Origin of the sequence: Curtobacterium pusillum (genome assembly GCF_013359865.1) — a bacterium.
Classification (GTDB): Bacteria; Actinomycetota; Actinomycetes; order Actinomycetales; family Microbacteriaceae; genus Curtobacterium; species Curtobacterium pusillum.
Genome location: NZ_JABMCE010000079.1, coordinates 1 through 57671 on the forward strand (window position 1 = coordinate 1; position 57671 = coordinate 57671).

Consider the following 57671-nt stretch of genomic DNA (forward strand, 5'->3'; position numbering starts at 1 on the left):
GCACCGCTCTGCGCCCCGCGCACCGCGCCGCGCCCCCGCGCACCGCGCACCGCGCCTGGCGTCCGGCGCCCCGCGCGTCAGTCGCGGAACGCCGGCGAGGACGGACGCCGGAACGGCGCCGTGATCGTCGGCAGGACGTCCTTCCGGTGCACCCAGAACACGACCGCGGCCGCGACGAGGTGCACGATGCTCAGCACCCAGCGCCCGTTCGTGTCCGTCACGAAGAACTGCACCGCGAACAGCGCGGCGAGCGCGATGGCCGACCACCGGTGGAACCGGAGAGCGATGATGATCGCCACGCCGAGCACGGTCTGCGACGCGGTCAGCATGAACTCCTCGACCTGCCTGGCATCGAGCGGCAGGCCGCCCGTGGTCCCACCGCCGAGCACGTGCGCGATCGGCAGCGACCCGACGAGCAGCGACCACTGGTTCACCTTCGACGCGATGAGCGTCCCGATCGCGGCGCCGCCCATCCCCCGCAGGGCGAAGAGCGCGGCGACGATGAACTCCGGCGCCTCGGTCGCGAGCGGTGCCAGCCACTGCACGAGGAAGTAGCTGTCGATGCCGAGCGCGCTGCCGGACTGCACGAGGGCGTCGGCGAAGGGCTCCGCAGAGGACAGGATGACGGCGGCCGCGACGACGAACAGCGCCGCGATCGTCCAGCGGCGGGCGCGCTGCGGCATCGATGCGATGTTGCCCGCCATGCCGGGGAGTTCCTCGTCGTCATCGCCGTCGGACACCTTCGACGCTCGCCAGAGGTACCAGACGAACGCGGCGAGCAGCACGAATCCGAACCACATCGGGATCGACCCGATGAGCGGGATGAGGAACGCGACGACCGCCAGGAGCGCCAGGAACCCGACGTCGAGCCGCGCGGACCGTTCGAGCTCGAGCACCTTCGTGGCGATCGGCGGCATGGACCCGGCCCGGACGAACCGGCGCGCGACGAGGAGCGAGATGACCACGACGAGCGGCCACCCGAACCCGAGCAGCAGCCGGTTCGACCCGGTCATGTTCGCGGCGGCGAACTGCTCGTAGGACGGGTCGTACCCGGAGCGGAACGCGTAGTACAGGTCGACGGCGTACTCGGGGAGCACGGCGATGAGCGCGAGGATGGCGATGGCGAGGGCACCGGCGATGTCCTTCTGCGCGGCCTCGGCGGCCCAGGCGAGGAGGAACGACGCGGCGACGACCGCGCCGCCGAAGACGAGCAGGTCGACGAGCGGGTTCGGCGCGAAACCGCCGAGGCGGAAGACGACGGCCGGGAGGGCGAGGACCACGCAGATCGCGATGCGACCCCAGGCGCTGGCGCCCATCCGCGGCGCGGGGGCGGCCGGCGCCGACGTGGGTGTCGACAGGGTGTTCGTCATGGTGGATCTCCTGATCGGAGCCATGACGCTGCACACACTCGAGCGGCTCCGGCCATGGCGGGACGGCCGAAGGTCTCGCTCGCCCGGCCGGCCTGCTGCGGCACTGTCCGGGTGGTGCACCGGGCCGATCGTCGTGATGGCCAGTGTGTCGATGCACGCGCTGGGAGCTACTCCCCTTCGACACCCACCTTGGCGCGCTCCGAACGGCCCGCGCAAGCTGATCGCCCCTGTTCGGCGACCCGAATCCGGGTCTTCCCCGGCCCGCCCTGCGACGGCCTGGAGGCGCGTGACGGGCCCGTCACGCGCCTCCAGGCCGTCGCGGCGCGCGTCCCGTTCACGCGTGCAGCAGGAAGTCCGCCTTGCCGTCGAGGGCGGCCTGACGTTCGGCCGACCGCGGGAGCATGGTGGCCTCGTAGGCGCGGACCGCCTCCGCCGTGCTCCGGGCGTGCACGAGCGCGAGGGCGAGCTCGCTGGCGTCGAGCATCGCGAGGTTCACGCCGACACCGGCCGGCGGCATGAGGTGCGCGGCGTCGCCGAGCAGGGTGACCGACGCCGACTGCTCCCAGGTGTGCGGCGACGGCAGCGCGAAGAGGGGCCGGTCGAGGTAGGCGCCGTCGTTGTCCGTCACGAAGCGGAGGACCTCGGGCGACCAGCCGGCGAACTCCTGCAGCAGGTGTGCCCGGATGCCCTCGGTGTCCTCCGGCGCGAGGCCCGCTCGGGTCATCCAGTCGAGCGGCCGACGTCGGACGAGGTACACCCGCATGTGGTCCCCGCTGTTCCGCTGGGCGAAGAACGCACCGTCGGTGTCGCTGATCATCGCGCTGCCCCCGCCGACGAGCCGCGCGAGTTCGGGGTGCGCGACGTCGACGTCGTCGAACCATGCCTCGACGAACCCGACCCCCGAGTAGGCCGGCCGAGCGTCGGACACGGCCGCCCGGACCCGCGACCAAGCACCGTCGGCGCCGATGACGAGGTCCGCCTGGACGCTGGTGCCGTCGCGGAAGACGACGGTGCGCGGTCCCGCGTCCGGCCCGGTCACGGACTCGACGGCCTTCCCCCACTGCACGCTTCCAGGTCGGAGCGACCGCAGCAGCATCGACCGCAGTTGTCCGCGGTCGATCTCGGGCGCGGAGGTGTCGCCCGCGTCCGGCACGAACCGCTGGACGAGTTCGCCCGAGGTCGACACGCGGCGCATCTCCTGGGCGTCGAGTCGCGCACGTGCGAAGAACTCGTCGAGCAGTCCGGCGGCGCGCAGGGCGACCTGTCCGTCGTGCTCGTGCAGGTCGAGCGTGCCGCCCTGGTCGCGGGCGTGCTCGTCGACGTCGCGCTCGTACACGGTCGCGTCGATGCCGTGCTGCTGCAGGATCCGGGCGCACGTGAGGCCACCGGGGCCGCCGCCGATGATCACGATCCGCTGTCCGTCGGTGCCGTTCGTCATGATGCGCTCCCTCCGACGTGGAGGCCTTCTCCGCGTCGAGGACATGAAAGCAGAATCATTCTGACTTTGCAACGAGTACGAGATCGGAGCGGTGGTACTGTCCTCGGGTGAGCACACCCAACGCGTCCGGTCGACGTGAACGCAAGAAGGCCGCGACGCGCGCCGCGATCTCGACCGCCGCGCTCGAGCTCTTCCTCGAACGAGGGTTCGACGCCGTGAGCATGCGGGACGTCGCCGAGCGGGCCGATGTGGCGGTGGCGACGATCTTCGCCCACTTCAGCGGCAAGGAGTCACTGGTGTTCGACGAGGACGAATCGCTCGTCGACCAGCTCGTGGCGACGGTCCGGGATCGCCCGGGCGACCAGGACGTCCTCGACGCGCTCGAAACCTGGTTCCTGTCCGGTCGTGCCGCCGAGGCCTCCCGCACCGGCTCCGCGGACTTCGCCGAGTTCCGCGCGCTCGTCGACCGCACGCCCGCCCTGCACGGGCGCTGGCAGTCGACCTGGCGCGGCTACGTTCCTCGGCTCGCCGAAGTCATCACCGACACCACCGAGGCGGACGACCGGACGGCAGGTCTGGTCGCCACGCTCGTGGTCGAGGGCTTCCTCCGCGCCGCCGACGACGACCACCCCGATCGTGCGCTCCGCACGCTGTACGACATCCTGCGGAACGGGGCCGGACAGTATCTCGGGTCACGCGTCCTGGGCGCGACCGACTGACGGACGGGGCGCGGGGCACGAATGCGGACGCTGGAACGTCGTTCCGAGTCCGCCCACCCCGACCTAGGCGCCGGGCGCCACCGACCCCGTCATCGTCGCCCCCGACGACCGCGTGACGAAGCACGAGATGAACACGTCGCCCTGGTCCCAGGTCGCCTGGTCCGGCGCGTACGACCCCTGCACCTGCACGTCCCCGTAGGATGCCGCAGCCGCGGTGTCCAACGCCGCCGAGGTCTGGCACTGCTCGGCGGCCTGCGCGGCGAGCGCGTCCGGCCCGGGCCACTGGTTCGCCGACACCTGCAGGCGTGCCGTCAGCTGGGCGACGTGCGGCGTCGCGCAGTCGACCACCGTGTACGTCTGCGCCCACGCGTTCGTGAACGGCGACAGGCACTCCCCGCCGGCGAGGTCGGTCCAGCTGTGCTCGCCGGGAGCAGCGGGCGTCGTCGCGAACTGCAGCGTCTGCAAGGAGGTCGACGAGGACGGAGCCGACGGCGCAGCCGACGCGGACGACGCCGACGACGCCTTCGCCGAGGCGGGCGCGGTGGACGTCGACGTCGGTGCCGGCGTGTGGTCCTCGATCGTGTTGCCGAGGATCCAGCGCGTCAGGCCGAACACGGCGACGAGCAGGATCACGATGAGCGCGATCGAACCCCAGATGAGCAGGAGCTTGCCGCGCTGTCCCTCGTTCCGGAGCTTGGCGAAGCCCTCGTTGATGAAGTTGCCGCGGTCACCGCCACCCGACGCTGCGGCCGGGGGAACGGGCGCCACGGGGGTGCGGCCGGGGGCCGGGGCGTGCGCGGGCGTGGCACCCACGGCCGGCATCATGCGCGTGCCGGTGTCGTGCGGGTCGTACCCGGTCCCTCCGAGCGCCCCGACGGCCTCCGTGCCGAAGAGGTCCTTGATCGCGCTCGTGTCGCTCGTCTCCCGGCCGTCCCACTCGGACTGGTCGAGGTCGTCCGGTGCGGCTGCGGGCAGCGGTGTCGGCTCGTCGTGGTGCTGGACCGGCTCGTGCCCGCGGATGCCCATGACGGCGTCGAGGTCCTGTCCGACGGCGGGCGGCAGGTGCGCGGGGTACGCCGGGCTGTCGTGCTCCGAAGCGACCGGTTCGACGAGCGGCGGTGCGACGGTCGGCGGCACGGTCGACTCCGGCTCGGCCCACCACGGCGTCCCGGCCACGGGGAGCGCGGTGGTCGCCGCGTCCGCCGAGTCGGCCGCGGTGTCGTCCTGGAGGCGCGGCTCGGCCCCTGCCCCGCCCGTCGCGTCGGCGACGGGCGCGGGTTCGACGTCCGGGGTCGGCTCCTCGTCGGACGTCGCGTCGACGGCGGGCGTGCCGGTGACCGGCGTCTCGAGCTCCCCGGACACGACGTCGTCGTCGGACTCGTCGGCGAGCGTCCACGAGCCGCCCGCGAGCGCCGTCGTGTCGAACGCGTTCGTGGTCAACGTCGCCGGGACCTCGCCGGTCTCGTCGTCGCGGATCGCCCAGTCGAAGGGACGCTCGTGTCCGCCGGTGCCCGCGGCCTCGACGTCGGCGATGCGGAGCAGTTCGGTGAAGCTCGGCGGCTCGTCGGTGGTGGGCAGGACGTTCTCGACCCCGAGCGGCGGCGGCACGACCGGGCCGGTCGGCGCCGGCTGCGAACCGCTGGCCCGGCCGAGCCAGTCGACGTCGCCGCGTCCCTCGCCGAACGGGTCGAGGCGGCGGCGTTCGTCCTCGATCGCGCGGTTCTCCGCGGCGCGCTGGTCGCGGTGGGCCTGCGCGGTCGGCAGGCTGATCGACGACGGGTGCGGCGCGGCCGAGGTCGGAGGGACCGGTGCGGCGGCGGGGATCCGTTCGCCGAGGGTCTCCCGCTCGTGTTCGGCGCTGGCCTGCGGGTTCTCGGACGGCGCAGTGAGCTCCTCCCGCATCGGGATCGCCTGCGTCGCACCGTCGTCGTCCGAGGACGGCGGGGAAGCTGCGGGCTCGTCGAACGCCGGCTCCGACGGGGACACGACCGGTTCGAAGGGCTCGGGCAGCGGCGCACCGGTCTCCCGTGCGGCCTTCTCCGCTTCGCGACGCTCGCGTCGGGACGGCCACTCGTCCGCACCGCGGGGAGCGCCGAAGATGTCCGCGGCACTGCGGAGACCGTGGAACGGAGCGTCCGGGACGGACGCGCGCCGTGCCTCCAGTCCGTCGTCCCCGTCTGCGGGGCCGGCGGTCTGGTCGGGCTCGTGCGCGTCGTCCGGACGCTCCCCGGTCACGCGCTCAGCCCCAGGTCGGCCAGCCCGATCGCGGCGAAGTACGGGTAGCCGGCGGCCTCGATCTTCTCCTTCGCGCCGGTGTCGCGGTCGACGACGACGGCCACGGCGGCGATGATCGCGCCCTCGCGCTCGAGCGCCTCGGCGGCCTTGAGCGGAGACCCGCCCGTGGTGGAGGTGTCCTCGAGCACGACGACGCGCTTGCCCTTGAGGTCCGGGCCCTCGACCTGCTTGCCGCGGCCGTGGTCCTTCGGTTCCTTGCGGACGACGAACGCGTCGTACGCGAGACCGCGGGCGGCGGCCTGGTGCAGGACGGCGCTGGCGATCGGGTCGGCACCCATGGTCAGCCCGCCGACGGCGGCGACGTCCGGGACCTGCCCGATGAGGTCGGTCATGACCTGTCCGATGAGCGGAGCGACGCGGTGGTCGAGGCTCACCTTGCGGAGGTCGATGTAGTACGTCGCCTTCTTCCCGCTCGTGAGGGTGAAGTCTCCGTGGAACACCGCTTCTTCCGAGATGAACTGGATGAGCTGGTCGCGCGCGTCGGTCACAGCCCACAAGGGTAGCCGGTCGCCCTCCCAGCGCGCTCCCCCGTGCTGGGGTCGTGCCCTCACGTGCTGTGGGGTCGCCCCGAGCGGCGCTCGGTACGCTCCGGTCATGCCCTCCGACACGCGCCCCGCCACCGAGGTGGCGCGTCCGTCCAGCGGCAGCCGGTGGCGATCGCGGCGGCTCGCAGCCGGCCAGGAGGCGCTGGGCGGCCTGGTCGCGCTGGCCCTGTCCGTCATCGCCCTGCGTCACGTCCTCGCGACCGCCCGGGTCGACCTGCTCTGGTACGACGGCGACTCGGTGCTGCTACCGCTCGTCGAGCGCTCCGTGCAGCTCGGGCAGCCGTTCGAGTGGGCGATGTCCCCGGCGCTGTTCTTCTTCCCGGAGCTGCCCGTCTACCTCCTCTGCTCCCTCGTGACGGCGACGCCGCAGCAGGCCCTGGCGCTGAACGGCGTGCTCGTCCTGCTCGCCGTGTACGCCCTGGTGCGGGCGGCGGCGAACGAGCTCATGCCCGCGGCACGTCGGTCGGCACGGATCGCGGTGTCCGCCGTGGCACTCGGGTTGGTGACGCTCCTGGTGCTGACCGAGTCGTCGGCGACCGCGACGTCGCTCGAGCTCGCGTCGCTCCTCCTCACGACGACGTACTACTACGGCGCGGTGCTGGCGATGCTCGGCTCGGCGGTGCTGGTGCTCCGCGCGGTGCGGGCCGGGCGGGCGTCGGGCACCGTGCTCGTCGTGCTCGGCCTCGTCGCCGCGTTCACGACCGCTTCGAACCCGCTGTACGTGCCGTGGTCCGGGGCGCCGCTGGTCGTCACGCTCGTGCTGCTCGCCCTCGCCCGCCGGCTGCCGTGGCGTCCGGTGCTCCTGCTCGCCGGCACGGTGACGGCCGGGTCCGTCGTCGGGTACCTGCTCCGGATCCCGCTGCGTCCGTTCGTGTCGCTCGACCCGTCGACCTACGTGCAGCCGTCCCGCGCGGGCGCGACCCTCCGGTTCTTCGCGGCGCTCACCGACAGCCGGGCGGGGTCGGCGGCCGGGGACGCCGGCCTGCTGCTCCTCTTCGTCGGGGTGCTGCTGTCGGTCGGCGGCACGGTGTGGGCGTGGCGGGTCCGGACATCGCGGACGGTCCTCGTCGCCGCTGCGCTCCCCGTCGTCACGGTGGTGGCCGTGTCGGTCGGGGTGGTCGTCGCGGGGTCGGAGACACCGCGCTACCTCGAGCCGATCGTGACCGCACCGCTGCTCGCGCTCGTCGCGGTCGCGGAACTCGCCCGGACCGCCGTCCGCCGCACCCGGGTGCACCGGCCGCGGCGTGGCATCCGGCTCGTGCTCGCGATGTCGGCCACCGGGGTCCTGCTCGCCGGCATCGCCGCGGCGCCGAGCACCGTGCGGGCGGTCGCGCAGGCGCGCTACGACCCCGCGGCGTGCCTGGACCGCTGGTCCGACAGCCGGGACGTCGTGGGAGTCGGACAGTTCTGGACCATCCGGCCGCTCGCCGCCTACGCGTCGAACAACGTGCAGCTGCTCCAGGTCCGGGACACGTTCGAGACCTACCCGTGGCTCGTCGACCTCGGCGCCTACCGTGACGCGAGCCCGACCTTCGTGGTGATCGGTTCGCGCGACCTCTGGACGACCCCGGTGGAGGACTCGCTCGGAGCGCCGGCGACGATCACGCACTGCTCCGGGTTCGACGTGTACGACTACGCCGGCACGGCCGGGGCCGCCGTCCTGCGGCGCGACGTGGTCGGGAGCGCGGACGACATCCGCCGGGAACGCGGCTTCTGAGCCGTCGTCCCCACGAGTTCTCCACAGCCGCGCGCCGTCACCCGATCGTCCCTGTACGGATGTATAGGCTCGAGCTCGTGACTCGTCCCACCAGCCACTCCGCCCCCGGTGCCGCCGTGCGCCTCCGTCTCGCCGCCACCGGTCTCGCACTCGCGGGACTGCTCGGCACGGTGGTCCTCGACGCGCCGTCGGCCGGCGCGGCGACGTACCCCTCGTGGGACGAGGTGATGGCGGCGCGCGGGCAGGAGTCCGCCAAGCAGGACCAGATCACCGAGATCAAGGGCATCATCTCGGGCCTCTCCGCCAAGGTGAAGGCGGCCGAGGCCGAGGCGCAGCGGCTCGGCACCGAGTTCTTCGAGGCGCAGAGCGACGCGCAGGACGCGGCCGAGAAGGAACAGCGGCTCCGTGCCGACGCCGAGGAACACGCCGACGTCGCGGAGCAGAGCGCTGCCCAGGCCGGGCAGTTCGCCGCGCAGATGGCCCGCTCCGGCGGTGCCGACGTCACCGCATCGGTCATCTCCGGGGGCGAAGACGCCAGTGACCTCCTCTACAACCTCGGTGCGCTCAGCAAGCTGTCCGAGCAGGCCGAGCGGGTCGAGGCCGCCGCCACCGCCGACGCCGCCGTGGCCCGCTCGCTCACCGCCCAGGCGGACCGGGCAGCCGAGGCGCTGGACGAACTGGCGGCCGAGGCCGAGCGGCGCATGCAGGCGGCCCAGGCCGCGGCGGACGCGGTGCAGTCGGCGTACGACGAGCAGCAGAGCAACAAGGCCCGGCTCGACGCACAGCTCGCGACGCTGACCTCCGGCCGGGTCCGGACCGAGGCGGAGTTCGCCAAGGGCGAGGCCGTGCGCAAGGCGGCGGAGGAGAAGGCCGCGCGTGAGGCCGCGGCTCGGGCTGCTGCGGCTGCGGCTGCCGCTGCCGCGAACAGCGGTGGCTCGGGCAGCAGCGGATCGGGGTCCAGCGGATCCCCCGGGTCCGGTTCCGGCACCGGCTGGGTACGGCCGGCGAGCGGGTACGTGATCAGCCCGTACGGGTGGCGGGTCAACCCTTACACGGGCGCCGTCGCGCTCCACCAGGGCACCGATCTCACGAGCGGCTGCTCGACGCCGATCGTCGCCGCGGCTGCGGGCACCGTCGACTACGTCGGCTGGTACGGCGGGTACGGCAACTACGTCCGCATCAGCCACGGTGGCGGGGTGCAGACGGCGTACGGACACATCGTGAACGGCGGCTTCCGCGTCAGCCCGGGCCAGCACGTCTCGGCCGGGCAGCTCATCGCCCTGGTCGGTTCGACCGGGCAGTCCACGGGCTGCCACACGCACTTCGAGGTCCACCTCAACGGTGCGACCACCGATCCCGTCCCGTTCATGCAGGCTCGGGGCGTCGCCTTCTAGTCTCCGGTGCGCTGCCCCTCGGCCCCGGTCGCCGTCTCGACACCGTCGTCGTCCAGGTTCCAGAGTGCGCGGTACCAGGCCGTCCGCTCCTCGTCGACCGGCAGCCCGTACGCCTCGTGGAACAGCTCGTCCCACCCGGGGCCGTAGTTCCAGCCGAGCGCCATCGTCGCCACGCCCAGGTCCGCCCACCTGTCCGCGATGCCGAGCGCGTCGAGGTCGACGTGCCCGACCCACCGGCCGTCCACTCCGATCAGGGTGTTCGGCGTGCAGGGGTCTCCGTGGCAGACCACCACGCGGTCGATCGGCGGCTCCGGCCCGAGCGCGTCGGGGTCGGCTCCGGCAGCGCGCGCCCGCCCGGAACGCTGCGCGGTCGACCACTCGAACGGGCAGTCCGGCACGGGCAGGGTGTCGTGCAGCGCGCGGAGCCCCTCGCCCACGGCGATCACCGCCGTCCGGGGCTCGTCGTGCCACCGGGGGTCGACGGCGCTCCAGCCCGGCAGCGCCCGGGTCCGGAGCCAGACGCCCTCGTCGTCGGCACCGTGGTCGATCAGCTCCGGAACCCTCGCGTAGCGCGAGGCCCAGGTCAGCCGAGCGGCCTCGCCGACGATCCACGGCGCGTACACGTGCGGGAGCACCTTGACGTACTCCTCGGCGCGCCCGTCGTCACCGATCCGGAAGGTGCGCCCGCCGATCTCGTTGACCCACACAGCCTGTACCGGACGCCCGTGCGCGGCCTCGGTGACGACGTGCGGCACCACGACGTCGCCCCGCGCACGGGAGAGTCCGTCGATCGAGCGCGGCATGCGGCCTCAGTGCACCCGGTCCGTGCGCCCTGACCCCGAGCCACCGCGCGCGATCTCGAGCAGCACCGGCAGTCGGGCGCCGAGCAGCACGTCGAGGTCGGCGACGATGCCCTCGACCCTGGTCGTGACCTCGCGCGGCGATGCCCCTCGACGCGGTCGGACCCGGATCCGGATCGCCCGACCGCCGCTGACCCGGTAGACGTCGACCGCGAGCGACCCCACCTGCGGCACGGCACCGATCGCGGACGACAGGGCGTGCTGCACGGCAGCGGCGTCGATCCGCACCGTGCCGGCGACACCATCAGCGGATCCGTCATCCTCGACCACGGTGCCGACCCGACCGCCCCCGAGCGTCGTCAGCACGACGAGCGCCAGGATGCCGAGCACCACGCCACCGCCGAGGACCCACGTCCACGCGGTCACCGCCGCGTCACGGCGGGCGTCGGAACCGAGGTCGTCCAGGGAACGGGCCCAGTCGTGCCACGTCGCCGCCGCCCACGGCACGGTCAGCACCAGGATCGTGCCGACCCCGAGCGCCAGCAGCGCCAGACCGACGAGGACGAGCGCCGTGCGGCCCACGCCGCGGTTCGTCGCGTTCATCCGTCCACCCGTCCGGTCGGCTGCACGCGGACCCGCGCGGCGAGGGCGGGTGACGCCTCGATGGCGGCGAACTCCGCCGTCACGGCCTCGGTCGCCGCGACCGCGGGCACGTCGACACCGGCTGCGGGGCGGAGCACCACGTCCACCGTCCGGCGTCCGACCGTGCCGACGGCGGCGTCAGGGCCGAGCCGGGTCGCCGAGCGTGCGGCACGGGCGGCGGCCGACGCCAGCACCTCGTCGTCGACCACGACGGCGAGACGGTCGGAGGACATCGCGTGCCGCGGCCGACGCTGCGGCAGGAGGCCCTGTGCGAGGAACACGAGCCCGACGAGGGCCACGATCGCCGCGGTGCCGATGACGACCGTCGTGTCGAGGCCCTCCGGCGCCCCGACGGCGCCGTCCACGACGTCACGCGGGTCGATCCCGAGCACGCGCTGGTCGAGCAGCACGAGCGTGGCGGCGAACACGGCGGCCACGGCGACGACGAGTGCGACGAGCATCGCGACCACGACGGCACCGGCACGGGACGCGTTCGTCTCACGCCGGATGATCCGGCGGTACACGCGGTCGTGGGTGGGCCCGGCCGGGGTCACGCGTGGGTCCGGGGCCGGGGTCACGCGTGGGTCCGGGAAGGACCGGTCGGTCATCGGACCCTCCTCGGCACGTCCACGATCGACGACGAGAACGTCACGGTCACGCGTTGGACGTGTCGTCCGGTGATGGTCTGGAGCCGCTCGGCGATCGCGCCGCGTGCCCGGTGCGCCCTCGTGGTGACGGGTTCGTGGGGGACCGCGTGGCTCCCGAGCACGGGCACCGCGAGCGGGGCGGTGATCTCGACCGCGAGCGCACCGTGACCGTCGTCGGCGACCCGGGCACGCGCCTCCTGGAACGGCACGCGGAGTTCCTCGGCGGCCACGGCCTGGGCGGTGTGCACGAGTGCTGCCGCGCCGATGCGGTCGTACCCGGCGACGGCAGCCTCGCTCACGACGAACTCCGGCGTCCGCGCAGCACGTCGAGCAGCCGGCGGAAGTCGATGTCGCCCGTGGCGATGCGGGCGACCAGTCCGCCCACGAGCATGAACACGGCGACGACGACGAACGCCCAGAAGCCGAGCGTCACCGCCACGATCGCGAGGAGTGCGCCGACGCCCATGCCGACGACGGTGGCGTTCACCGGACGCGACCCTCGGCCTCGTCGACGGCACCGTTGAGCGCCGGGATGTTCACGTCGTTGATGGCGATGTTGACCTCGGTGACCTCGAGCCCGACGAGCTCGGTCACAGCGCTCGCGACCGCGGCACGGACAGCGGTGGCGACCTCCATCATCGGCGTCGGGTAGTCGACCACGATCGTCAGGTCGACGGCGACCTGGGTCTCGCCGACCTCGACGCGGACGCCCTGCCCGAGCGCGCTCGACCCGATGGCGTCGCGGATGGCGCCGAACGCCCGTGCCGCGTTGCCGCCGAGCGCGAAGACGCCGGGGACGTCACGCGCGGCGATGCCGGCGACCTTCGCGACCACGGTGTCATCGATGATCGTCCTGCCCTTGGATGTCACCTGCGTCGTGGTGGTGCCGGCCGCGGGGCCGGTCGTCGCGGTCCCGTCGACGCGGTTCGTCGTCGATGCCATGAGTGCCTCCGATGCGGTCTGGTGCTGGACTCCCAGCGAACACCATCGTGCCGGGAAGAGACCGGTAGGTTCGAACCCATGCGCGTGGCGACCTGGAACGTGAACTCCGTCCGCACCCGAGTGGGCCGGATCGTCGACTGGCTGGTGCGTGAGGACGTCGACGTCCTCGGCATGCAGGAGATCAAGTGCAAGCCGGAGCAGTTCCCCGTCGAGGCGTTCGAGGCCGCCGGCTACCAGGTCGAGGCGTACGGCCTGAACCAGTGGAACGGTGTCGCCTTCGCCAGCCGCCTGCCGATGGACGACGTCACCCGCGACTTCCCCGGCCAGCCCGGCTTCCTGAAGGGCCACGAGGGGCCGGACGTGCCCACCGAGGCACGCGCCCTCGGCGTCACCGTCGACGGCGTCCGACTCTGGAGCCTGTACGTGCCGAACGGCCGCGAGGTCGGCGACCCGCACTACACGTACAAGCTCGACTGGCTGGCCCAGCTGGCCGACCGGACCTCGGAGTGGCTCGAGGCGTCGCCGGAGACCCCGCTGGCGCTGATGGGTGACTGGAACGTCGCACCGCTCGACTCCGACGTGTGGGACGTCAACGTCTTCCAGGGGCACACGCACGTGAGCGAGCCGGAGCGCGCCGCCTTCCGGGAGTTCGAGGCCCGCGGACTGCAGGACGTGGTGCGCCCGATCGTGCCGGACGGCTACACGTACTGGGACTACAAGCAGCTGCGGTTCCCCCGGAACGAGGGCATGCGCATCGACTTCGTCCTGGGGTCGCAGGCGTTCTCCGACGTCGTCACGGACGCCCGCATCCACCGCGACGAGCGGAAGGGCGACGCACCGAGCGACCACGTGCCCGTCACGGTCGACCTCGACCTCGAGACGTCGCTCGACGACGACCGGCCGATGATCTTCTGACGTCTCTGTTACGCCCCGCGTAGCCCGCCGTTGAGCGGCGAGCCGACGGCGACGTAGGTTTCCTGCACCGAACCCCTTCGAGAGCAGGTGAAGCCATGTCCCGCACGACCCCGTCGACGATCCTTCCGATCCAGCGCGTCATGGCCGACGCCACCCCCCGCGCCTGGAGGGACGGCATCGTCGTCGAGACCCGCGCCGCCGGGCTCGTGGTCGCGTTCCTCGACGGCGGCGTGACGCAGCTACGGGCGGCGGACGCCGACGGTCTCGTCTCGGTCGGCGACCCGGTCGCCCACCACCCGGCCGCGGAGATCCTCAGCGCGGGCGGTCGGAAGACCACCGCGCGCGTCGCGTAGGAGCCAGGCGCTCAGGCGCTCATCGAGGCCATCATCGCCTCGCACTTCGCGACCATCTCGTCGCAGGCCATCGCGCAGTAGCGGCATGACTCCTCCATGTCGGCGTGGGTGCGGCACTCGGCGGCACACGCCTTCCCCATGGCCGTGCAGGCCATGAGCATCGCGCGCATGCTGTCGGCGTCCATGCCCATCGGCCGCATCATCATCCGCATGCCCGTGTCGGCCATCATCGACATGTTCGAGCACAGGGCGGCGCAGGTCGCCATCTCCGAGCCCATGCGCATGTCGCTCGCGGAGCACATCGTCGCGGCCATCGACGCGGCGTTCATCGCCATCATCGTGTCCTGCATCATGTCCATGTCCATCGCCATGGGCATCTCCGTCGCGGACATGCTCTTCATCATCGCCATCGTGTCCATCGGGGGACCTCCTGTTCCTCGTTCGGTGGCGCCCACCGTACGCGCCCCGCGGAGACCGCAGGCTACGACCACGTGAAGAATCCGCCGAGCGGGCACGACATGCCACGCTCCGCCCGCCGAGCGGGCGGAATCCGCCGTCCCCACGCAGCGAGTGCGACGGAAACGGCCCACTCGCGCACACGACAAGCACACGACGGACGGGAGGCGCGGTGCCAGGCCGCCCCGCGCCTCCCGTCCGCGAGCAGGCACGACGCGCCACGCGCCGCCCGCCGAGCGGGCGGAATCCGCCGTCCCCATGCAGCGAGTGCGACGGAAAAGGCCCACTCGCGCACACGACAGCACACGGCGGCACACGGCGGACGGGAGGCACGGCGCCGGGCCGCCCCGCGCCGGCTACGGGTGCAGGAGCGCCGCGACGGCCACCAGGACCGGCACGGAGCCGATCGTCGAGATCAGGACCACATCGCGGGCGACGGGGACCGCGGCGCCGTACCGCTGCGCGTAGTTGAACACGTTCTGCGCCGCCGGCAGCGCCCCGAGCGTCGTCAGCACGAAGACGTCGTGGGCGCCGAGTCCGAACACGAACCGTGCGAACACGAACGCCACCGCCGGCATCACCACGAGCTTGATCGACGACGCGACGATGACCTCCGTCCGGATCGCCGGGTCCCGCAAGGGCGTCGCACCGTGCAGGCTCATGCCGAACGAGAGCAGCACGACGGGCACGGCGGCCGCCCCGACGAGGGAGAACGGCTCGAGGACGGGCGTCGGCAGCTCGATGCCCGTCGCCGAGAAGAGCAGCCCGACGAGCGACGCGATGATGATCGGGTTCCGGAACGGCCCCGAGATCCGACGTCCCACGCTGCCGCCCGCCGAGGTCGCGGTGTCCAGGATCGTCAGCGCGATGGGCGCGAGCACGATGAGCTGCAGGAGGATCACCGGCACGACGGCGGTCGCCTGCCCCAGGACATACACGGCGACCGGCAGCCCGATGTTGTTCGCGTTGACGTAACTCGACGCGAGGGCCCCGACCGTGGTGGTCGCCAGCGGCCGGCGGAGCACCACGCGGAAGACCACGCCGGCGCCGAGTGCGACGACGACCGCGCTGATGAGCGACACCCACAGCATCGGGGACAGCAGGACGTGGATGTCCGCCGTCGCGATCGTGTGGAACAGCAGGCACGGCATGAGCACGAAGAACGCGAGCCGGCTCATCACGAACTGGGCGTGCTGGCCGAGGAGACCGATGCGTCCGACGACGTACCCGGCGGCGATGATCGCGCCGATGATCGCGAAGCCCGTCAACACGCCACCCATCGCGTCCCATCCTTGCACCATGCGGGAACGCCCACTGCTCCATGTGACGTCGCTCAGGACGGAAATGCGTACGCATCGAATACCGTTGGAGACACCATGACCTCGACGAACTCCAGCACCCTCACGCGCTCGACCGACTCCAGCCAGCCCCTCGTCCCCCTCCTCGAGGAGCGGTGGAGCCCCCGTTCCTACGACGAGACCGCGACGATCTCGGACGCGCAGTTCGACGCCGTCCTGGAGGCCGCGCGCTGGGCCCCGTCGGCCATGAACTTCCAGCCGCGTCGCTTCATCGCGGGCCGACGCGGCACCGAGACGTTCCGGAAGATCAACGAGAACCTCCTCGGCTTCAACGCCTCCTGGGCCTTCCGGGCCAGCGCCCTCGTCGTCGGTGTGCTCGAGACCGTCACCGAGGACGGCGAGGAGCGGGCGTTCGCCCAGTACGACCTCGGCCAATCCCTCGCGGCCTTGACCGTGCAGGCACACGCGGAGGGTCTCCACGTGCACCAGATGGCGGGCATCGACGCCGAGGGGCTCCGCGCCGCATTCGACCTCCCCGAGCGCTTCCTGCCGTACACGGTCACCGCGATCGGCACGGTCGCGGACCCGTCGCAGCTCGGCGAGAAGGCCGCCGAGCGCGAGGTCGCTCCCCGCACCCGGATCGCGCTCGACGAGGTCGTGCTCGTCAAGGAGTAGGCACCGCACCACCGCGGACGCGGCCGGGGTCCCTCGGGATCCCGGCCGCGTAGTATGTAGTGACATGCAGCCCGATCAGCAGCCCGCTCAGCCCGCTCAGCCCGAGATGAACTTCTACACCCGCAAGTGGGTCCGCCCCGAGGACCTCAACGCGAACGGCACCCTCTTCGGCGGCAGTCTCCTCCGCTGGATCGACGAGGAAGCGGCGGTGTACGCGATCATCCAGCTCGGCAACGGCAGGGTCGTCACGAAGTACATGTCCGAGATCGAGTTCGTCTCCTCGGCGAAGGAGGGCGACATCGTCGAGATCGGCCTCGTCGCGACGCGGTTCGGACGGACGTCGCTGACCATGCGCGCCGAGGCCCGCAACCTCTTCACCCACCGCAGCATCCTGACCATCGACGAGGTCGTGTTCGTCAACCTCGACGACGACGGCAACCCGGCGCCGCACGGGTACACGGACATCACGTACGCCCGTGACCGTGTCCCGGCCACGCACCGCGCCTGACGCCCGGCATGTCCGCGACCGGGCTCTGGCAGGATCAGGGCATGACCACGCCCCGACTCGTCGCGTTCGACCTGGACGACACGCTCGCCCCCTCGAAGTCCGCGCTCGACCCCCGCATGCTCGAGACCTTCGCGTCCCTGCTCGAGGTCGTGCCGGTCGCGGTGATCTCCGGCGGCAACTTCCAGCAGTTCGAGCAGCAGCTCGTCACGCCGCTGCGCCACCGCGACGGCCTGACGCTCGAGGATCTGCACCTGCTGCCGACGTGCGGCACGCGCTACTACCGCTGGTCGGGCGACGACTGGGCGCTGCAGTACGCCGAGGACCTCACCGACGAGCAGAAGGCGCGGGCGCTCGCCGTGGTCGAGGCCCAGGCGAAGGCCGCCGGGTACTGGGAGTCCGAGACCTGGGGCGACGTCCTCGAGGACCGCGGCTCCCAGATCACGTTCTCCGCGCTGGGGCAGCGCGCTCCGGTGGACATCAAGAGGCGATGGGACCCGACGGGCGCGAAGAAGGACGACCTGCGTCGTCGCGTCCAGGCCGAACTCCCCGATCTCGAGGTCCGTTCCGGCGGCTCCACGAGCGTCGACATCACCCGCAAGGGGATCGACAAGGCCTACGGCATGAGGCGTCTCGCCGAGATCACGGACATCGTGCTCGACGACATGCTCTTCGTCGGAGACCGCCTGGACCCCGAGGGCAATGACTACCCGGTGAAGGCGCTCGGGGTCCCCTGCCACGCGGTGGAGGGATGGGAGGACACCGACGCGTTCCTCACGGAACTCATCCCGACCCTGCGCTGACGCGCTGACGGACGGGAGGCGCGGCTCGGCTCTCAGGGGATGCTGCGGACCGCCTCGACGAACGCTCGGATCTTCGCGGCGTCCTTGATGCCGCGTTCCGACTCGACGCCGCTCGACACGTCCACGCCGTCCGGGTCGAGCGACTCGATCGCGGTGACCACGTTCGCGGGTGTGAGTCCACCGGCGAGGATCCAGGCCTCGTCGACCTTGCCGTCGATCGTGGCCGGGTCGATGAGCCGCCCGCTGCCCGGCACCGCGGCGTCGAGCAGCAGCAGGTCGTGGTCGAACGACGCGCGCTGCTCCGGCGTCTCCCGCAGGTAGTCCTCGGCGGCGACGGCCCGGATGGTGAAGAACCCGGCGTCACGGGCACGGGCGAAGTCCGTCGGGGACTCGCCGCCGTGCAGCTGCAGGGTGGTCAGTCCGACCTCGGACGCGATGCCGACGATCTCGTCGATCTCCTGGTCGCGGAACACCCCGACGGCGTCGATGCCGTCCGGCACCCGTTCCACCAGCTGCTTCGCGAGATCCGCGGTCACGGTCCGGGAGCTGCCGGCGGCGAAGACGAACCCGACCGCGTCGGCGCCCGCGTCAATGGCGGCGTCCACGGTCTCGGGCGTCGACAGGCCGCAGATCTTGATCCAGCGCTGGTCGGTCATGCCGTCCATCCTGCCAGGGACACCGCGCGCGCGGAGCGACAGGTCGGTGCCGATGCCGCGGATCCGCTCAGTGGAGGGCCCCGGCGACGTAGGAGGCCGCACAGGCGACCAGGACACCGAAGACCGCGAACGACCCGACGAACACGTTCCGCCGCCGCCAGCGCCGCACGACGACGAACGTGCCGCGTTTCGCGTGCCGGTGCGCCGCTCGGTGCAGCCGGTGGTCGCGCTTGTGCTTCACGCGCTGCGGGCCGAGCGGCACCGGGCCGGTGATCTGGGTCGATCCCCCGCGCAGGGCGTTCGCGATGGCCACCGCGGTCGGACGGCGGTCGGGGTCGCGCGCCGTCATCTTCGCGAGGAGGTCCCGCCACTCGGGCGCGATGTCCTCGGGGATCTCCGGGTCGTTCCGCAGCCGGGCGAGGGCCGCCTCGATCAGCGTCCCCGAGTACTCCTGCTTGCCGGTCAGCGCCTCGAGCAGCACGAGTCCGAGCGAGTAGACATCGGTGGCGAAGCCGATCGGCTCCCCCGCCACCTGCTCGGGGCTGAGGTACGCGGCGGTCCCGATGATCGTGCCGTCGTTCGTGAGGCGTGAGCCGTCGACGAAGTGGGCGACACCGAAGTCGGTGAGCTTCACGGTGCGGGCGAACCCCGAGGAGCCCTCGTCGCTCATCAGGATGTTCGCCGGCTTGACGTCCCGGTGCACGATGCCGCGCGAGTGCACGTAGGCCAGGGCATCGGCGAGCTGCGCCCCGAGGTCGGCCACCTCGTAGTTGTGCAGCGCCCCCTCGGCGAGTCGGCGCAGGAGCGTGGTGTCGGCGATGAGCTCCATCACGATGAAGCGGTGCGGCCCGTCCTCGAAGTCGTGCGTGCCCGCGTCGTACAGCGGGATGAGTCCGGGGTGCGACATCATGCTGAGCAGGCGGATCTCACGTTCCTGGCGGACCCGGTCGGCCGTGGTCATCGACTCGGGCGTCGCGAAGAGCTTCACCGCGACGGCGCGGTAGGTGTGCTCGTCGCGCGCTTCGTAGACGGACCCCATGCCGCCCGTGCCGATCAGCTTGACGAGGCGGTAGCGGCCCGCGAGGACCGTGTCCGCCCGCGTACCGTCCAGCAGGGTCATGGTTGATGTCGTTCCGTTCGGAGCCCGGTGGTCCGTGGCAGTTGCCAACAAGGTGACTCACCCAGTACGGTACGCGTCCGCGCCGGAGATCGCGCGGGCGTTATGACATCGTGATGGGGCTACTCCCCCGTGTTCATGCGGATGTATCCGGGTGCCGCGGAGCAGCACCAGCACCGCGCCCCGCACGCTCGGTCCGCAAGCGACGGATCCGACGGACCCGCCGGACCACGAAGGTCACCACGACGGCTGCGATCGCGACGTAGAGCACCCGGTCGATCCACTCGGTGTACTGCTCGACACGGTCGTACTGCGTGCCGAGTGCAGCCCCGAGCAGGACGAGCGCACTGTTCCAGATCCCGCTCGCGATGATCGTGAACAGCGAGAACGTCCCGAGGGACATGCGGTCCGCGCCGGCCGGCAGCGAGATGAGGCTGCGGACGATCGGCACGAACCGGCCGAAGAACACCGCGCTCCTGCCGTGCCGGTGGAACCAGTCCGCCGCCGTCCGGAAGTCGTCCTCGTCGACGAGCGGCAGCTTGCCGAGCCAGCGGACGGTCCGCTCGAAGCCGATGGCCGCCCCGAGCCAGTACAGCACCAGGGCCCCGAGGTACGACCCGAGCGTCGCGAGGACCAGGACGACCGCGAGGTTCATCCGGCCCGCGCCGGCCAGGAACCCGGCGAGCGGCAGGATCACCTCGGACGGGATCGGCGGGAAGACCGTCTCGACGAAGAGCATGAGGGCGACGCCCCACTCCCCCAGGGCGTCGATGAGCTGGAGGACGAGCCCGGAGAGTCCGCTCATCTCCGACTCGGCGGCGGTGTCGCGGGTGGCGACGGTCATGGTGTGGGCGGGCGCGGCCACGGCAGTCGTCATGCGTTCAGGTTCCCTGAGCGCCCTGTCAGGAGCCGGCGCGCGGGCTGAGCGTCAGCCGAGTCCCATGTGCGACGTCCGGACGTGGGTGAGCGACCGGGCGAGGGCTCCGCGGGCGACGGCGTCGCGGCCGACGGTGGACGGGACGATCTCCACCGGGTGCCGGAGCCGCGGGGTGACGACCTCGGCCAGGGCGGCGCAGAACACCTCGGCCGCGGGGAGGACCTCGCCACCGACCACGACGACCTCGGGGTCGATCGTGGCGATGAGCTGCACGACGCCGGGCGCGACGTCCTCGGCGAGGGCCCGCACGGCCGCCGAGGCGGCCGGGTCGCCCTGTCCGGCCGACGCCATGACCGACTCGAGGTCGGAGCCGGACGGGATCCGCGCCTCCAGTCGGGCGGGCGCGTCGGGCCATCCGGTCGAGGCCAGGCCGCCCATCTCGCCGGCCGCGCCGCGTGCACCGCGCGCGAGCACCCCGTCGACGAGGTAGGCCGCACCGATCTGGCGACCCATCACCAGGTACAGGCCGTCCCGTACGCCGCGGAAGCGCCCCCACATGGCCTCGGCGGTGGCGGCGAGCTTGGCGTCGTTGTCGAAGAAGGTCGTGGCCTCGGGGAAGAGGTCGCCGATCCGGCCCGGGACGCGGCGCTCCACCCACTGCGGCACGGCGACCGTGTAGTCGATCTCGCCGGAGCGGTCGACGACGGCCGGCACCCCGAACGTGGCGGCGAGGAGCCGGGAGGGCTCGGTTCCCTCGACGAGCCGGTGGACGACGTCCTGCACGCTCGCCCAGGCCTGTTCGGCGGACGCGAGGTCGGTGTAGACCTCCTCGACGCGCGCGAGCTGCTGACCGCGGAGGTCCGACCGGAGCCCCACGATGCCGTGCAGTCCGAGGTCGACGCCGAGCACCGATCCGGCCGCGGCGTCGGCCCGGAAGCGCTTCGCCCGACGGCCGGCCTTGTTCGGGGTCGCGATCGCCTCGGCTTCGGTCACCCAGCCTTCTTCGACGAGGTCGGCGAGCGCCGCTTCCACGGTGGGGCGGGAGAGTCCGACGATCCGGCTGAGTTCCGTGACGGTGTGCGATCCGTCGTCGCGGAAGAGCTCGTCGAGGATGGCGCGCGAGTTGATGAGCCGGAGCATCCCCGGCGTGCTGCCGACAGCGCCGTTCGGAAGCGTTGACACGGTCTCGTCCACGGCCATAGCCTCCATATTACGAAAGATCATTGAGGAATGGTGGACTCCGACATGCTCATCCCACGGCCGCGCCGCACCGAACCGGGTGTCGGCGCCTTCGCGATCACCCCGTCGACCCGCATCGCCGCAGACCCTGCGAGCGAGTCGGTCCGACTGTACCTGCAGCAGACACTGCGGGGGTCGACGGGGATGCCGGTGCGCGACACCGCCGACGGAACGGGCAGCGACGGACCCGACGTCATCGCGCTGCGGGTGTCCGACGACGAGACGCTGCCGGGCGGCCCCGGGGGCGACCGTTCCGAGTCGTTCCGGCTCGTCGTCACGTCAGACCGCGTCATGGTCACCGGTGGCTCGGCGGCGGGCGTCTTCTACGGCGTCCAGGCGCTCCTGCAGTCCCTGCCGGCCGACGTCTACCGGAAGGGCCGGGTCGGTACCGGGCCGTGGACGATCGCCGCGACCACCGTCGAGGACGCTCCGGCGTTCGCCTGGCGCGGCGTGATGCTCGACGTCGCGCGGCACTTCCGCACGAAGCACGAGGTCATGCGGGTCATCGACCAGCTCGCCGCCCACCGCCTCAACCGGCTGCACTTCCACCTCACCGAGGACCAGGGGTGGCGCATCGAGATCCGGAAGTACCCCCGCCTGACCGAGATCGGGTCGTGGCGGAAGGAGTCGCAGGTCGGTGCGCACGTGCTCGGCCCGGACGGCGAGCTGATCGTCGCCGGGAAGGACGGGCGCCCGCACGGCGGCTACTACACGCAGGACGACATCCGCGAGATCGTCGCCTACGCGGCCGACCGGTTCGTCACCGTGGTCCCGGAGATCGAGACACCCGGGCACGTCCGCGCCGCACTCGCCGCGTACCCGTCGCTCGGGGTGTCCGGCGACCCGATCGACGTGTGGACCGAGTGGGGCATCGCCGACGACGTGCTCAACGCCGAGGAGTCCACGATCACGTTCTTCCAGGACGTCCTCGACGAGGTCATCGCACTGTTCCCCTCCGAGTACATCGGCGTCGGCGGCGACGAGTGCCCCAAGGTGCAGTGGGAGCAGGACCCCCGCACGCAGGAGCGCATCCGCGAGCTCGGCCTCGAGGACGAAGAGCAGCTGCAGGCGTGGATCATCGGTCGGCTCGCGGCGCACGTCGAGTCGCACGGGCGGCGGGCGTTCGGCTGGGACGAGATCCTCGAGGGCGGCACGCTCTCGAAGTCCGCGACCGTGCTGTCCTGGCGCGGCCTCACCGGTGCCCGGACCGCGGCGCGGCGGGGGCACGACGTGATCTCCGCCCCGGACGACCAGGTGTACCTCGACTACCGGCAGAGCGACCTCGAGACCGAGCCGATCCCGGTGTCGATCGTGCTCACCGTGGACGACGTGTTCGCGTTCGACCCGGTGCCGGACGACCTCACCGAGGAGGAGCGCGCGCACGTCATCGGCGGCCAGGGCAACATGTGGACCGAGCACGTCGACTCCGCGCGCAAGCTCGACTACCAGCTCTTCCCCCGGGTCGCGGCCCTCGCCGAGGCGCTCTGGTCGGCCGACGTGACCGGCCCCCGCGACGTCGCCGAGTTCCGCGGGCGGCTGGTCGAGCACGTGGCGCGGCTCGAGGCGATGGGGATCGAGTACCGGCACGAGGCCGGGCCGTTCCCGTGGGAGCAGCGGCCGGGCGTGCCCGGTCGGCCGCACACGCGCGAGGAGCGCGCGGCGTACATCGACGCGGTCACGGCGAACATCGCCGACTAGTGGTGTTTGAATTCAGGACGCTATTGTAATTTCAGATATCAGACGCTAGCCTGATCGGGTACCTGCGTCCACCCCGAGGAGCGTCATGTCCGTCCAGCTTCCCCTTCCCGATCTCGACTCGCTCGATCTGCACGGCCTGGTCGGCACTCGGCCCACTGCCGCCGACCTGGACGGCGTCGACGGCCTCGTACGCGGTCGACGCATCCTCGTCACCGGGGCGGGCGGGTCGATCGGCAGTGAACTCTGCCGACAGCTCGCCCGCTTCGAGCCGGCCGAGATCATCATGCTCGACCGGGACGAGACCGCCCTGCAGCACGTGCAGGTGTCGGTGTCCGGCCACGGGCTCCTCGACACCCGTGACGTCGTCCTCGCCGACATCCGTGACGCGGATGCCATCAGGGGGATCCTGCTGTCGCGCCGCCCCGACGTCGTGTTCCACGCGGCCGCGCTGAAGCACCTTCCGATGCTCGAGCAGTACCCGGACGAGGCATGGAAGACCAACGTGCTCGGCACGCGCAACGTACTGCACGCAGCGGTGGCAGCACGGGTTCCGACGCTCGTCAACATCTCGACCGACAAGGCGGCGAACCCGACGAGCGTGCTCGGGCAGACGAAGCGCATCGCCGAGCGGCTGACCGCTTGGACCGCCGCCGAGACCGGGCTCGACTACGTCTCCGTCCGGTTCGGGAACGTGCTGGGCAGTCGTGGCTCGATGATCCCGCTCTTCGCCGACCTCATCCGGGCCGGCCGCCCGGTGACCGTCACCCACCCGGATGCGACTCGCTACTTCATGACGATCCCGGAAGCGTGCAACCTCGTCATCCAGGCTGCGGCGATCGCCGAGCCCGGCGAGGTCCTGGTGCTCGACATGGGCGAACCCGTACGGATCCTCGACGTGGCGCGGCGCATGATCGCGGCGCTCGGCGGTTCGTCCGACATCGTGTTCACAGGACTCCGCCCCGGCGAGAAGCTCCACGAGGAGCTGATCGGCGCCGGCGAGACCGAGCGTCGGCCGGTGCACCCGAAGATCACGCACGCCTCGGTTCCGCCGCTGGCACCTGCCGCTCTCGATGCGGCTCCGGCCCCGGTGACCGCACCGATCGACCTCGCGATGGCCGCGTAGCGAGTCAGTGGCGGACCGGAGCCGCGGTGCCGGTCGGCATCGTCCTCCCTCGCCGGTTCGGCCGGCGCGTCCCGCCCAACGCTTCGCGTTGCCGCTGAACGGGCGCACCGGCCGGTCAGGTGGTGATCAGGCGGCCGCCACCACCCGCGCTTCGGCGGGCTCCGCCACGAGGGCGTCCTGCGACACCGGCGCGCGGCGCACCCACTTCTTCAGCCCGACGAGGACGAGCGCCGAGACGATCGTGCCCACCAGGACCGCGACGATGAACATCCAGACGTCCCCGATCGCGAAGAACACGAAGATGCCTCCGTGCGGCGCCCGTGACGTCACACCGGCCGCCATCGAGATCGCCCCGGTGACCGCCGCGCCCACCATCGACGCCGGGATGACGCGCAGCGGGTCGGCCGCGGCGAACGGGATCGCACCCTCCGAGATGAACGAGGCGCCGAGCAGCCACGCGGCCTTGCCGTTCTCCCGCTCCGGCTTGGTGAAGCCGTTGCGGTAGAGGAGGGTCGAGGCAAGCGCGAGGGCGAGCGGCGGAACCATCCCGGCGGCCATCACCGCGGCCATGATCTCGAACGGCACGACGTTCGTCGCGGACCCGGCGCCGAGCCCGGCCACGGCGAACGCGTACGCCACCTTGTTCACCGGGCCGCCGAGGTCGAACGCCATCATCAGGCCGAGGATGATGCCGAGCAGGACCACCGAGGCGCCGGACAGCGAGTTGAGCCACGCGGTCAGCTCCGTCATGACCCAGGCGATCGGTCCGCCGAGCACGAGCAGCATCAGGCCCGAGGCGATGATCGAGGCGAACAGCGGGATGATGACGACCGGCATGAGGCCGCGGAGCCAGCGCCACGTCGGGATGCGGCCGATCCAGTACGCGGCGCCACCGGCGATGAGACCGCCGACGAGGCCGCCGAGGAACCCGGCGTTCATGAACACGGCGATCGACCCGGCGACGAAGCCCGGCGCGATGCCCGGGCGGTCGGCGATGGCGTACGCGATGTACCCGGCGAGTGCTGCCACGAGGAACCCGAGCGACACCGACCCGATCTCGAACGCGGCGGCACCGAGGTAGTAGCCGAGCCCCTCCGGCGGGAGGTTCAGCAGGGTCGAGTGCTGCAGCGTGTACACCGCGTTGCTCACCCCGTCGTCCCCGTGCGTCAGGGCGATGCCGTACCCGGCGAGCAGGAAGCCGAGTGCCATGAGCAGACCGCCGCCCGCGACGAACGGGATCATGTAGGAGACGCCCGTGAGCAGCCAGCGCTTGAGCGCCTGCCCGAAGTGCTCGTCCTTGGCGGCGCCGGCCCCCTCGGTCACCGTGCCGCCCTGCACCCGTGCGGCGTTCGGGTCGTCGGAGGCACGGAGCGCCTCGGCGATCATCGCGTCGGGCTCGTCCACGCCGCGCTTCACCGGGCCGCTGACGAGCGGCTTGCCGGCGAACCGACCACGATCGCGCACGTCGACGTCGACCGCGAACACGACGGCGTCCGCGCGGGCGATGAGCGCGGGGTCGAGGGGCTCGACCTGCGAGGATCCCTGGGTCTCGACGTGCATCTCGGCGCCCGCGCGTCGGGCCGCGGCGACGAGGGCGTCGGCCGCCATGTACGTGTGGGCGATGCCGGTCGGGCAGGCGGTGACGCCGACGATGACCTTGCGGGTGCTGGCCGTGGAGCCGGCCGCGTCGTCGTCCGCAGCGTGCGTGCCGTCGGCGGGTCGCGCCTCCTGGCCGGTCGCCGCGGTCGGACTGGAGGCGCGGCTCACCTTCCCGACGCCCGCTTCGGAGACCTCGCTGCTCACCTCGCGGTCGACCAGGTCGACGATCTCCTGCGGGCTGGCGGCGGCGCGGAGCGCCGTGGTGAAGTCCTCGCGGATGAGCGCACGGGCGAGGGTCGAGAGGACCGTCAGGTGGTCCTTGTCCGCTCCCTCGGGCACGGCGATCATGAAGACGATGTCGGCGTCGCCGTCCGGGGCGCCGAACGACACCTTCCGGGCGAGCCGGCTCATCGCCAGTGTCGGTTCCGAGACCGACGCCGAGCGGGCGTGCGGGATGGCGATGCCGCCGGGGACCCCGGTGCCGACGCTCGCCTCGCGCTTGATCGCGTCCTCGGCGAGGACGTCGCCGTCCGCCGCACGACCGGTCGCGGCGACGCGGTCGGCGAGGGCGCGGATGACGTCGCTCGAGGTGGCGCCGAGGTCCTCGTCGAGACCGACGAGCTGGACGCTGATGAGGCGTGGACTCGTGTTGACGGACATGGGTTGCTCCTTTGCAATGGCGCCGCGGGCGCAGGACGTGCAGTGTTCGGGGGTGTGGAGTCAGGCGAGTTTGGGCGCGGCCGGCTGGGTGAGCGTCCGGACCGTGATGCCGTCGGGGTCGGTGTGGTCGAGGGCGGGGACGTCGCTCCCGGGGAGCGCAGCGGCTGCGGCTCCGGTGGCGACGGCCTGGGCGAGGCGCTGCTCGGGCGGTTGCCCGCCGACCTCCGCGAGCAGGTAGCCGGCGAGCGCGGAGTCCCCCGCGCCCACCGTGGAGCGGGCGACGATCCGGGGTGCGGCGGCCGCGTAGCTGCCGTCCTCCGTCACGAGGACGGCCCCGGCGCTGCCGAGTGTGAGGAGCACCGTGCCGACGTTCCTGTCGCGGAGTCGCTGGGCGGCGGCCGCGGCGGCCTCGACGTCCCGTTCGAACTCGTCCGGGTCGCCGCCGACGACCTCGGCGAGTTCCTCGGCGTTCGGCTTCACCAGGTCGATGCGTTCGCCGGACTGCAGCAGCGCGGTGAACGGCACGCCCGACGAGTCGACGGCGATCCGCACCTCGTCGCCGTGGCGCTTCCGGACGGTCCGCACGAGGACGGCGAGCGCGTCGTCGGGCAGCCCCGGCGGCAGGGAGCCCGCGAGGACGACCCAGCTGGCAGCGGGTCCGGTGGCGGTGGCTCCTGCGGTGTCGGCGACGAGGGAGGCGAGGTCGTCGAGCCGCCCGGCGAGCGACGGGCCGGGCTCGTTGAGCTTCGTGGTCGTCCCGGTCGGTTCGGTCACGGTGACGTTCGAGCGGAGCGGGGCACCGATCGGGAGCGCCGCCGTGGGGATGCCCCGGGTCGCGAGGCCGAGCAGGACGGGGTCGAGCTCGTCTCCGGGCAGCACCGCCACGGTGTCGCCGCCGCTCGCGACGACGACCCGGGAGACGTTGACGCCCTTCCCGCCGGGCTCGGCAGTGCTCCGCGTCGCACGCTGGACGGCGCCGCGCTGGAGCTCCCCGGCGAGCTCGATCGTGCGGTCGAGCGACGGGTTCGGCGTCACCGTGACGATCCGTGTGCTCGAGGCGTTCATGCGACGACCACCTCGACGTCGGCTTCGGCGAGCGCTCCGGCGAGGTCGGCCGGCGGCTCCTGGTCGGTGACGAGCGTGTCGATCTCGTCGAGCCGGGCGAACCGCATGAGCGCTTCGACCCCGTGCTTGGCGGCATCGGCGAGGACCACGCTGCGGCGGGCGGCGAGCACGTACGCGCCCTTGACCGCCGCCTCGTACTCGTCCGGCGTGCTCAGGCCGAAGCCCGCGGACAGGCCGTTCGTGCCGACGAAGGCGATGTCGGGCCGGAGCGCGCCGATCTGCTCGACCGTGGCGGTCCCGACCGCCGCGCTCGTGACCCCGCGGACGCGACCGCCGAGCAGGTGCAGCTCGACGTGCTCGCTGTGCTGCAGGGTCGCGGCGATCGGCACCGAGTTCGTGATGACGGTGATGGTCGCCCCCGCGGTGGCCGGCTCCCAACGGGCCAGCTCCGTCGCGACGGCGGCGCAGGTGGTGCCGGCGTCGAGGGCGATCGAGCCGGTGAAGGTCGGGGGGACGAGCCGCATCGCAGCCCGCGCGATGGCGGACTTCGCGGAGTTGTGCTGCCCCTCGCGCTCGGCGACGGTGAGCTCGACCAGGCTCGAACGGCCGACGGGCACCGCTCCCCCGTGCACCCGGCGCAGGAGGCCGGCGGACTCGAGGGCGTCGAGGTCGCGGCGCACGGTCTCGGTCGTCACGTCGAAGTGCTCGGCGAGGTCGGCGACGGAGACCCGCCCTGCCGAGTGCAACGCAGCGGCGATGGCGTCGTGCCGCTCGGTTGCGTACATGCCCGAACTCCTTCGTTCCCGTGGGTTTCGAGAAGAGTACGACCAGATGCCACATGAACGCAACTGTTCCGTTTCGGAAGCAACACAGACGAAGACGCCCCGTCCCGCCGGAGCGAGACAGGGCGTCCGACGTCGATGACGTCAGCCCTTGACGGCCCCCGCGGTCATACCGCTGACCAGACGCCGCTGCACGATGAGGAAGAACACCACGACCGGTATCGAGAACAGCACGCTCGCGGCCATCAGGCCGCCGAAGTCCGTGCCCTTGTTCGTCGAGAACCCGGCGAGCCACACCGGCAGCGTGTACATCCCCTGGTCCTTGAGCATCACGTACGCGGTGAGGTAGTCGTTCCACGCCGCGATGAAGGCGAAGACGCTCGTCGCGATGACGCCGGGCATCACCAGGGGGAACAGGACGCTCCAGAGGATCCGGAGCGTCCCGGCGCCGTCGACCTTCGCCGCTTCCTCGATCTCGACCGGAACGGCGACGAAGAACCCGCGCATGACCCAGATCGAGAACGGCAGCACGCTCGCGACGTACGCCAGGATCAACCCGATGTAGCTGTTGAGGAGCCCCAGGGACTGGAACGACAGGAACAGCGGGATGAGCAGGGCACCCGACGGGATCATCTGCACGAAGAGGATGGCCACGAGGATCGCCCGCCGCCCGCGGAACCGGAAGCGCGAGAGTGCCGCCGACGCCAGGAACCCGACGACGATCGACAGCAGCACGGCCGCGACCACGACGATCGCGGAGTTCCGCAGGTACACGAGGAAGCCGTCCTGCGTGAGCGCGCGGGTGAAGTTCTCGAGCGTGGGACGCAGCGGCAGCCAGATCGGCGTGAGCGTGGTGACCTCGTCCGAGGGCTTGAACGCCGTGTTCACCATCCAGTAGATCGGGAACACCCAGATCAGGCAGAACACGACGGCGATGGTGTTCGCCAGGACGCGCGGCTTCCGCTTGCGCGCACGAACCGGCGCGGTCGGCCTGGAGGCGCGGCTCGCCCCCGCGACGTCGGGTTGCGTCTCCGACGCGGTCGCCCCGGTCACACCGGGGGTCGTGGTGGTCGTCACAGGTCCTCCTCACCGCTGCGGACGAGCCGGCGGATGTAGTAGCTCGTGAGCACGCCGAGGATGAGCGTCGAGATGACGGCGATCGCTGCGCCCTGCCCGTACGCGTTCGACACGAAGGACTTCACGAAGGTCCAGATGCCGAGGGTGAGCGTGGTGTCCTCCGGACCGCCCTTGGTGAGCAGCCAGATCTGGTTGAACACGTTGAAGTCCCAGATGACCGAGAGGATCGTCACGAGGAGCAGCGTCGGCACGAGGGCCGGGAGCGTGATCGCGCGGTACATCGCCCACGACGAGGCGCCGTCGAGCGAACCGGCTTCGTAGTACTCCGGCGCGATCTGCGACTGGGCGGCGTACAGCGTCAGGGCGACGAACGGCACCGCCTGCCAGATCACGAGGGACAGCACGATGGTCAGTGCCTGCCCGGGGCTCGACGCCCAGTTGTCCTGCGTGTGGTCGCCGAAGACCCCGAGCTGGGTGATGAGCCAGTTGAGCACGCCGTAGAAGGGCTGGAAGAGCCACTGCCACACCAGGCTCGACGCCACGTTCGGCATCGCCCACGCCAGCACGAGCACGACGCTGACGACCGTGCGCATCACGACGCCGAGCCGGGTGAGCAGCTGCGACACCGCCATCCCGATGCCGATGGTGCCGACGACCATGGCGCCGGTGACGAGGATCGTCCGGAGGATGACGGGCCAGAAGCTCGGGTCGGCCAGGACGTTCGTGTAGTTCGTGAACCCGGCGAACCCGGCCTGCCCGGTGAAGATCGCCCGCAGGCCGTAGTCCTGGAAGGAGATCACCAGGAGGCGGACCAGCGGGTAGACGACGAGTGCGAGCAGGAGGATCGCGGCGGGCGCCAGCAGCACCAGCGGCGCCCGCGAGGACGTGAGCGACCGGCGACCGGCACCGCGCCCGCCGCCGCGCGGACCCGAGCCCGCGGGGCGGAGGCGCAGCGCCGTGCCGGTCCGCCGCCGGGTGTCCGGCTCGGCCGCAGCCGAACCGGACACCCGCTCCGCAGTGGAGGTCATCGACTACTGCTGCGCGTTGAGCGCGGACGTGAGGTGCTTCGAGAAGCCCTCGGCGGCCTGCTGCGGCGTCTTCCGACCGGTGGCGATGTCGGCGAACATCGTCTGGAAGGTCGAGTCGCCCTCGATCGTCGCCCAGCCCGGCGTGGCCGGGGTCGGTCGGCTGGTGGACGCCGCCGCGAAGTACGGCTTGTGGAGTTCGTCCACGTCACCGGCCACCGCGTCGAGCAGCTGCGTCGAGTTCGGCTCCCAGCCGTCGACGCCGAAGACCTGGTCCTGTTGGAACTTCTTCGAGGTCAGGATCTTCGTGTAGTAGAGCGCGAGGTCCTGGTTCTGCGACTTCGACGGGATGCCGAGGTCGGAGCCGCCCAGGAACACGGGCTGCGTCTTGCCCTCGGTCGAGGAGGGCATCGGGAACGTGCCGATCTGGTCCTTGAGCTCGGGCTTCGCCGTGGTGATCGAGCCGATCTCCCACGCCGACCCGAGGATCGCAGACGTGTTGCCCTGCGCGAAGACGTCGGACTCGGCCGGCTTGTCGGTGTTGATGTCCTGCGTCGACTTCGCCGAGTAGGTGTTCTGGAAGTCCTTCCACGCGGTGAGGCCCTTGACGGCGTCGGCGGAGTCGATGGCGCCGGTCCACTTGCCGCCCTTCTCGGTCGCGATCTGCCCGCCAGCGTCCCACACCCACTGCAGACCGCCGTACCAGTACTGCCCGGGCATGTAGAACGCGGAGAAGTCCGCCTGCGGGTTCTTCGCCTTGACCTTGTCGAGGTCGGCGGTGAGCTCGTCGTAGGACTTCGGGACGTCGGTGACCCCGGCATCGGCCCAGGTCTTCTTGTTGTAGATGACCGCCCGGTTGCCCGCGAACAGCGGCGCGCCGTAGAGCTTGCCGTCGACCGTGGCCGGTCCTTCGAGCCCGGAGAGCCAGGTCTGCCCGTCGGCCAGTTCCTTCTTGTACGGCGAGAGGTCCATGAGCCCGCCGGTCGCCGCGTACACGGGTACCTGCGTGTTGCCGAGGTCGACCACGTCGGGGGCGTCCTTCTGGGCGAGCGCCGTCGTGAGCTTGGTCGTGATGCCGTCCCACTGCTGGAGCTGGAGCTTCACCTTGGCGCCGGTGGCCTTGGTGAACTGCTTCTCGGCGACGTCGAGGATCTTCGGGCTGAGGTCGCCGTTCATGATCCAGACGGTGATGGTCTTGCCCTTGCCATCGGGTGTGCCGATGGACTTCGTGCCGCCGTCGGAAGCTCCGTTGCTTCCGGCGGAGCACCCGGTGAGGGCGAGCGCGCCTGCGAGGGCGAGCGCACCGAGTGCGGCGAAACGCGTGCGTGTCACGTTGACTCCCTTGGTCCGACCTTTATGAAAGGACGTTGCGTATTGGCAAGTGAAGACCTTCGGAGTCCCGTTGTCAACCATCAATCAGACCCTTGTGGATGACTGTGATCCGCATGTTTCCGGGGCATCACGGATGTCGAACGGATTCACACGCACGCTTGACGAACTGGTCATGACCAGGCATGATCAGCACTCCATTCGGCGCATGACGAAACGGCGCGGCGCCGACCACGTGGGCCGGCGCCGCGCCGCTGGTTCCGCAGGGTCGCTCAGGCGTCGAACGGCACCTCGCCGTCGCGGCTGACGCCCGCGCGCTGCCGGTACGCGAGGTGCCCGCCGAGGTACCCGCCGACGCTGACGACCGTGAGGCCCGCGAACGCGAGCAGCTTGCCCGACCCGTGGTTCCCGCGCTTCCGCTGCATCCACGACAGCCCGTACAGCGTGACGCCCGTCCAGTTCACGGCCTGGTGCACCCATCCCGTCCGGAGCTGTTCCCGGTCGAGCTCGGACCAGTCGACGTACCCGGCGACCGAGGCGCTGCCCGCCGAGACGAGCCCGACGCCGACGAGCGTCTTGGCCGCCTTCGCGTTGCCCTTCCCACCGACGAGGTCGAGCACCGCCGCCGAGATCCAGGCACCGAGCGGGACCTGCACCATGAGCGGGTGCAGCGGGTGCCCGAACGGCACACCGTGCAGCAGCTGCCGCAGCGCCTTCGGCCGCGCGAGAGCCCGGACGAGGGAGCGTTCGGCGTCGACTGCCTTGTCGAGCACGCCCGCGTGCTCGAGGGAGTCGGTGAGGCGACGGAGTGCGCGGATCTCAGGCATGCCCTGGAATGTAGGCCTGGAGGCGCGACCCGGTCCCAGGGACAGTGTCGCGCCTCCAGAAGGGGCTACTCCTCGACGATCTCCGCCAGCTCGAACGGCTCGACCGTCAAGTCGTCGCCGCTCGCGGCGACGTCGACGCGGACCGTGTCACCGTCCCGCACGTCGCCCGCCAGGATGGCCCTGGCGAGCCGGTCGTCGATCTGCCGCTGCATGAGCCGGCGCAGCGGACGGGCGCCGTACACCGGGTCGTAGCCGCGCTCGGCGAGCCAGGCCCGGGCGTCCGGGGTGACCGCCAGCTCGAGCCGACGGTCCGTCAGTCGACGGGCGAGCCGGTCGACGTACAGCGAGACGATCTGGCCGAGGTCCTCCTCCGTCAGCGCCTCGAACACCACGATGTCGTCGAGCCGGTTGATGAACTCCGGCCGGAAGGCCTGCTGGACGAGCTCCCGGACCGCCTCTTCACGCTGGACGCTGCTCAGCGACTGGTCGGTCATGAACTGCGACCCGAGGTTCGACGTCAGGATGAGGATCGTGTTCCGGAAGTCCACGGTCCGGCCCTGCCCGTCAGTGAGGCGCCCGTCGTCGAGGACCTGCAGCAGCACGTCGAAGACCTCGGGGTGCGCCTTCTCGATCTCGTCGAGCAGCACCACGGAGTACGGGCGACGCCGGACGGTCTCGGTGAGCTGCCCACCGGCCTCGTACCCGACGTACCCGGGCGGGGCCCCGATGAGCCGTGCGACCGAGTGCTTCTCGCCGTACTCGCTCATGTCGATGCGGACGAGGGCCTTCTCGTCGTCGAACAGGAACTCGGCGAGCGCCTTGGCCAGCTCGGTCTTGCCGACGCCGGTCGGGCCGAGGAACAGGAACGAGCCCGTCGGCCGGTCCGGGTCGGAGATGCCCGCGCGGGTGCGGCGGACGGCCTCGGACACGGTCGTGACGGCACTGCGCTGCCCGATGATCCGCCGGCCGAGCTCGTTCTCGAGGTGCAGGAGCTTCTCGGTCTCGCCCTGCAGCAGGCGCCCCATCGGGATGCCCGTCCACTGCGCGATGACGGCGGCGATGTCCTCGTCGGTGACGCTGTCGTTCACCATCCGGTCGGCCTGCTCGGCCTGCTCGGCGGCGGCGAGTTCGGCCTCGATCCGCGGCTTCTCGCTGTACTCGATACGGGAGACCAGCTCGTAGTCCGCCTCACGCTGCGCGCGCTGGGAGCGCATGTTGAGGTCGTCGAGCTGCTGCTTCAGCTCACCGATGCGGTTGAGGTTCGCCCGTTCGGCCTGCCAGCGCTGTTCGAGTTCGTCGAGCAGGGTCTGACGGCTCGCAAGTTCGGCGCGGAGGGTCTCCAGCCGTGCCTTCGAGGCCTCGTCCTTCTCCTGCTTCAGCGCGAACTCCTCGACGCGCAACCGGTCCACGGTGCGCTTGAGTTCGTCGATCTCGACCGGGCTGGAGTCGATCTCCATGCGGAGCCGGCTCGCCGCCTCGTCGATGAGGTCGATCGCCTTGTCGGGCAGCTGGCGCCCGGAGATGTACCGGTTGCTCAGGCTGGCCGCCGCGACGAGGGCGGTGTCGTTGATCGTCACCTTGTGGTGCGCCTCGTACCGCTCCTTGAGGCCACGGAGGATCGCCACAGTGTCCTCGACGCTGGGCTCCCCGACGAAGACCTGCTGGAAGCGCCGTTCGAGCGCGGCGTCCTTCTCGATGTACTCGCGGTACTCGTCGAGCGTCGTCGCCCCGATGAGCCGGAGCTCACCGCGGGCGAGCATCGGCTTGAGCATGTTGGACGCGGCGACGGAACCTTCGCCCCCGCCGGCGCCCATGAGCGTGTGCAGCTCGTCGATGAAGGTGATGACCTGCCCGTCGGAGTCGTTGATCTCCTTGAGCACGGCCTTGAGCCGCTCCTCGAACTCGCCGCGGTACTTCGCGCCGGCGATGAGGGCGGACATGTCGAGCGACACGAGCCGCTTGTCCTTGAGGGAGTCGGCGACGTCACCCGCGATGATGCGCTGGGCGAGTCCCTCGACGACGGCGGTCTTGCCGACGCCGGGCTCCCCGATGAGCACGGGGTTGTTCTTGGTGCGGCGCGTCAGCACCTGGGAGACGCGCCGGATCTCGGCGTCGCGCCCGATCACCGGGTCCAGCTTGCCGCTGCGGGCGATCGCGGTGAGGTCGACGCCGTACTGCTCGAGGGCGGTCTTCTGCTCCTCCTGCGAGTCAGGAGCGCCCTGGAGGTTCGCCATGCGTTCCGTCCTTTCGTTGCGTTGGTCCTGTAGTTGAGTCTACTCCACTCAACTTGCGCTGGCAGCACCGTATTCCGCTCGTGCGTTCCGGATCCCGAGGGCGCTCACGGCCGCACCGGCGAGCAGCAGGAGCGCCATCACCACCATCGCGCGGTGCAGCCCCGCCACTCCCACCCCGCCCCCGAGGACGACACCCGCGAGCGCCACCATCACGAGGCCGGCGATCCTGGCGATCGCGTTGTTCACGGCTGAACCGGCCCCCGCCTCCGACTGCGGCACCGACCCCAGGACTGCACTCGTGAGGGGCGTCACCATGAGGGCGAGGCCGACACCGATCAGCACCAGTCCGGGCAGCACCGACCACCAGTAGCCGACCGGCTCGTCACCGGCGACGAGCATCAGGAGCGCGCCGACGGCTGCGATCGCCGGACCCGCCGCCATGAACCACCGCGGACCCCATCGCCCGGCGACGGCCCCGACCGTGGTCGAGAGGAGCAGGAGCATCACCGTCGGGGGCAGCGTCGCGATGCCGGCGACCCAGGCGGGGAAGCGCCAGACCTCCTGCAGGAACAGCGTCACCACGAAGAAGACCATCCCGAGCGCACCGTAGATCGACAGGGTCGCGAGGTTCCCGACGGTGAAGTTCCGCGCCCGGAAGAGCTCGAGCGGCACGAGCGGCGCCGCCGTCCGACGTTCCCACGGCACGAACGCCACGAGCGCCGCACCGCCGACGACCAGCGCGGCGACGACGACCGGCGCACCCCACCCCAGCCGCTCCTGCTCGATCAGCCCGAGGACCACCCCACCGACGCCGACCACGGCGAGCACCGCACCGACGACGTCCACCCGCGCCCGCGGCCCCACCCGGACCTCGGACGAGATCCGCCGCACGAGCGGGATCGTCACCGCGATCGGCACCGCCGTCAGCACGAAGATCCAGCGCCACCCGATGCCGTCGACGACGAGCCCACCGACCACCGGGCCGAGGATCGTCGACGCGCTCGACCACGCCGTCCACGCGCCGATCGCCTTCGCCTGCGCCGCTCCGCGGAAGGCCGCGACGATGAGGGCGAGTGCACTCGGGGTGACCAGCGCACCGCCCACACCCTGGAGCGCCCGGGCCACGACGAGCACCTCGCCCGTCGGAGCGACCGCGCACGCGACCGAGGCGAGCCCGAACACGACGAGCCCCCACGTGACGATCCGGACCCGACCGAACAGGTCGGACAGGCTCCCGGCCACGAGGATGAGCGAACCGAGGGTCACGAGGTAGGCGTCGACGGTCCACTGCTGGACGACGAGACCTCCGCCGAGCTCGTCCCGGACGGCGGGCAGCGCCACGTTCACGACGCTCGAGTCCAGCCCCACCACGAACGACGACAGGATCGCCACGACCAGCACGACCCGACGATCGTCACGGAGCGGTGCCGCGGCCGCAGGCACGGACGGGATCGTCATGTGCTCATCCTGCGCCCTCCGGCACGCATGGCGAAGCCCCCGGGACCGGACGGGTCGCGGGGGCTGCCGACAGGACGGGGCTGGGTCCTAGTTGCGGGAGTCCGAGTGGGGCTGGACCGAGGGGCCCGGGTTGACGACCGGCTGCGCCGTCGGCTCGGTGCCGGTGCTCTGCACGGTCGTGTTCTGGACGCCGGCGTCGGTGCCGTTCGGCTTCTTGTCGCTGTCGCCCATCTCCTTCTTGAAGATGTTGATCGACTGCCCGAGGCCCTTCGCGAGAGCCGGGAGCTTGGTCGCGCCGAACAGCAGGATGACGATCCCGAGGATGATCAGCAGGTGAACGCCGCCGAGGTTTCCGAGCATCATGACTCCTTGATCTGGAACTGGTCGCCGTCCTGGTGTCGTCGTCGACGCGTGCGGCGGAAGTCCGTTGAGTCCCCATGGTAACTCGGCCAGCCCGGGAATCCCAGGCCGGCCGCGGGAACGGACACCGTTCGCACAGACTCAGCGGGTGAACAGCCGGTCGAGGCTCCACATCACGGGCTCCTCAGCCAGCGCCGGAACGTCCTCCGGCGTCACGCCGAGCACCCGGAACGGCACTCGCTCCCCTGGCAGCAGGGTCATGAACCCGCGATCGACGGCACCGTTCTCGGCGATCCGGTCCGGCTGGACGAGCAGATCGCGCACGAGCGTCTCGGCCTCGACCACCAGGTCCACGCCGATGACCGTGCCCGACTCGTCCGTGACCGGGGTCGTCTCCGTCCGGTACCGTGCCGGGGTCCAGCGCAGGTCCTTGTCGGGCGCCGGGGTCCACACGGCGCGACGCCAGTCCATGTCCGCCACGACGAGTTCGTTCGTCGGGTCGTCGACCACGCCGACGGACTCGGGCAGGGCCACCACGGCGACCCCGGCCCCGGACAGGTGGACCGGCAGCGTGACCTCGGCCAGCACGGCGCCCTCGAGCGTGATCCGCCGCACGCGTACGACGCTGTCATGGCCGGCGCGGGTGGACCGGACGGCGACCTCGATCGGAGCGTTGCCGAACGCTCCCGGCGACACCCCGAGCGACAGCGTGTCCGCCAGGTCACCCAGGTCAGCCGTCTCGGTCCCGGAGGCCGACGACGCAGGGTGATCCGCGCCTCCAGTCCGCTCGACCGACGCACTGAACGAGGTGACCGGTCGGATCGTCAGCAGCACGTCGTCGTAGAGGCGGCGCAGCTCGTGCGCGAGCGGCTTCAGCCGCCCCGCCGAGTCGATCGCCGACCACGACGAAACCGGCCACAGGTCGTTGAGCTGCCACACGACGACGCCGGTGTTCCGGGGCCAGTGCGTCCGCCAGTGCTCGACACCCGTCGCGATGGCGCGCGTCTGCTGCAGCTGGGTGAGGTAGTGCCAGCGGTCGAGGTCGGCGTCGTCCACGGAGCCGAACCGCGGCTCGAGTCCGCGCGCGAGCTTCGCCATCCCGTCCGCCGCCTTCTGGTGGTGGACGACGCCCGGGGAGTCGACGCGCAACGGCTCGTCGGTGACGGCGTCGCGCAGCGTGCGCCACGCCGGCGGCGCCTGCCAGCCGAACTCGGACACGAACCGCGGCACCGAGTCGCGGTAGTGGTCGTCGGACAGCCGGTTCCAGACGTCCCACGAGTGGTGCGTCTCGTGGTCGACGTCGTTCGCGAACAGCGACTCGGACCCCGACCACGGCGAGGCCACCGTGTAGAAGCGCGACGGGTCGACCGCGTCCACGATCGTCGGCAGCAGGTCGAGGTAGTAGTCGAGTCCCCACCCGCGGTCCCCGAGCTCGTCGGCCCAGCCGTCCACGTCGTGCAGCCAGATGTTCTCGTTGTTGCCGTTCCACAGCACGAGCGAGGGGTGGCGCGCGAGCCGGGCGACGTTGTCGCGGGCCTCGGCGATGACCTCACTGCGGATCGGCTCGGTCTCGGGGTAGGCCGAGCACGCGAACGGGAAGTCCTGCCAGACGAGCAGCCCGAGTTCGTCGCACACCTCGTAGAAGTCGTTCGACTCGTAGACCCCGCCGCCCCAGACGCGCACGAGGTTCGCGTTGAGGTCGACGGCAGCGTTGAGACGCGACGTGACGCCGGCTCGAGAGACCCGGGAGACGATGACGTCGTCGGGGATCCAGTTCACCCCGCGCACGTCGATGAGGGTGCCGTTGACGTGGATGTCGAACGGCTTGCCGATGCGGTCCGCGGTCGTGTCGATCCGGGTCGAGCGGAACCCCGTGCGGGACGTCTGACGGTCCAGCACTTCGCCGTCGACGGTCTGCAGCTCGACGACGACGTCGTACAGGTCTTGCGCGCCGTAGCCGCGCGGCCACCACCGCTGCACCTCCGGCACCCGCACGGTGACCACGGTCTCGTCGTCCTTCGGTGTCAGTTGGGCACGAGAACGCTGCTTGGTGTCGTGACCGCTCACCGTCACCACGAGGACCAGGTCGTCGTCCTCGCCGTCCTGGTCGAGGTCGTTCATCCCGGACCGCTCGACGGTGATGTGCGCGTCGAGCACGCCCTCGCCGGCCTCGACGTCGACCAGCGGCCGGACCTCGCGGAGCCGCGCGGTCGACCAGCGCTCGATCGCCACCGGACGCCACGGCCCGCTCGTCACCGCCGTGAGACCCCAGTCCCACCCGAAGTTCGACGCCATCTTGCGCACGTACGGGAAGGGTTCGTCGTAGGGCCCGGGCATGCTCCCGGCCTTCGCCGCCACGCGTCCGGCCTCGCGGTAGGGCGACTCGAACAGGATCTCGAGCGTCTTGCTCCCCCGTCCGAGGCCACCGGTGCTGTCCCGGGCGTCGAAGCGGTAGCGACGGTGCATGTTGCGCGTGGTGCCCACCACGACGCCGTCGAGGCTGAGCTCCGCGACGGTGTCGAGTCCGTCGCACACGAGGTCGACGCGCTCGAAGCCCCTCGGGTCGACGTCGACCGTGCGCTGGTACGACCAGTCGGCCCGTCCGACCCACTTGCCGGCGTCCTCGTTCCGGTCGAACGTCGGATCGGCCAGCAGCCCCTCGCGCTGCAGGTCGGTGTGCACCTGGCCCGGAACCGTCGCCGGGATCGTCCGGCCCGCGATACCGTCCGGCGCCCCCGCCGGCAGGGCGTCCCCGGCGATCGTCACGGTCCAGTCGTCGCGGAGTTCCTCGCGTTCGAGGGTCATGCGGGTCCTTCTCTGGGCGGACGGGTTGGTGCCCACCTCGGTCGGGACGCCGGCCGGCGGCCCGCCTCGAGGTCGGTCCTTCGGCCTGGAGGCGCGGCACCGGTTGCCCGGGCGTCGTCGCGTCGCGCGCGCGGAACGCTGGTGCGATCGCGCGTTGGGGTGCTCCGCGATGCTAGTACGGCTTGCTTTCCGCAACCTATGTGGCTCGTGCTCGGTGACAGGCTTTGCGGGTTCGTGCAGGGTGGGAGGCGTGATCACCACTGCTCTCGCCCGCTCCCTGCGCGATGCCGGCCTTCGTTGGCACCCCGCGACCGGCGACCGGTTCGTCATCGACAAGCCCGGCGTCGACGACGACGTGTACACCGTGTCGGAGATGACCGTCGAGCGGCACGACTACCCCAGCGGCACCGTGCTCGGGTTCAACGGGACGACCGAGTGGGCGCTCGATTCCGTGTCGGCGTCCGAGTCGCTGTGGCTGCCACGGGAGGACCAGCTGCGAGAGCTGCTCGGACCGGCGTTCGAGTCGCTGTCGGCGGGGTTCACGGTGGTGGCGACGATCGATGGGCACTCCCGTTCCTTCACGTCGGTCGACGCTGCGGACGCCTACGGTCAGGCGCTGCTCGCGTACATCACCGCCGCGCTCGCGTAGCGGAACACCCCCGCTCCCGATGGGGTCGGAAGCGGGGGTGTTCCTGTTTCGCCGCCGCGGGTCAGGCGCGGTGGCGGCCCTGTTCGTCGTCCTTGCGGCGACGCTGGATCCAGATCAGCAGCACTGCGCCAGCCAGGAGCAGGACGATGCCCGCCGGCAGGACGACCTGCGTGATCTCGGACCCGGTGAACGCGAGTTCGATCGGAGCCGGCTCGGCCTTGACGGTGGTCCGGACCTCGGTGGAGAACACCCACACCGGCTTGTTCGTCGTGGCGACCGGCTCGGTCGTCTCCGTGTCGAGCGCGGTGACCGTGTTCTCGGACTCCGACTCGGCACCGGTCTGACCGGTGGTGGCCTCACCCTGCGAGGTGGAGTCGCCATCAGCACGCGCGACCTGGCCCTTGACCTGCCCGAGCATCACGACGGTACCCTCGGCCGCTTCGGCCTCCGTGACGGTGTGCGCATCCGTGGTCATCGCCGTCGTGCGCTCACCCGGCTGCAGGATCGCCTGCTCGACGTCCACCGCCGGCATGTCCTCCATGTGCTGCACGGCGTTCACCACGAGGTTGCCCGTGTTCGCCACCGAATACCGCACCCAGACCTTGTCTCCCGGGCGCAGAGCGCGGTCCCCGTCGAGGACGACCATGTCACCCTCGCTGTCCTGGACCATCGGCTCGGACGTGACGTCGAGCACGCTCTTGGCATTCAGCCCGACCCGGACCTCGTCACGGTCGTTCACCGTGTCACCGCCGGGGCCGTCCGCGTCCAGGACCGCTGCGACCGTGACCTGGCCGTGGTCGATGTCGCCCTGCGTCAGGACGTACTCCGGCACGACGCACTCGATCGACTTCCCCGGTGCCACGCCCTCGGCGATGCACTCTGCCGACAGGTCCGCCAGCTCGATGACCTCGGCGCGGGTGTTCGTCAGCGTCACGTTGCCCGTGTTCGTCGCCCGGACGCTCACCGCGACCCGGTCACCGGCGCGCGGAGCACCGTGCTCGGACTCGGACTCGGAGTCGGACTCGGCAAGGTGCGCGACCACGACGGCCTCGACCGCGGGAGCCTGCTCGATGCCCGCTCCGGTCTTCGCGTCAGCCGTCACCGACTGACCGTTCGCACCGACCGCGGTCGCCGTGACCGCGAAGTCGACCTTGCCCGCGTCGATGTCGCCCTGTGTGAGTACGTACTTCGACAGCGTGCAGTCCGCGGACTTGCCCGGCGCGAGCGACTTCGTGGCGCAGGTCACGACCATGCCGTCACGGCCCTCGACCGAACCGGCGAGGTCACGAACAGTCACGTTGCCGGTGTTCTCGATCGTGAGGCGAACCGTCGCAGTGTCACCGGCGAACGTGTGCTCGGCGGCGGTCTCGTCGAGCTCGGCCGTCGCGGTCGTCTCGATCGCGGGAGCCCGGACGATCGTCAGCGTCGTGTCGGCCGTAGCCTCGACCCGCTCACGGTTCGCACCCGTCGCAGCACTCGTCACGTCGAACCGGACTCCGCCGGCGTCGACGTCGCCCTGGGTCAGCGTGTACTCGGAGACCACGCACGTGACTTCCTCACCCGGAGCGAGCTCGTCCGACGGGCAGTCGACCTCGAGGCCGTCCCGGTCAGCGACCTGACCGCGAACACCGGTCACGGTCACGTTGCCCGTGTTGCGGATCGTCATCTCGACCGTCGCGGTGTCACCGACCAGCGGCACCTCGTGCTCGTTCGCGTCGAGGACGCTCGTCGCGCTCATCTCGATCGCCGGCACCCGAGCAAGCTCCACCGACACATCGTCCGACGCACTCGCCGTCCGGCCGCCCGGTGCCGCGGCGGTCACCGTGACCTCGAACCCGACCTCGCCCGCGTCGATCTCGGCCTGCGTGAGCACGTGGTCGGCGATCGCACACGTCACCTCGGCTCCCGGAGCGAGCACACCCTCAGCACATTCGACGTCCAGCTCACGACCGCCGACCTCAGCGGCGAGTTCCCGCAGCGTCACGTTGCCGGAGTTCCGCACTGCGACGTCGAGCGACACCTTGTCGCCAGCCTTCGGCGCATCGTCATCGTTCGTGAGCGCCGCCGTGGCCACCGCGACCACTCCGTGCTGACGGTCGACGGTCACCGATGCCGAATCGGCACCCGCGACCTTCTGGTCCTTCGGTCCCGTCGCGGTCACGTCCGCATCGAACTCGATCGCGCCGTTGTCGACGTCGTCCTGCGTCAGCTCGTACGGCGGCAGCATGCAGTCGACGGTCGCCCCCGGCGCCAACGGGCCAGTCGGGCACTCTGCCAGGAAACCTTCACGATCCGCGATCGCCCCAGCGACTTCAGTCAGCGTGACATTGCCGGTGTTCTTCACCGACAGCACGAGGGCGACCTCGTCACCCGCCGCCGGAGTCTTGCCGGCAACGTTGAGGGTGGGCGACAACGTCACGCCCACCGCAGGTGCCTGCACCTCGGTCCCCTGAGTCGCCCGCGCCTCGGCACTGACCGCGTTCGCAGCGGAGTCCACGCCGGTGACCGTCGCGGTGAAGCCGACCGAGCCCGCGTCGACATCCGCCTGGGTCACCTTGTACGAACTCGTCACGTCACACTCGATCGAGGCGCCGGGCGCCAGCGATGGGACGTCACATTCCGCCGCGAGGCCCTGCTTGTCGAGTTCGACGGCGAGGGCTCGGACCGAGGCGTTGCCGTCGTTCGTGATCGTCAGCGCCAAACCGATCTCGTCGCCGACCCCCGGCTCGCCGTCCACGACCGGCGAGAGCACTGCGGACACCGCGCCCTGCCGCTCGAAGTCGACAGTGGCTTGTGATGCAGCCAACGTGACTGCGGCACCCGACGGGGCTGTGCCGGTCGCAGCGCTCTGGAACACGATCTGCCCCGAGTCGAACTCGTCCTGGGACACGATGTGCTCGAACGAGCAGTCCGTCGAAGCTCCCGGAGCCAGCTCATCGGCACCGCAGGCACGCTCCCGCCCGCCGACCATCGCCACGAGGTCGGACAGCGTGACATTTCCGTCGTTACGGAGCGTCGTCGTCACGGAGACTTTCGACCCCGCGGTGGGGACGGAACCCGTGGCCGAAGTCACGGTCGTGCCCTCGGCCTTCGCCGTGATCTTCGACGACGCCGAGGCATCGGGAAGCTCAAAGGCGACGTCCCGAGGCGTCCGCGCCGACCCGATCAGAGTGGCTTCAAGCTCACCGTCATCGATGTCGGCCTGCGTCAAGGTCTGCTCGGACTCGCAGGTGATCTCCCCGCCAGCGTCGACCATCGCGGGGTCACAGGCGATGTCGACGTCGTTCGACAGTTCGATCTCGATGTCCCGGAGGCGCACGTTGCCCGAGTTTCCGATGGTCGCGGACCAGCGCGCCGTGTCACCGGCGGTGATCATGCCGTCCTCGTCTCGGTCTGCGACCTCGACGAGGAGCGACGTCTCCGCCGCCGGCTCCTCCGGAATTGCATACACAACGTCGACCGAGGTGGCGATGAGGTCCTGAACGCCACCCTTGCTGGCGTCACCGAGATAGTGACGATCCGCCGGTGCACCCGAGTGTTCAACGCGGAAGGTGAAGAACCCCTCATTCGTGACCTCCGCACGGAACTGCAAGCAACCGCTCCCGTCTGCAACCGGGATGTGTGAGAGAGATGGCGCAGTAGGCGATTGGCTAACAGGGACACAAGTGCCGTCGACGACCACTGTTGCGAGTGCTCCCGGCGCCGGGTACGTCACCACGCCCGGCTTCGCGACGGTGTCGCGCCAGCTTGAACCACTGACGGCGAGGTAGGTCGACTTCTTCGAGTTCTGCAGCGGGCCGGTGATCGTGTCACCTTCAGTGCGAACAGACGACGGTTCAGGCGCGGAGGCGCCAGCCGCGAGGGCGACATCTCCGACGACGAGCGAGCCGACCAGAGCGGCCGCCCCGGCGGGCAAGAGCGAGAGGCTCCGAGTAGATCGGCGCACGAGTACCTCCAGGAACGGGTTGGTTGTCCGTATTAGTATGTGACATATGAATACTAACCGCAAGTCCATCACCATCACCGGATCAAAAAGCCGTGGAATGTTCGCCGGTCATCCTTTGGTTGACTCGGACCATGACCGTTCCGAACATCACCCTGAACGACGGCAAGACCATCCCGCAGCTCGGGTTCGGCGTCTTCCAGATCAAGCCCGAGGACACGAAGGCAGCGACGCTGACCGCACTCGAGGTCGGCTACCGCCACATCGACACCGCCGAGATGTACGGCAACGAGAAGGAGGTCGGCGAGGCCATCGCCGAGTCCGGGATCCCGCGTGAGGAGGTCTTCGTCACCTCGAAGCTCAACAACGGCTTCCACGACCCGGCGCTCGCCACCGAGAACGGCAAGAAGTCGGCCGACCTACTCGGCGGCTACACCGACCTGTTCCTCATCCACTGGCCGCTGCCCACCGTCTCGGACTTCGTCCCGACATGGAAGGCCTTCGAAGAGCTCTACCACGCCGGCACCGCGCGGAGCATCGGCGTGAGCAACTTCCAGGCGCACCACCTCAACCGTCTCCGCGACGAGGCCACGATCACCCCGGCCGTGAACCAGATCGAGGTACACCCGTACCTCGAACAGGACGCCCTCCGTGCCCACAACCGGGAGCTGGGCATCGCCACGGAGGCCTGGTCCCCGATCGCACAGGGCCTCGTGCTGGACGACGAGACGATCACGCGCATCGCACGTGCGCACGACAAGACGCCGGCGCAGGTCGTCCTCCGTTGGCACATCCAGCGCGGCGACATCGTGTTCCCCAAGTCGGTCACCCGCGCCCGGGTGGAGGAGAACTTCCAGATCTTCGACTTCGAGCTGTCGGCGGAGGACATCACGGACATCACGGGTCTCGACAAGGGCCACCGGACGGGTCCGGACCCGGACACGTTCGACTACGTCCCCGCCTAGTCAGCGGGACGATGGAGGCGGCGACCGCGCCGGAGCGCGGCCGCCCCGGTCGTTCACTCCGAGACGGTCGCACCACCCCGAGCGACCTGCACCATCGCATCGTTGAACTCGTTCTCGCGCACCGTGAAGACGTTCGGCGCGCTCCCGAACCGCACGGCCACGCGGAGGCGGGGATCAGTGGCTCGGAACCGGTTGCCGATGATCGCTCCGTCATTGACCCCGTGGACGACGTTGATGCCGACACTGGTTCCCGACACCCCCTCCACCACGTTGTCGTGGATCGCGATCCTGCTGTTCGAGTGCGGGAGCGCGATGGCACTCATGATGCTCTCGACGATCGTGTTCCCGGAAACGGTCGTGTCCTCGGAGAGCTTGACGACGATCGCACCCTCGCCGGAGCTCCCGGCGCCGCCGCGGACGGTGTTCGAGGAGATCGATCCCCGGGCGCGCTCCCGCGTCGACCCGACGGTGGTACCGGCTCCGCTCATGATGATCCCGGCACCCGGTTCCAGGTCGAGATCGCGCACCACGTCGTTCTCCTCGATGAGGACGTCGCGCGGTGCCCCGAGCGTTTCCATGCGGTCGGCCGGATCCTTGCTCGGCACCGCGGCGATGCCGACTCGGCAACCGATGACCGTGTTCCCGCGGATCTCGATGTCCTGTCCAGCGTGCGTGTCGATGCCCTCCCAGTTCCGGACGTTCTCGACGTGGTTGCGGAGGACACGGATCCCGGAGGAGCGGCGCGCGATCGACATGTCCCGGGTGGCGTCACGACCGAGCGCGATGCCGTAGGAGTTCGGCCTGCCGGCCGGCTGCAGGATGTCCTCGATCCGGTTGTCCTGGATCATCCCGTTCCGCGCGCCGGTCGTCATCACGCCGCTGTAGCCGGTCCGGGAGATGCGGACGCCCGTGACGTCGAAGTCGTCGTAGTACGCGATGTAGACACCGTCGTGGGGCAGCTCCCGCAGCTCTCCCCCGGTGACCATGCCGCGACCAAGCGGGCGCTCCGGCGTTCCGAGGAACGCGATGCCCCGCCCGGTCCCGCCGGTCGTCGCCCCGGCACCGGTGATCACAGGCCGGTCCACCCACACGTGTGAAGCGGTGACCCGGAGGGCATCCTCATCGGTGGTCATCCTGATGGATCCCCCGTCGAAGCGGATGGTCACCGGACGGGTCACCCGCAGGGAGCGACTCCGAACCCAGTGGTCGCGGATGGTGATGATCCCGTAGTCGGGCAGCGCGTGAAGCTGGTCCTGGAGATCGGTTCCGGCTGGCCCCGTCCGGACGTCGCCTCGGGCTCCGAGTCCCGTGACAGCCAGAGACAGCGCGGCGGTGCTTGCGGCCAGCAGCGTGCGGCGCGAGACGTTCGTGGGCAACAGGGGTCTCCTCTCGTGAAGCAGGAGGAGGCTACATATTGCACATCAGCATACGCTCCGAGAAGCGGTGACGGTGAACTTCGCCGTTCGCGCGATCTGCCGGGTCGGCCCGACGAGCCGTTCGAGGACCGGGCGGTACCGCAGGTGCGAGTTCCAGACACACCACAGTTCACCGCCGGACTGGAGGATCGTGGCCGCGTTCCGGAACATCGCCTCGGCCGCGTCCGTGGTCACGGTGGTGTCCACGTGGAACGGCGGGTTGCAGAGGACGAGTTGGGCAGACCCCTCCGGCAACTCGTCGCCGGCGTCGGCCCGTGTGGTCTGCACGCGATCGGCAACACCGTTCGCCGCCGCGGTCGCGCGCGTGGACAGCACGGCGATCTGGGACACGTCGGTCGCGAGCACCTGGAGCGCGGGGCGGCGGAGTGCCATCGCGGTCGCGATCACCCCGTTGCCGCAGCCGAGGTCCACAGCTGTCCGGGCATCGGTCACGGCGCCGTCCACCACGTCGAGCAGCACCCTCGTGCCGAGGTCGAGCGACGTCCCGGCGAAGACTCCGCCGTGTGCGACCAACGTCATGCCGAGTTCGTCGACGTGCACGGACCGCGGCCAGGGATTCGTCGCGTCAGCCCGCGTCGCGGATGCCCGGAGTGGATCCTGGGCGATGAGCAGCCGCGACTTGCCCCGTCCCCGAGATGCGGTGACCTCGCCGAAGTACCGGCGCAACACATCGTTCTGGGAGAGCGACATGTGCTTCATCACCCCGCCGCAGAGCAGGACGACGTCGGGCGCTGCGTACCGGGCGACCGCACGGCTGATCTCGTCGAGCCGGTCGTTCGACTTCGGCAGGCGGAGCAGCACGAGGCGCGTGTCACGGAATGCCTGCTCGAGCGTGTCCGGGTGGTGGAAGCCCCGGCGACCGAAGGTGCCGGCGTTGGCTTCGAGCGCCCGCACGCCGACGAGGGAATCCTGCACGACGCGCACGTCCGATGCACCGTGGAGAGTGATCGCGCCGAGCGTGAGCACCCCGTAGCGGTCGTCGACGACGGCGACCTCGCCGGGCTGCCGGAGTGCGTCGCCGTGCACGTGTGGGGCCTCATCGAGGATGAACCGGTCCGTGCCGTCGATCGCGATGAGGTCGGGCTCCCCCCGGTCGTCGTTCCGCCGGAACTGCTCGGCGAAGTCGAAGGGGCTCACGCGGACAGGCTACCGAGCCTGGCGCGCCCGAGTGATCACGAAGAGATGGTCGCTCCGCCCGGAGCCACCTGGACGGTGGCCGTACCGTAGCTGTTCTGCCGCACCGTGAAGGCGCTGGGCAGGGGCCCGAACCGCACGGCGACGCGGAGCGTCGGCGAGCTCGGCTCGAACCGGTTCCCCGTGATCGCACCGGAGTTCGCTCCGTCGATGACGTTCACTCCCATGCCGCTCCCGCTCACGTTCCGGACGGTGTTGCCGGACACCTCGATGCCGTCGTTCGAGTGCGGCAGTGCGACGGCGGCGGTCCCGCTGTCGACGATCACGTTGTCACGCACGACGAACCCACGGCTCAGCTTGACGAGGATCGCCCCTTCATCGGCACCGCCTCCCCCGCCACGGACCGTGTTGGCCCCGACCGTTCCGGTTGCCCGTTCCCGCGAGGAGCCGACGGTCGTTCCGGCGCCGCTCACGACGATCCCCGGACCGGGCTGCGCTCCGGGGGCCTTCGTGATCTCGTTCCCCTCCACCACGAGACGGAGCGGCGCTGCGGCCGTTTCCGTGCGGTCTCCGGGGTCCTTGCTCGGTACGGCAGCGATGCCCACGCGGCACCCGGACACCACGTTGTCCCGGATCTCCACCTGATCACCGGCATGGGTGTCGATGCCTTCCCATGCCGGCACGTCCGAGACGCGGTTCCGGAGCACCCGGACCCGCGCGGACCGGCGCGTGATGGAGACATCCTGTGTCGCATCGCGGGAGATCGAGATGCCGTAGGAGTTCACGCGCCCGGCAGGCTGGCGGATGTCGGAGATCACGCAGTCCTGTACGACACCATCGACGCCTCCGATGACGAGCACTCCGCTGTAGCCGGTGCGCGTGATCTCCGTGCGGCTCACGTCGAACCCGTCGCAGTACGCGAGGTGGACTCCGTCGTGGGGCAGGTCCCGCAGCCGGCCCCCGATCACCGACGCCGATCGGATCGGTGCCCCTGGCGTTCCGAGGAACACCACGCCACGTCCGAGTCCGCCACCGTCCGCCCCGGCTCCCGAGACGTCCGGGTCGACGATCGAGACCTCGGACGCAGTGACGACGATTGCGTCCTCGGTCGTCGTCATCCGGATGGCACCCCCCTCGGAGAATCGGATGACCACAGGCCTGGTCACGCGCAACGGTTCGGACCGCACCCAGTTCGAGTCGATCAGGAGGGTACCGCCAGACGGAACGGCGTCGAGCCGACTCTGCAGCGCGTCACCTTGCACGTGCACCCTCGTCGGTACGGCTGCCGCGCCGACCGCGACCACGCCGAGCGTCATCCCGGCCGTAACGAACGCCCTGCGCGTCACACGCTGCCGTTGCTCCATGCGCCTCCCATCGACCGCTCGTGAGCCTACATGTCGTGTTCCACGAACAACAAGCGGTGTGCATTTCATATTCACAATCAACTGACGCCATATGGCGCCACGGAGTATCGCGGAGGATCGGCATTGATTGCGGGTGGGTATTTGATATGTTTCCGGTGTTCATGGAAAGGAACTTCATGCAGAAACATCGCGAACCGCCACGGCTCCGGAGCGTGAGCGCTGCCGCTGCGCTCGTCACCGTCGCCGCCACCGCCCTGACCTCAGGCCCCGCCGCAGCGGGCGAGGGAGCCCGAGGCGACTCCGAAGCCCAGATCGTCGGCCCGCTCGTGACCGAGACCTCCTCCTTCCAGGGCGCGGCCACCTTCAGCGCCCCGGCAGCCCCGGCTACGGGAGCAGAGGGCGCGCACGTCCCGGCGAACCGCGCGCTCACGCTCGCGGCAGCACGTGCGACGGCGGTGCGCTGGTACCTTCCTGCCGCGGGTTCGGTCACTCCCGTCCGACCGGCGACGCACCCGGACCTCTGTCTGACTGCCCAGTCGGCCACCGCCGGTCCCGGTTCCTCGGTCACCCTCGAGCGATGCGATGCAGCGAATTCGGCACAGCAGTTCAGGCAGGCGTCGAACGCGACGTCGAACAACCCCATCGGAACCGGCCTGCAGTCGGTGCACAACGACGGATTCCTCGGGCTGTACAACAATGACGACGTCATGCGTCTGCAGGCGAAGTCCATCGCTGACCGCGTCCCGACGATCGGAGATTTCATCCCCGACTTCAGTGCGCGGGTCGACGGAGTCAATGCGCTCGCGCGCATGGCAGACGTCTCGGGGCGCGGTACCCCAGGTGCGACGGTCGTCATCAACGGGACGCAGCGGGTGAGCATCCGCGCAACCGGCGAGTGGGAAGGCCAGGTGAGCGACCTCGCGTTCGGTCCGAACACGATCGCGCTCGAGCAGGTCGAGGGCGGTCAGCAGACCGGCACGGCGACCCTCACCGCGGAGCTCCTCGCCGAGCCCCTCACCTTCACTGCGACGTTCGCTGCGGAGCGCGACCTCCCGGTGACCGCCGCCGGGCGCGGCCACCCGGGTGCCACGGTGAAGCTCTTCGATGGCGACGGACACCAGATCGGCACCGCCGCGACGGCGAACCAGACCACGGGCGCCTGGAGCACGAACATCCCGGCGCCGAACGCCGGTGGCGAGTACCAAGTGATCGCCGCCCAGTTCCTCAGCGGCCTGCGCGACGGCGCCCACGACGTCAGCAGCGCCGTGGACTACGGTTCGGCGGTATCGGTGGACGCGCCGCAGGACGGCGCCGTACACACGGGCGGTTCACTCGAGATGTCCGGCACGGGGGAGCCCGGCGCGGCGGTCGAGGTCCACGAGGTCACCGACGCCGGTGATCGGCTGGTCGGACGGAGCCGTGACGGGGTCGCGCCGAACGGCCGTTGGACGCTCACGACCGACGACCTCGACCGCGCAGAACACGTGCTGCGGGTGGTCCAGAAGTCCCGCGGTGCGAACACGACGACCACGACGGTCACCGTCAACCCGGGTGAGACCGGCAAGCTCACCCCGGTCCAGCTCAGCGGACCCGCACTCGTCACGCCAGGTCTCCCGAACCGGTTCCACGGCACTGCCGAGCCCGGTGCGACCTACGAGGTGCTGAACGTTTCCAACACGCCGATCGTTCCAGGTCCGCTGTCTGTGAGCGACGATGGACACTGGGAGTTCGAACGGGTCGTGTCGACGGGTGCGCGGAACTTCCAGTTCAAGATCCGGCAGTCGAAGGACGGACAGACCGAGACGTCGCCGCTCTTCGTGATCGACGCGAACGAGGGCGTCACCCCTGTCATCGTGTCCACGGAGACCGTCCTTCCGGGCATGTCCAACACGTTCGAGGGAACTGGTCCCGCAGGTGCCACCTACGAGGTGCTCAACGCCTCCGGCAACCAGATCGTCCCGGGCACGCAGACGATCGGAGACGACGGCACCTGGTCCTTCGACCGGGACGTCTCGGCCGGGGTACTCACGTTCAGTTTCAAGCTCCGGATCACCCTCGACGGTTCGACCTACACGACCAAACTGTTCGAGCTGCCGGCGAGCACCCGATGACCGTCCGGAGTGCCGCTGCCCGAAAGCCAATCGTCGCTGTCGTCCTCGTCGTCCTCGCCGTCACGGCGCTCGCGACCGGTGCTGCGCCTGCCGCGGCGGATGAACAGCACGGGCGGGCAGATGATTCGACCTCGATCGAGCGGGATCCCGCGGAAGCGGTGGCCGACGACGAGGTGGCCCCGCACGAGGCACGCGTCTCGATGAGCGTTCCCGTGAACGTTCGAGTGACGACGAGCGAGTCCGGCTTCACCGTGTACGCGACCCCGCGGTGCTCCGGTGTGAAGTCTTGCTCGTCGTGGATCCACTTCCCCGGCATCGACGAGAAGGAGAAGTCGACGACGAACGGCTACTTCATCCGGTGGGGTGACTGGCAGGAGGGGACCTCGCGCACGGGGCACGTCCACACCTATGCCCGAGACATCTTCGGGTACGGCTGGTACACGAACGGCTCCACCTCACTCGGCGTGGTCACCCGCCCGTACACGGCCCGTCCGATCACCGCCCGTCTGTACGGTCAGGACGACGAATTACGTTCGGTGACGATCGTCGGCACGGCTACGCCGACCGCCACGATCCGTCGCGGTGGCGTGGTGGTCGCGGCCGCTGACCGGAACGGCAACTGGTCGACAGCCGTCAACGGTCTTCCCGTCGGCACGAGCACGCTGACGTTCCAGCAGTACGTCGGCGAGACGTACCGCGACCAGGTGTCGGTCTCGGTGACGTTCCGCGAACGGAACCTGCTCGCCGGCGTCTCCGGTGCGAACACGACCGTCGTGGCCGGCTCCGTCGCCACGGTGTACGGGCACCTCCGTGCGCTCGCCGACGTTACGACACCGCTGAGTCGCGCGACCGTGCAGCTCAGCGCTCCCGCTGGGTCGACCTTCGCCGATGTGCCGTCGACGATCCGGGGCGAGTACCGCACGTCGCCCTCGGGCGCGTGGACGCCGTTCGCCTCGGACGACCTGCACAACGGCAGCGTGTCCACCGACGGCAGAACCGCAACCTTCGACTGGGTGCCGACTCGATCCGACTGGACGCTGCGGGCGGGCACGGAGCTCCGGTTCGGCATCACCGTTCGCGCCTCGGAATCGGCGTCGGGCAACGGCTCGTTCCGGATGACCGCGGTGGGCTCTGCGCCGCAGGGCGCCTTCGACGCGACAGGCGCCACCCCCGTGACGTTCGAGCAGCCGCAGCTCTCGCCGGTGAGCGTCACCGAGCCGACGACGGTCACCCCTGACGCATCGAACCGCTTCGGTGGGACTGCCACGCCGGGTGCGACCTTCGAGGTCGTCGACGGAAGCGGCACGGTCATCGTTCCGGGCGGTCCGTTCCTGGTCGGGCCCGACGGCCGCTGGACGTTCGAGCACGTGGTCCCCACCGGGAGCACCGAGTTCCGGTTCGCCGTCCGCCAGACGGCGTTCGGCAAGACCGAGACGTCCCGGGTGTTCACGATCCCCGCTGACACGCTCCACGAGGTCCGCGTGACGACGACGTCGGTCCGTGCCGGCGAGGAGAACACGTTCGTCGGTACGGCGACCCCGGGCGCCACCTATCGGGTGCTCAACGCATGGGGCACGGAGATCGTCGCGGGCGGTCCGTTCACCATCGACGGCTACGGCCGCTGGGTGTTCGATCGCGTCGTGTCGAAGGGAGCGAAGGAGTTCTCCTTCAAGCTCGAGATCGAGAAGGCGGGCAGGACCGTCACCTCACCGCTCTTCACGATCCCGGCAGCCTGACCGCTCCCGTGGAGGACCCCCGTCGCACTGCGGCGGGGGTCTTCTGTGTTCAGCGCGGCCCGCGGTACAGCACGATCTGCGTGTTCCGCTGCGGCCGGGACCCGGCCTTGAGCGAGATCGCCGCCCCGGTCGCGGTCGCCGCGAACACCCGGGCGCCCGGCCGGTTGATGAGCTGGTCGGCGAGCGCAGTCTCGAGCTCGTTCACCCGGGCACGCAGCGCCCGGTTCTCGTTCTCGAGCTCAAGCACGCGCCGGATGCCCTCGAGCGAGACGCCCTCGGAACCGAGCCGTGCGATCTCGCGCAGCTGCGCGATGTCACGCATCGAGTACCGACGCGAGCCGCCGCGGGTGCGCCCCGGGACGACCAGGCCGAGCCGGTCGTACTGCCGCAGCGTCTGCGGGTGCATCTCGGCGAGCTCCGCCGCCATCGCGATCGCGAAGACGGGCGAGTTCTCGTCCATGTCGGTCATCGAGCGCTCCTTCCGTCCTGCATGTGGTCCTGGAACCAGCCTGGAGGCGCGGCGCGCGTTCCTGACGGAGCCGCGCCGCGCCTCTCCCCACCGGCACGGCCCGCCCGCCGCTTCGCGACGGGCGGGTACCGGCGGCGTGGGCCCAGGCCGGCTTTTCGGGCGAGCAGCCGACTAGCTGCGCGCCTTCGCGAGGAGGTCCTCGCGGGGGTTCTCGTCGGGCAGGGTCTCGGCGAGGGCCTCGACGGCCTCCCGCTGCTTGTCCGACAGGTGTGACGGCACCGCGACCTGGACGGTGGCGAGCAGGTCGCCCGTCCCGTTCTTGGTCGCGACGCCGCGGCCCTTGACGCGGAGGACGCGACCCGACGGCGTGCCGGGCGCGACCTTCAGCTTGACGGTGGAACCGCCGAGCGTCGGGACCTCGATCGTGGCACCGAGCGCAGCCTCCACGAACGTCACGGGGACGTCCAGCCGGAGGTTCTGCCCGTCGCGCTCGAAGACCGGGTGCTTCCGGACGGTGACCGTGACCACGAGGTCACCGGCCTCACCGCCGTCGGGCGAGGGTTCCCCACGCCCGCGCAACCGGATCTTCTGGCCGTCGGCGACGCCCGCCGGGATGCGGACGTTCACCGGCCGGCCGTTGCCCTGCGACAGCTTGACGGTGTCTCCGGCGATCGCGGTCGTGAAGTCGAGCGTCGTCGTCGCGGTGACGTCCCGGCCCTTCGTGGGCCCGCCGAAGCCGCGGTAGCCGCCGGTGGACTGGCCGAAGCCGCCGCCACCGCCGAACATACCGCCGAGGATGTCCTCGAAGCCGCCCGCGCCGCCTGTTCCGCCCTGGCCGAAGCGGACGCGCTGTCCGCCCCCGCCCTGGCCGAACATGCCACCGAAGACGTCCTCGAAGCCGCCGCCCTGGCCCGGGCCACCCGCCGTGAAGCGGGCGCCCGAGCCCATGGCACGGACCTGGTCGTACTCCTGGCGCTGCTCCTTGTCGGAGAGCACCGAGTAGGCCTCGCTGATCTCCTTGAAGCGGTTCTCGGCAGCAGCATCACCCGGGTTGGAGTCCGGGTGGTACTGCCGCGCGAGCTTGCGGTACGTCTTCTTCAGCTCGGCGTCGGAGGCGTCCTTGGAGACCCCGAGGACCTTGTAGAAGTCCTTGTCGAACCAGTCCTGACTGGCCATGGATCACCTACCTCCTGTCGCGGATCAGGCCGGGACCGCCACCGCGACCTTGGCCGCACGGAGGACGCGCTCACCGAGCTTGTAGCCCGGCTCGACGACGTCCGCCACGGTCTGGCCGGTGGCGCCCGGGGTGGGGAGCTGCACGATGGCTTCGTGGATGTTCGGGTCGAAGGACTCGCCCTTCTCGCCGATCTGCACGAGCTTGAACCGGTCGAACCCGCCGCGGATCTTCTGGGCGATGAGCTGCATGGGGCCCTCGGCGAGGTCACCGTGGGCCTCGGCCCGGGTGAGGTCGTCGAGCGCCGGCAGGAGTGCACGCACCACCTCGGCAATGGCGACCTCGCGGTTGGCCTCACGGTCGCGCTCGACGCGCTTCCGGAAGTTCACCAGCTCGGCCTGTGCACGGAGCATGTCCGCCCGCATCTCGGCCACGAGGTCGCGGTCGGCGTCGGACAGCTTGTCCTCCGCCATCCCGCGCGCGGCGTCCGCCAGCAGTGCCTCGTCCTCAGGGGAGAGGTCGCCGGCCCCGCCGGCGGGGCCGTCCGTCGGGACTTCGACGTCCGGCCCCTCGGCCTCGATGAGGTCCTCGGGCTGCTGTGCGTTGGTGGCGTCGCCCTCGACCTGGGGTTCGTCCTCGTTCGGCACGTTGTCCTTGGGATCCGTCATCGTTACTTCTTGTCCTTGTCGTCCTCGTCGTCCACGACCTCGGCGTCGACGATGTCCTCGTCGTCCTGCTGGCCCTGGTCGCCGGCGGCGGCTCCGTCAGCGCCGGCTGCGCCAGCGCCGGCGTCCTGCTGCGAGTAGATCGCCTGACCGAGCTTGCCCTGCGACTCGTTGAGCTTGTCGAAGGCCGACTTCACGGCATCCTCGTCCTCGCCCGCGAGTGCGGACTTGAGGGAGTCGACGTCGGCCTGCACCTCGGACTTGACGTCCGCGGGGAGCTTCTCGTCGTTCTCCTTGATGAGCTTCTCGATCGAGTAGACGAGCTGCTCGGCCTGGTTGCGACGCTCGTTCGCCTCACGACGGGCCTTGTCCTCGGCCGCGTGCTCCTCGGCCTCGCGGACCATGCGCTCGATGTCCTCCTTCGGCAGGGACGAGCCGCCGGAGATGACCATCGACTGCTCCTTGCCGGTGCCCTTGTCCTTCGCGGACACGTGCACGATGCCATTGGCGTCGATGTCGAACGTGACCTCGACCTGCGGGACGCCACGGGGAGCCGGTGCGATGCCGGTCAGCTCGAAGGTGCCGAGCGGCTTGTTGTCCCGGGTGAACTCGCGCTCGCCCTGGAAGACCTGGATCGCGACCGACGGCTGGTTGTCGTCGGCGGTCGTGAAGGTCTCGCTCCGCTTGGTCGGGATCGCGGTGTTGCGGTCGATGAGCTTCGTCATCAGGCCGCCCTTGGTCTCGATGCCGAGCGACAGCGGCGTGACGTCGATGAGGAGGACGTCCTTGCGCTCGCCCTTCAGGACACCGGCCTGCAGCGCCGCGCCGACGGCGACGACCTCGTCCGGGTTGACGCCCTGGTTCGGCTGCTTGCCGCCCGTCAGGGACTTGACGACCTCGGCCACGGCGGGCATGCGGGTCGAACCACCGACGAGCACCACGTGCGCGATGTCGTTGACCGACACACCCGCTTCCTTGATGACGTCGTTGAACGGCTTCTTCGTGCGGTCGAGCAGGTCGGAGGTCATCTGCTCGAACTGCGCGCGCGACAGGGTCTCGTCGAGGTTCAGCGGGCCATCGGCCGTGAGCGTCAGGTAGGGGAGCTGGATGTTCGCCGACATCTGCGACGAGAGCTCCTTCTTCGCCTGCTCAGCGGCTTCCTTGAGGCGCTGCTTCGCGATCTTGTCGGTCGAGAGGTCGACTCCGTGCTCGTCCTTGAACTTCTTGATGAGCCAGTCGACGATCCGCTGGTCCCAGTCGTCGCCACCGAGGCGGTTGTCGCCCGCGGTCGCACGGACCTGGATCGTGGAGAAGTCGTCGTCCTTGCCCACCTCGAGCAGGGAGACGTCGAACGTGCCGCCACCGAGGTCGAAGACCAGGATGAGCTCGTCTTCCTTGCCCTTGTCGAGGCCGTACGCCAGCGCGGCAGCGGTCGGCTCGTTGATGATGCGGAGGACGTTGAGGCCGGCGATCTCACCGGCGTCCTTCGTGGCCTGGCGCTCGGCGTCGTTGAAGTACGCCGGCACGGTGATGACCGCGTCCGTGACGTCTTCACCGAGGTACTGCTCGGCGTCGCGCTTGAGCTTGCCCAGGGTGCGGGCCGAGATCTCCTGCGGCGTGTACTGCTTGCCGTCGATCTCGACCTTCCAGTCGGTGCCGATGTGGCGCTTGACGCTCGCGATGGTGCGGTCGACGTTCGTGACCGCCTGCCGCTTCGCGGTCTCGCCGACGAGGACCTCGCCGTCCTTGGTGAACGCGACGATCGACGGCGTGGTGCGCATGCCCTCGGCGTTCGCGATGACGGTGGGCTCGCCACCTTCGAGGACCGAGACGACGGAGTTGGTGGTTCCGAGGTCGATGCCTACTGCACGTCCCATGTGTGGTGCTCCTTCTGTCGGGGTGCGCCGGTTGCGGCGCGTGGTGCGGAAGTCTGCGGACTTGCGTCCGATGGACTCAACCTTACTCCGGACTGGAGGCGCGTCAACCCAGGGAGCTGAAAGTTGCGTCAGAAGGACTCAACCCGATTCGTATTGCATCGGGTTGTATTTCAGTGTTGTGTTTGATATTTTGGTAAGGCAGCGGGGTCTCCCGCGATGACACTGACCGCGAGCCGCGGGCGACCCGATCGTCCCGAACGCACGCACGCGGCCCGACCCCTTGAAAGGGATCACTACGCATGTCCAACAAGAAGAAGCGTCTCGCGAAGGGCCTGGGCGCGAGCGTCCTCGCCGCCGCGACCATCGCCTCCGGCCTTTCTTTCGGTGCCTCCGCCGCCTCCGCCGCACCCCAGGCGAAAGCCGGCTACACGCCCTTCTATGGCTCAGCACCCACCATCTCCTCCCAGGGCACGGGTTTGTTCCCGGATCGTCCCTTCGGGGTCAAGTTCTGGGTTAGCAACTACCCGTCGAACCCAGAAGCCCAGGGCACCTTCATGGTGGCTGTACCTGCCCCTAGCCTAGAGGAAGCGCGCCAGAGCACCCTGAGCTTTAGCTCTTTGGGGTCGGAATGGTCTCGGTGGCACGTCAACAACGTCGACGGGTGCTTGTTTGCTACAGGTGATGGGCAGTCTGCGGGCTCGCA

49 protein-coding genes and 1 pseudogene (1 of these 50 running past the window's edge) are annotated in these 57671 nt (G+C 70.5%); 15 read left to right on the forward strand and 35 right to left on the reverse strand.

Annotated elements, in window-relative coordinates:
* Nucleotides 1-77: 77 nt before the first annotated feature.
* Nucleotides 78-1370, reverse strand: coding sequence for a sodium:proton exchanger (locus HP507_RS10550; protein WP_246328218.1), 1293 nt, complete (start codon nt 1368-1370; stop codon nt 78-80).
* Nucleotides 1371-1704: 334 nt separating this feature from the next.
* On the reverse strand, nt 1705-2808 hold the full coding sequence (locus HP507_RS10555) for an FAD-dependent oxidoreductase (RefSeq protein WP_175351750.1): 1104 nt from the start codon (nt 2806-2808) through the stop codon (nt 1705-1707).
* 107 nt (nt 2809-2915) lie between these two features.
* On the opposite strand from HP507_RS10555, the gene HP507_RS17585 reads away from it, so the two are divergent.
* Nucleotides 2916-3527 carry a TetR/AcrR family transcriptional regulator gene (locus tag HP507_RS17585; protein ID WP_271207298.1) on the forward strand — a complete coding sequence of 204 codons (612 nt, stop codon included), beginning with the start codon at nt 2916-2918 and terminating at the stop codon, nt 3525-3527.
* A 63-nt stretch (nt 3528-3590) separates the two neighbouring features.
* Here HP507_RS17585 and HP507_RS18415 read toward each other — a convergent pair whose 3' ends face one another.
* Both HP507_RS18415 and pyrE read right to left on the reverse strand, forming a co-directional pair.
* Nucleotides 3591-5762: a septum formation family protein gene (locus HP507_RS18415; RefSeq protein ID WP_175351751.1), complete on the reverse strand. Its 2172-nt coding sequence runs from the start codon at nt 5760-5762 to the stop codon at nt 3591-3593.
* Entirely contained in the window at nt 5759-6310 is a 552-nt protein-coding gene (pyrE, locus tag HP507_RS10570) for an orotate phosphoribosyltransferase (protein WP_175351752.1), read from the reverse strand. The genes HP507_RS18415 and pyrE overlap by 4 nt, the downstream gene beginning before the upstream one ends.
* A 106-nt stretch (nt 6311-6416) precedes the next feature.
* Between pyrE and HP507_RS10575 the strand changes: the two genes are divergently transcribed.
* Both HP507_RS10575 and HP507_RS18420 read left to right on the forward strand, forming a co-directional pair.
* Nucleotides 6417-8084, forward strand: coding sequence for a hypothetical protein (locus tag HP507_RS10575; RefSeq protein WP_175351753.1), 1668 nt, complete (start codon nt 6417-6419; stop codon nt 8082-8084).
* Between the two features lie 77 nt (nt 8085-8161).
* A complete protein-coding gene (locus HP507_RS18420) occupies nt 8162-9478 on the forward strand; it encodes a M23 family metallopeptidase (protein WP_175351754.1) in 1317 nt (438 codons plus the stop codon).
* Here HP507_RS18420 and HP507_RS10585 read toward each other — a convergent pair.
* From HP507_RS10585 to HP507_RS10610, 6 genes are read right to left on the reverse strand one after another with little or no spacing between them, the layout of a single operon-like run.
* A complete protein-coding gene (locus tag HP507_RS10585; protein ID WP_175351755.1) occupies nt 9475-10281 on the reverse strand; it encodes an aminoglycoside 3'-phosphotransferase in 807 nt (268 codons plus the stop codon). The genes HP507_RS18420 and HP507_RS10585 overlap by 4 nt on opposite strands.
* Before the next feature lie 6 nt (nt 10282-10287).
* Nucleotides 10288-10881, reverse strand: a complete 594-nt coding sequence (locus tag HP507_RS10590; protein WP_175351756.1) for an Asp23/Gls24 family envelope stress response protein — start codon at nt 10879-10881, stop codon at nt 10288-10290.
* Complete coding sequence (locus tag HP507_RS10595; RefSeq protein ID WP_175351757.1) at nt 10878-11528, reverse strand: hypothetical protein; 651 nt, start codon at nt 11526-11528, stop codon at nt 10878-10880. The genes HP507_RS10590 and HP507_RS10595 overlap by 4 nt, the downstream gene beginning before the upstream one ends.
* A complete protein-coding gene (locus HP507_RS10600; RefSeq protein WP_175351758.1) occupies nt 11525-11866 on the reverse strand; it encodes a hypothetical protein in 342 nt (113 codons plus the stop codon). Before HP507_RS10600 ends, HP507_RS10595 begins: the two co-directional genes overlap by 4 nt.
* Nucleotides 11863-12054 carry a DUF2273 domain-containing protein gene (locus HP507_RS10605; protein ID WP_079238071.1) on the reverse strand — a complete coding sequence of 64 codons (192 nt, stop codon included), beginning with the start codon at nt 12052-12054 and terminating at the stop codon, nt 11863-11865. Before HP507_RS10605 ends, HP507_RS10600 begins: the two co-directional genes overlap by 4 nt.
* Complete coding sequence (locus HP507_RS10610; protein WP_175351759.1) at nt 12051-12509, reverse strand: Asp23/Gls24 family envelope stress response protein; 459 nt, start codon at nt 12507-12509, stop codon at nt 12051-12053. The genes HP507_RS10605 and HP507_RS10610 overlap by 4 nt, the downstream gene beginning before the upstream one ends.
* A gap of 78 nt (nt 12510-12587) precedes the next feature.
* On the opposite strand from HP507_RS10610, the gene HP507_RS10615 reads away from it, so the two are divergent.
* Together HP507_RS10615 and HP507_RS10620 are read left to right on the forward strand one after the other, a co-directional pair.
* On the forward strand, nt 12588-13424 hold the full coding sequence (locus HP507_RS10615) for an exodeoxyribonuclease III (RefSeq protein WP_175351760.1): 837 nt from the start codon (nt 12588-12590) through the stop codon (nt 13422-13424).
* Between the two features lie 95 nt (nt 13425-13519).
* Entirely contained in the window at nt 13520-13777 is a 258-nt protein-coding gene (locus HP507_RS10620; RefSeq protein WP_175351761.1) for a nuclease, read from the forward strand.
* 11 nt (nt 13778-13788) lie between these two features.
* Here the strand turns inward: HP507_RS10620 and HP507_RS10625 are convergent, their stop codons facing one another.
* Nucleotides 13789-14196 carry a four-helix bundle copper-binding protein gene (locus HP507_RS10625; RefSeq protein WP_175351762.1) on the reverse strand — a complete coding sequence of 136 codons (408 nt, stop codon included), beginning with the start codon at nt 14194-14196 and terminating at the stop codon, nt 13789-13791.
* Between the two features lie 393 nt (nt 14197-14589).
* Entirely contained in the window at nt 14590-15513 is a 924-nt protein-coding gene (locus tag HP507_RS10630) for an AEC family transporter (RefSeq protein WP_175351763.1), read from the reverse strand.
* Between the two features lie 96 nt (nt 15514-15609).
* On the opposite strand from HP507_RS10630, the gene HP507_RS10635 reads away from it, so the two are divergent.
* The 3 genes from HP507_RS10635 to HP507_RS10645 all read left to right on the forward strand — a co-directional run bounded on the left by HP507_RS10635 (nt 15610) and on the right by HP507_RS10645 (nt 17514).
* Complete coding sequence (locus tag HP507_RS10635) at nt 15610-16206, forward strand: nitroreductase family protein (RefSeq protein ID WP_175351764.1); 597 nt, start codon at nt 15610-15612, stop codon at nt 16204-16206.
* A 64-nt stretch (nt 16207-16270) separates the two neighbouring features.
* Entirely contained in the window at nt 16271-16714 is a 444-nt protein-coding gene (locus tag HP507_RS10640; protein WP_175351765.1) for an acyl-CoA thioesterase, read from the forward strand.
* Between the two features lie 41 nt (nt 16715-16755).
* Entirely contained in the window at nt 16756-17514 is a 759-nt protein-coding gene (locus HP507_RS10645) for an HAD-IIB family hydrolase (protein WP_175351766.1), read from the forward strand.
* 32 nt (nt 17515-17546) lie between these two features.
* Here the strand turns inward: HP507_RS10645 and HP507_RS10650 are convergent, their stop codons facing one another.
* From HP507_RS10650 to HP507_RS10665, 4 genes are all read right to left on the reverse strand, one after another.
* A complete protein-coding gene (locus HP507_RS10650; RefSeq protein ID WP_175351767.1) occupies nt 17547-18170 on the reverse strand; it encodes a phosphoribosylanthranilate isomerase in 624 nt (207 codons plus the stop codon).
* A 67-nt stretch (nt 18171-18237) separates the two neighbouring features.
* Nucleotides 18238-19290, reverse strand: coding sequence for a serine/threonine-protein kinase (locus HP507_RS10655; protein ID WP_175351768.1), 1053 nt, complete (start codon nt 19288-19290; stop codon nt 18238-18240).
* Between the two features lie 133 nt (nt 19291-19423).
* A complete protein-coding gene (locus HP507_RS10660) occupies nt 19424-20164 on the reverse strand; it encodes a DedA family protein (protein ID WP_376985044.1) in 741 nt (246 codons plus the stop codon).
* A gap of 51 nt (nt 20165-20215) precedes the next feature.
* Entirely contained in the window at nt 20216-21358 is a 1143-nt protein-coding gene (locus HP507_RS10665; protein ID WP_175351769.1) for an ROK family transcriptional regulator, read from the reverse strand.
* A 36-nt stretch (nt 21359-21394) separates the two neighbouring features.
* On the opposite strand from HP507_RS10665, the gene HP507_RS10670 reads away from it, so the two are divergent.
* Nucleotides 21395-23101, forward strand: a complete 1707-nt coding sequence (locus tag HP507_RS10670; protein WP_175351770.1) for a beta-N-acetylhexosaminidase — start codon at nt 21395-21397, stop codon at nt 23099-23101.
* A gap of 103 nt (nt 23102-23204) precedes the next feature.
* Nucleotides 23205-24224, forward strand: a pseudogene (locus HP507_RS10675) (UDP-N-acetylglucosamine 4,6-dehydratase family protein); the annotation flags it as partial.
* A gap of 126 nt (nt 24225-24350) precedes the next feature.
* On the opposite strand, the gene HP507_RS10680 reads toward HP507_RS10675, so the two are convergent.
* The 11 genes from HP507_RS10680 to HP507_RS10730 form a co-directional block, all read right to left on the reverse strand.
* The gene (locus tag HP507_RS10680; RefSeq protein WP_175351772.1) at nt 24351-26483 is read right to left on the reverse strand and encodes a PTS fructose transporter subunit IIABC; all 2133 of its coding nucleotides are present in this window, start codon (nt 26481-26483) and stop codon (nt 24351-24353) included.
* 60 nt (nt 26484-26543) lie between these two features.
* Nucleotides 26544-27548 carry a 1-phosphofructokinase family hexose kinase gene (locus HP507_RS10685; protein ID WP_175351773.1) on the reverse strand — a complete coding sequence of 335 codons (1005 nt, stop codon included), beginning with the start codon at nt 27546-27548 and terminating at the stop codon, nt 26544-26546.
* Nucleotides 27545-28333, reverse strand: a complete 789-nt coding sequence (locus HP507_RS10690; protein ID WP_175351774.1) for a DeoR/GlpR family DNA-binding transcription regulator — start codon at nt 28331-28333, stop codon at nt 27545-27547. The genes HP507_RS10685 and HP507_RS10690 overlap by 4 nt, the downstream gene beginning before the upstream one ends.
* Nucleotides 28334-28474: 141 nt before the next feature.
* Nucleotides 28475-29407: a carbohydrate ABC transporter permease gene (locus HP507_RS10695; protein WP_271207300.1), complete on the reverse strand. Its 933-nt coding sequence runs from the start codon at nt 29405-29407 to the stop codon at nt 28475-28477.
* The gene (locus tag HP507_RS10700) at nt 29404-30435 is read right to left on the reverse strand and encodes a carbohydrate ABC transporter permease (RefSeq protein WP_175351775.1); all 1032 of its coding nucleotides are present in this window, start codon (nt 30433-30435) and stop codon (nt 29404-29406) included. Before HP507_RS10700 ends, HP507_RS10695 begins: the two co-directional genes overlap by 4 nt.
* 3 nt (nt 30436-30438) lie before the next feature.
* A complete protein-coding gene (locus HP507_RS10705; RefSeq protein ID WP_217508700.1) occupies nt 30439-31764 on the reverse strand; it encodes a sugar ABC transporter substrate-binding protein in 1326 nt (441 codons plus the stop codon).
* Nucleotides 31765-32033: 269 nt separating this feature from the next.
* On the reverse strand, nt 32034-32588 hold the full coding sequence (locus HP507_RS10710) for a DUF2231 domain-containing protein (protein WP_175351777.1): 555 nt from the start codon (nt 32586-32588) through the stop codon (nt 32034-32036).
* A gap of 65 nt (nt 32589-32653) precedes the next feature.
* Nucleotides 32654-34822: an ATP-dependent Clp protease ATP-binding subunit gene (locus tag HP507_RS10715; RefSeq protein WP_175351778.1), complete on the reverse strand. Its 2169-nt coding sequence runs from the start codon at nt 34820-34822 to the stop codon at nt 32654-32656.
* Between the two features lie 48 nt (nt 34823-34870).
* Nucleotides 34871-36280 carry an MFS transporter gene (locus HP507_RS10720; RefSeq protein ID WP_175351779.1) on the reverse strand — a complete coding sequence of 470 codons (1410 nt, stop codon included), beginning with the start codon at nt 36278-36280 and terminating at the stop codon, nt 34871-34873.
* Nucleotides 36281-36367: 87 nt separating this feature from the next.
* Nucleotides 36368-36643: a twin-arginine translocase TatA/TatE family subunit gene (tatA, locus tag HP507_RS10725; RefSeq protein ID WP_376985038.1), complete on the reverse strand. Its 276-nt coding sequence runs from the start codon at nt 36641-36643 to the stop codon at nt 36368-36370.
* A 138-nt stretch (nt 36644-36781) separates the two neighbouring features.
* Nucleotides 36782-39445, reverse strand: coding sequence for a glycoside hydrolase family 2 protein (locus tag HP507_RS10730; RefSeq protein ID WP_175351780.1), 2664 nt, complete (start codon nt 39443-39445; stop codon nt 36782-36784).
* A 250-nt stretch (nt 39446-39695) separates the two neighbouring features.
* Here HP507_RS10730 and HP507_RS10735 point away from each other — a divergent pair, with 250 nt between their 5' ends.
* Complete coding sequence (locus HP507_RS10735) at nt 39696-40094, forward strand: pilus assembly protein CpaE (protein WP_175351781.1); 399 nt, start codon at nt 39696-39698, stop codon at nt 40092-40094.
* Between the two features lie 61 nt (nt 40095-40155).
* On the opposite strand, the gene HP507_RS10740 is transcribed toward HP507_RS10735, so the two are convergent.
* The gene (locus HP507_RS10740; RefSeq protein ID WP_175351782.1) at nt 40156-43470 is read right to left on the reverse strand and encodes a DUF7507 domain-containing protein; all 3315 of its coding nucleotides are present in this window, start codon (nt 43468-43470) and stop codon (nt 40156-40158) included.
* A gap of 701 nt (nt 43471-44171) precedes the next feature.
* Between HP507_RS10740 and HP507_RS10745 the strand changes: the two genes are divergently transcribed.
* The gene (locus tag HP507_RS10745; protein ID WP_175351783.1) at nt 44172-45002 is read left to right on the forward strand and encodes an aldo/keto reductase; all 831 of its coding nucleotides are present in this window, start codon (nt 44172-44174) and stop codon (nt 45000-45002) included.
* A 53-nt stretch (nt 45003-45055) separates the two neighbouring features.
* Here HP507_RS10745 and HP507_RS10750 read toward each other — a convergent pair whose 3' ends face one another.
* The 3 genes from HP507_RS10750 to HP507_RS10760 form a co-directional block, all read right to left on the reverse strand.
* Nucleotides 45056-46135, reverse strand: a complete 1080-nt coding sequence (locus HP507_RS10750; RefSeq protein WP_175351784.1) for a right-handed parallel beta-helix repeat-containing protein — start codon at nt 46133-46135, stop codon at nt 45056-45058.
* Nucleotides 46136-46423: 288 nt separating this feature from the next.
* Complete coding sequence (locus tag HP507_RS10755; RefSeq protein ID WP_175351785.1) at nt 46424-47575, reverse strand: class I SAM-dependent methyltransferase; 1152 nt, start codon at nt 47573-47575, stop codon at nt 46424-46426.
* Nucleotides 47576-47610: 35 nt separating this feature from the next.
* Nucleotides 47611-48690, reverse strand: coding sequence for a right-handed parallel beta-helix repeat-containing protein (locus HP507_RS10760; RefSeq protein WP_175351786.1), 1080 nt, complete (start codon nt 48688-48690; stop codon nt 47611-47613).
* 422 nt (nt 48691-49112) lie between these two features.
* Between HP507_RS10760 and HP507_RS10765 the strand changes: the two genes are divergently transcribed.
* Both HP507_RS10765 and HP507_RS10770 read left to right on the forward strand, forming a co-directional pair.
* Entirely contained in the window at nt 49113-51047 is a 1935-nt protein-coding gene (locus HP507_RS10765; RefSeq protein WP_175351787.1) for an RICIN domain-containing protein, read from the forward strand.
* On the forward strand, nt 51044-52783 hold the full coding sequence (locus HP507_RS10770) for a hypothetical protein (protein WP_175351788.1): 1740 nt from the start codon (nt 51044-51046) through the stop codon (nt 52781-52783). The genes HP507_RS10765 and HP507_RS10770 overlap by 4 nt, the downstream gene beginning before the upstream one ends.
* A gap of 49 nt (nt 52784-52832) precedes the next feature.
* Here HP507_RS10770 and HP507_RS10775 read toward each other — a convergent pair whose 3' ends face one another.
* The 4 genes from HP507_RS10775 to dnaK all read right to left on the reverse strand — a co-directional run bounded on the left by HP507_RS10775 (nt 52833) and on the right by dnaK (nt 56968).
* Nucleotides 52833-53243, reverse strand: a complete 411-nt coding sequence (locus tag HP507_RS10775; protein ID WP_175351836.1) for a heat shock protein transcriptional repressor HspR — start codon at nt 53241-53243, stop codon at nt 52833-52835.
* A gap of 180 nt (nt 53244-53423) precedes the next feature.
* Complete coding sequence (locus tag HP507_RS10780) at nt 53424-54428, reverse strand: DnaJ C-terminal domain-containing protein (RefSeq protein WP_175351789.1); 1005 nt, start codon at nt 54426-54428, stop codon at nt 53424-53426.
* Nucleotides 54429-54452: 24 nt separating this feature from the next.
* Nucleotides 54453-55094, reverse strand: coding sequence for a nucleotide exchange factor GrpE (locus HP507_RS10785; protein WP_175351790.1), 642 nt, complete (start codon nt 55092-55094; stop codon nt 54453-54455).
* Between the two features lie 2 nt (nt 55095-55096).
* Nucleotides 55097-56968 (reverse strand): molecular chaperone DnaK, encoded by a 1872-nt coding sequence (dnaK, locus tag HP507_RS10790; protein WP_175351791.1) that lies wholly within the window; start codon nt 56966-56968, stop codon nt 55097-55099.
* Between the two features lie 299 nt (nt 56969-57267).
* Here dnaK and HP507_RS10795 point away from each other — a divergent pair, with 299 nt between their 5' ends.
* On the forward strand, nt 57268-57671 hold the beginning of the coding sequence (locus HP507_RS10795; protein WP_175351792.1) for a collagen binding domain-containing protein. It continues 2365 nt past the right edge of the window; only the first 404 of its 2769 coding nucleotides appear in the window; its start codon is at nt 57268-57270; its stop codon lies beyond the right edge, outside the window.

What these genes read in the sequence shown, in the direction of transcription:
- HP507_RS10750 (WP_175351784.1), bottom strand. Translation starts at nt 46,135, where the DNA reads ATGACCACCGATGAGGATGCCCTCCGGGTCACCGCTTCACACGTGTGG.
- HP507_RS10730 (WP_175351780.1), bottom strand. Translation starts at nt 39,445, where the DNA reads ATGACCCTCGAACGCGAGGAACTCCGCGACGACTGGACCGTGACGATC.
- HP507_RS10765 (WP_175351787.1), top strand. Translation starts at nt 49,113, where the DNA reads ATGCAGAAACATCGCGAACCGCCACGGCTCCGGAGCGTGAGCGCTGCC.
- HP507_RS10555 (WP_175351750.1), bottom strand. Translation starts at nt 2,808, where the DNA reads ATGACGAACGGCACCGACGGACAGCGGATCGTGATCATCGGCGGCGGC.
- HP507_RS10655 (WP_175351768.1), bottom strand. Translation starts at nt 19,290, where the DNA reads ATGACCCTGCTGGACGGTACGCGGGCGGACACGGTCCTCGCGGGCCGC.
- HP507_RS10660 (WP_376985044.1), bottom strand. Translation starts at nt 20,164, where the DNA reads ATGACGACTGCCGTGGCCGCGCCCGCCCACACCATGACCGTCGCCACC.
- HP507_RS10610 (WP_175351759.1), bottom strand. Translation starts at nt 12,509, where the DNA reads ATGGCATCGACGACGAACCGCGTCGACGGGACCGCGACGACCGGCCCC.
- HP507_RS10645 (WP_175351766.1), top strand. Translation starts at nt 16,756, where the DNA reads ATGACCACGCCCCGACTCGTCGCGTTCGACCTGGACGACACGCTCGCC.
- HP507_RS10550 (WP_246328218.1), bottom strand. Translation starts at nt 1,370, where the DNA reads ATGACGAACACCCTGTCGACACCCACGTCGGCGCCGGCCGCCCCCGCG.
- HP507_RS10585 (WP_175351755.1), bottom strand. Translation starts at nt 10,281, where the DNA reads ATGCCGCGCTCGATCGACGGACTCTCCCGTGCGCGGGGCGACGTCGTG.
- HP507_RS10690 (WP_175351774.1), bottom strand. Translation starts at nt 28,333, where the DNA reads ATGTACGCAACCGAGCGGCACGACGCCATCGCCGCTGCGTTGCACTCG.
- HP507_RS10720 (WP_175351779.1), bottom strand. Translation starts at nt 36,280, where the DNA reads ATGACGATCCCGTCCGTGCCTGCGGCCGCGGCACCGCTCCGTGACGAT.
- HP507_RS10685 (WP_175351773.1), bottom strand. Translation starts at nt 27,548, where the DNA reads ATGAACGCCTCGAGCACACGGATCGTCACGGTGACGCCGAACCCGTCG.
- HP507_RS10740 (WP_175351782.1), bottom strand. Translation starts at nt 43,470, where the DNA reads ATGATCACCGCCGGTGACACGGCGCGCTGGTCCGCGACCATCGGAAAC.
- HP507_RS10745 (WP_175351783.1), top strand. Translation starts at nt 44,172, where the DNA reads ATGACCGTTCCGAACATCACCCTGAACGACGGCAAGACCATCCCGCAG.
- HP507_RS10710 (WP_175351777.1), bottom strand. Translation starts at nt 32,588, where the DNA reads ATGCCTGAGATCCGCGCACTCCGTCGCCTCACCGACTCCCTCGAGCAC.
- HP507_RS10615 (WP_175351760.1), top strand. Translation starts at nt 12,588, where the DNA reads ATGCGCGTGGCGACCTGGAACGTGAACTCCGTCCGCACCCGAGTGGGC.
- HP507_RS10595 (WP_175351757.1), bottom strand. Translation starts at nt 11,528, where the DNA reads ATGACCGACCGGTCCTTCCCGGACCCACGCGTGACCCCGGCCCCGGAC.
- HP507_RS10670 (WP_175351770.1), top strand. Translation starts at nt 21,395, where the DNA reads ATGGTGGACTCCGACATGCTCATCCCACGGCCGCGCCGCACCGAACCG.
- HP507_RS10780 (WP_175351789.1), bottom strand. Translation starts at nt 54,428, where the DNA reads ATGGCCAGTCAGGACTGGTTCGACAAGGACTTCTACAAGGTCCTCGGG.
- HP507_RS10700 (WP_175351775.1), bottom strand. Translation starts at nt 30,435, where the DNA reads ATGACCTCCACTGCGGAGCGGGTGTCCGGTTCGGCTGCGGCCGAGCCG.
- HP507_RS10785 (WP_175351790.1), bottom strand. Translation starts at nt 55,094, where the DNA reads ATGACGGATCCCAAGGACAACGTGCCGAACGAGGACGAACCCCAGGTC.
- HP507_RS10775 (WP_175351836.1), bottom strand. Translation starts at nt 53,243, where the DNA reads ATGGACGAGAACTCGCCCGTCTTCGCGATCGCGATGGCGGCGGAGCTC.
- tatA (WP_376985038.1), bottom strand. Translation starts at nt 36,643, where the DNA reads ATGATGCTCGGAAACCTCGGCGGCGTTCACCTGCTGATCATCCTCGGG.
- HP507_RS10625 (WP_175351762.1), bottom strand. Translation starts at nt 14,196, where the DNA reads ATGGACACGATGGCGATGATGAAGAGCATGTCCGCGACGGAGATGCCC.
- HP507_RS10590 (WP_175351756.1), bottom strand. Translation starts at nt 10,881, where the DNA reads ATGAACGCGACGAACCGCGGCGTGGGCCGCACGGCGCTCGTCCTCGTC.
- HP507_RS10635 (WP_175351764.1), top strand. Translation starts at nt 15,610, where the DNA reads ATGACCTCGACGAACTCCAGCACCCTCACGCGCTCGACCGACTCCAGC.
- HP507_RS10620 (WP_175351761.1), top strand. Translation starts at nt 13,520, where the DNA reads ATGTCCCGCACGACCCCGTCGACGATCCTTCCGATCCAGCGCGTCATG.
- dnaK (WP_175351791.1), bottom strand. Translation starts at nt 56,968, where the DNA reads ATGGGACGTGCAGTAGGCATCGACCTCGGAACCACCAACTCCGTCGTC.
- HP507_RS10575 (WP_175351753.1), top strand. Translation starts at nt 6,417, where the DNA reads ATGCCCTCCGACACGCGCCCCGCCACCGAGGTGGCGCGTCCGTCCAGC.
- HP507_RS10760 (WP_175351786.1), bottom strand. Translation starts at nt 48,690, where the DNA reads ATGACGACGACCGAGGACGCAATCGTCGTCACTGCGTCCGAGGTCTCG.
- HP507_RS10680 (WP_175351772.1), bottom strand. Translation starts at nt 26,483, where the DNA reads ATGTCCGTCAACACGAGTCCACGCCTCATCAGCGTCCAGCTCGTCGGT.
- HP507_RS10640 (WP_175351765.1), top strand. Translation starts at nt 16,271, where the DNA reads ATGCAGCCCGATCAGCAGCCCGCTCAGCCCGCTCAGCCCGAGATGAAC.
- HP507_RS10650 (WP_175351767.1), bottom strand. Translation starts at nt 18,170, where the DNA reads ATGACCGACCAGCGCTGGATCAAGATCTGCGGCCTGTCGACGCCCGAG.
- HP507_RS10630 (WP_175351763.1), bottom strand. Translation starts at nt 15,513, where the DNA reads ATGGGTGGCGTGTTGACGGGCTTCGCGATCATCGGCGCGATCATCGCC.
- HP507_RS10715 (WP_175351778.1), bottom strand. Translation starts at nt 34,822, where the DNA reads ATGGCGAACCTCCAGGGCGCTCCTGACTCGCAGGAGGAGCAGAAGACC.
- HP507_RS10770 (WP_175351788.1), top strand. Translation starts at nt 51,044, where the DNA reads ATGACCGTCCGGAGTGCCGCTGCCCGAAAGCCAATCGTCGCTGTCGTC.